We start from the raw sequence: 56000 nt of genomic DNA on the forward strand, positions 1-56000 counted from the left end.
AGGTTCGGCCGGTCGCGGGCAGCTTCCAGATAGCCGTCATTGACCGACACGCGCTTGCCGGCTCGACTGTTGATGGGATAGGTGCAAGCCCCTTCGGCATCCGGAGCATTGAGATCGTCATGCCAGGGATGGCCGAGAGCCATCGCGCTTTGGCGCATGGCCTTGTCGACGCTTCCCCAGCTTTCGACAGGCGCGCGGTAGATCGGAATCGGGCCGCCGCTGCCGTGAAAATTGGCCGCGATCGGGTCGTCCTCCAGGCGGCAGAAGAAGGGCAGCACATCCGCTCCCGACCAGCCCTTGCATCCGATTTGCTCCCAGCGGTCGAATGCATTGAGCACGCCGCGAATGGCAATCTGCCCATTGACGGCCGTCGAACCGCCAAGCCCCTTGCCGCGCCAGTAGACCCGATGCTCCTGCCGCTTGGTGCGGCGAGCCATCAGGTCGGGATACATGTATTGTTGCTGAAAATGATCGGGAAGCAGCAGGTTGAAGGGATTTGGGCTCGCCATCTCGGCAGGTTGCTCGCCGCTCCGGTAGTCCGGCCCCGCTTCCAGCAAAAGCACGGTCGTGGCCGCATCTTCGGTGAGCCGGGCGGCAAGAACAGCCCCGGCTGCGCCGGCTCCGACAACGATGACATCAAACGGCATGCCGTACTCCCCGGATCCGACCAATGCACGGCTGGCTCGACCGCGACATCATGTTGATTTCATTTGTGCACGATCATCTGCTGGCATTCAGGCTCAGCGATATACGCCGGAACCAACCACCTTAGCGTTGCACGACTGCAAGATCATCATGATTTGTTTTATATGTAAATATGATTTCGTATATGAACCCATCGGAAGGGTTTCTTTTCACCATCTGCTCTATATCGCGCGAAGAACCCCGGTGCTCTCCGTCCCCTGCCGGCGGTTCTCACACCGTCATCATCCATCGCCTTTTGACAGCGATCGGTTTTCGACAAAAGCGGTGTTTGGCGTGCTGCCCTTCCGAGTCGCGCCCAGGGAACAACTGCTTCCATGGAAAGTTAGTCCATGGCTACACCGCCGGTGAGCTTTCACGACAATCCAGGGAGACAAATCATGGCGACTGCAAAAAGAGCGACGACAAAGGGACTGGAGGCTTTGTTCCTCGATGGGCTGAAGGACATTTACTACGCTGAAAAGAAGATACTCAAAGCCTTGCCGAAGATGGCAAAGGGCGCCGAATCCGAGGAGGTGGCCGCGGCCTTTGAGAAACATCGCATGGAAACCGAAGGCCAGGTCGATCGGCTCGAGCAAGTGTTCGAACTTATGGACAAACCGGCCCGCGGCAAGACCTGTCCGGCGATCGACGGCATTCTTGAGGAAGGGTCGGAAATTCTCGACGAATACAAGGGTGACCCGGCGCTGGATGCAGGGCTGGTCGGCGCGGCACAGGCCGTCGAGCATTATGAAATCGCGCGCTATGGCACGTTGGTCGCGTGGGCTGAACAGCTTGGCAAGAGCGACGTGGTCAAGCTCCTCAACGAGACATTGAAAGAGGAGGTCGCGACGGACGAAGCGCTTTCCGGGCTGGGCGAAGGCGGTGTCAATGAGCGCGCCCTGGAGCAAGCTGCCTGACTGGTTGTGCCCGGCGCCAAAGCCGCCGGGCGACTTCGCGACCCGGCCTCTTCGTCGGTACCCCTTCAGATGCAATCAGACCCACCCCTACTTCGGGGTGGGTCTGCTGAAATCAACCGCGATCAGCGGTTCTTGTGGCTTTGTTCGCCAGCTTTCACGTGCTGTTCGTGGGTTCCACCACGCATGCCGGATCCATCGCCCTGCTGCCGTTGACCACCACCAGCGGCCTGCTGTTGCTGACGGTTTTTATTGTCGGCGTTCTTGTGGCTCTGCTGGCCTGCCTTCACATGCTGTTCGTGACTACCACCTTGATTGGGCATTCTTCTTCTCCTTCAAAATCCACGAGGCGACAACCGCCTCGATTGCCTAAGAAGAGTCAGGCGCGAACGTTCCCTCACGTAACATTTTGTGAAGACCACAAAGCCCGCGGCGTTCGAAGGCGCCTGAGATGGCTGTCGGATTTATTTCTTGGCGTTGGCAACGAGTTCATCTTGGCCGTGACCGACGTTGCCGGCGGGTCTCATGCCTGTGCCCACCCAGGAGGAAAATGCATGTCATTCCGATCCGAGAGATTTACAACCGCTTTGACGTATAGCGAGGATGATAGAGCGCAGGCCGCCGCAGCGCTCTATAATACAACATCGCACAGACCGGGATCGACGACCGAGCTGTCATCGGAGCGGAGCTTTGCGACCACTCAGGAAGAGTCTTGGGCGGGCTTTGGGGCAGAACGGAGCTCGGGCTCCTGTTTCTCGACATGTTCTTCCTGCCTGAGCAGTTGCGTGGCCAATCCTTTGGCTCACAACTTCTCAGGACTGTCGAGGAAGAAGCCATCCGGCGTGGCTGTAAGAAGGCCGTCGTGGAGACGAGCAGTTTCCAGGCACCGGTATTCTACATGCGCCATGGTTTCGAGGAATTTGGCAAAGTCGAATTCGGGATCCCTGGACATGCCCGCATCTTCCTTCGGAAAGATCTGCTGTGAAATTGATCGCGAACCTGCCGTCATGGCCTCAATCGCGAGGCAGCGACGGGTCGGTTCATTTTCCCGCAGCGAGCAGTGACTGTTCATATGATCTGCCAAGGCTGATCCAACGCCAATTTGCGACGCCATGCTCCACAGCCAAATTCTTGAGCGCCACAGCCTCGTGTGAACCGACTCAGGCCGTGGGTGTTGCTGCTTGGAACAAATCGGCGGCGGCAGAAGTTTGGCGTGCGCTACGAGGACCGCATGGCGAGCAAATCGACCGTGGTAGGCCGCTCCGGCGCACGCAAGCTTTGCTCTCGCCGCGCTCACAAGTGCAAGTCTGCCAGGGCGTGGTTGAAAGGGAGAAATCATGGCCAAGGTTTCAAGTCCGACCCCTGCCGCGGCCAGAGGCGAAGTTCAGGCAGGAGCGACGCAGGACAAGACGCCGGGGTTCGATCCCGCCATTGCCCCGCTTGAGACAGACGCAGAGGCCGCGGACACACAAAATCCGGTCGCTGGGACAAGTCCGCCGCGCAATCGTCCAGAATTCGAAAACGATGCCAGCTTTGCCAATGCCATGCGCCCGGTCGAAGGCGAGCCGGAACTGCGGCCTGGCGCCAACTGGCCGGTTTTGGTGATTGCAGCTGTCGTTTTGATAGCAGCCGTGGTTTTCCTGGCGGCAAGCATGCTGCGCTGAGAACGATCCCGACGATGCAGCACCCCACGCCTATTCCTGGAGGTCTGGTGCGCCCTTCATGCCTGAGAGTTCGGTCATTGGGCACAGCAGCCGCGGTCGCGCGGGATCGGAAATGTCGAGCTTGTCCCAAGGGATGCGATATAGACCGTCGCGGCGGCGCAATCGGAAAAGATCCAGCACCGCCACGCCTATGGCCGAGGCCGAGAGGCGCTCGAAAGCGGCGTAGACCCCGACATGGAATTCGGTGACGAGGAAATCGTCACCATCCCGTTCGGCGTGGATCTCCTCGATATAGCCGACATTCTTGCCGCGCTGCGAGAGTACGCGTCGCCCAGCCAGATGCTCGAGATTGACCGTGGTCATCATCAAGCTCCCGGGATGCGCCCGATGACATGGTCGCGCAACCAGTCCTGCCAGGCGAAGATCGACGTTTCTCGCACATCGATGTCGAACTCGATATCGATGCCGATATCTTTGACCTTGTGCCAGGCGATCCGATGGGGTTCGCCATGCTGCTTGCCACCCAGCTTGACCGCGAGCCGCGCCATCCAGCGCCCAGGCCGTGCGCCGAGGCGACGTGCCAGGGTGATGGAGCCGAGCTCGATGGCAATGATCCGAGGCGGCTTGCCAGGCCGCAACTCCGCCACCAGCCCGTCGACCTTGCCGATCTTGATCTGCTCGCGGTCGACCACCTGCTTGTCGAGGAGATCACGCAGCAACTTCATCATGTGCCTCCGAATATCTGCAGCGGGATGGTCACCACCGCCAGTACGAAGCCAAGCGCGATGATGAAGATGACGGCGGCATTCGACAAAAAGCCATTGCGATGCTCGCCGACATAATGTTTGTCGTTCAGCAGAAACAGGAAAGGAACGACCGTCAGCGGCAGGCTGGCTGCCGTCAGCGCCATGGAGAAGATGGTGAGCCTCAGCGGATCGAGACCAAGCGCGATGGGAATAGCCGCCAAAAGCAATGATATCGTGTAGGTGGCGCTGAAACCCGGATCGTCGCGCGGCTTGCGATCCTCGCCCCAATTCCAGCCGAAACCCTGGGCCACAAGATAGGCCTGTTGCAACCCGACCTCTAGTGCGGCGCCGAAGCAGGCAATGGCGAGGGAGGCAACAAACAGCACGAAGCCCCAGAAGCCGAATATGGATATCAGCATCAACGGCAATTGGTGATAGTCGTCCACCTGGGTGACGCCATGCGTGGCGAGCACGAGAGCGGCCACGATCAACACGCCGATCGAGATGGTCCCCCCGAAAGTCATGCCCAACCCCGCTATGGCCCGATTGGCTCCGAGATAGCTTTTGTCCCACCGGTCCTCGATGGCCCCCGAGGAATAGAACATGAAGAGGTAGGGCGATATCGAGGCGCCGAGAATGCTCACCGCCATGAACCAGTAATTGGCGGCATCGTGGACCGGCAGCGAAGGCACGGCGCCCCTTGCGACTGCCGTCCAATCGGGTCTCAGCATCACCGCTCCGACGACGAAACACAGCGTCACCAGACCGAGAATAGATACGCCCTTCTCGATGAAGCCGAAGGTGCCTTTCCAAAGCAGCAGCCACGCCAGCAAAGCCACCGGCAGTGCCCACCACTGGAAGCCTATGCCGGTGGCAAATTCGAGCGCAATGGCGACGCCGCCGATCTCGGCGGACAGCACCAGGAAATTGACCAGCAGGGCGGCCAGCAACGGCCATAGAAAGACGTTGAAGCCGAATCTCTCGCGGATGCCGTCGGAGATCGTGTGATGGCTCACGGCCGCGAACCGGCCGGACATTTCGACAAGGAAGATGATGCAGATGGTGCCTAGCACCACCGCCCAGATCAACTGGAAGCCAAACATCGCGCCTGCCTGCGCCGCCGTCGCCATGGACCCAACTTCGAGGAAGCCGCCGACGCTGGTGACGACGCCGAGGGATATTTCCATGAGCTTCTTCATGGCTTCGGCGCGAAATACTTGGCGTAGGCGGTAGCGAGCGCACGCGATGCCAGCCGCAGATCCTGTTGCGCGTCTTGGACTTCCGGCCGGTCGCCCGCCTGCAATCCGGCCTCTGCACGCGCCACCGCGACCGACAAATCGTAGACTGCCTTTGTCAGTGAAGCTTGCTCGGCGGGTTCACTGGTTTGCGCGGACCGGATTTGCGCCCCGGCGTCGGCAAGCGTCTCGCCGATCGATTGCAGCGTACCCACCGTGTATGCGGTCGGCGCCGCCCCTGCCGCCCAGGCGTCCAGCGCCATCAACACGGTCTGCGATGCGGAGGCCGCTGTTCGTGATTGCTGCTCGATCTGATCGGAAGATGAGCATGCCGACAACATCAGCAACAGCAAGCACAAGCAGTCGTGCCTGAGATAGCGGCGTCTAACGATCAAATCAGGCGTTTGGTGCGCCACCGAATAGTCTCCCCCGACCCAACAAAACCGTGGCCGGCGTAAATCTGATCTAGAGCACTCGTCGGGTCCGTCAACGACCGCGTCCGCCGATCCGGAGCACGAGGCGGCGAGCCAGGTCCCGATCGGTTTCAATTGCCGCACCAGCGTAAGCTGAAGGTCAGGCGGGGCGATCCCCGTTCGGCGCGTCTTGGATTCTGTATTCGTGAATGAGGCCGAGAACCTGAGTTCTGACTGTATCGCGCGCGTCGGGCTGGATGAAAAACATCAGCCGTTCGACCGCTTCCACGACTGCTTCCGGCAGATCCGAAACCGCATCGGTGAATTCGCTGCCGTGCTCGTACATATTGTCCGTCAGTTTCTTGTCGAGGTCGGAAAGGATGCCCATTCATCCACACTCCAGATCCATGCTGTATTAAACTCAGTTCGGCACCGTCACCGCGACGTCGCCTCGCCTGTTGCTGCCGGCCATCGATCACTGTTGCCCCGGCATTTCCGTGTTTTCCCTGGGATTTTTCTGGACGCCGGCAGCCGGGGCGGTATCCGCGGGGGCATTGCCGCCCTGGTTCTGCTCCGGCGCGCGTTTCAGCGGCGAGGTCTGCCAGCCCATATCGACGTAGAAAAAGCCCACGACGAAACCGACAATGATGACCGCCGCTATCACCAGCGAGATTATTGCGTTGCGTCGCTCCATAGGCCTAGCCACCACTTGGCTTGGGAGATGCCGGCTGCGTTGGCTGCGTACCTTGCTGCTCACCGCCGGTGCTGGTCTGCGGCGTCGGGTTGGTGTCCGTCGTGGGATTCTTGTCGACGGGCTGGCTGTTCGTGGTATCCGTCTTGGACTTGGCTGGATCGGCATTGTCGTTGCACCCCGCCAAGGCGAGCAATGCCGCCGACATCAATAACACTGCCCTCATGCTGATTTCTCCTGGCTGAGTCCGGGCGAAGCCGCCTGCCAATGACCTATTCGGTCGAACCGCACCGAGAGCCCCTGTTTGACCGCGCTTCTAGCCAGCAAATGGTCCAGTTCGGCGTCTTCGATCGGACTTCGTACGACCTGGCGAATGGCCTTGCAGGCAAGTTCCGTCGAGACGAAATCATATCTCCTGCTCCTGGCGACAACATATTGTTCGACCAGCATTTTCACGCGCCTGAGCGCGATTTCTTCGGCGTATTGCATTTTATTCCTCCTGCGCCCCGAACTGCCGAACGGGTTTGTTGTTCCAAAAACATGATTGTCGAGGTGATTAGATGCTCGCGCTTTCCGATAGAAAGCGCGAGCGGATCAGGCTGAGGGGACCCGATCGTGCAGCATCAAACAAGGGGAGCAACGATGCTGCATGATATCGAACTCGCCCAGACCTGAGTTGTTCCACCTCTCCACGCCGCGTGTTCATTGAACTCAAGAACAAATCGTTGTCACGGCCCGCATACGGCCGCGCATCAACCCGCACGGAACAATCAGCTCCGACAGTGGTTCGGCCGAAGCGAAGTTCGGAGGACGTGATGACGAATGAAAAATTGGCCGTGGTGACGGGCGCCTCGAGCGGCATTGGGAAGGAACTTGCCAAACTGTGCGCAAAGGACAGCTACCATCTGATCATAGCCGCCGACGAACCTGCGATCCGGCAGGCCGCCGAGGCGCTCGGTTCGCATGGTGTGACTGTCGAAGCCATCGAGGCCGATCTGGCGACCGAGGAAGGTGTCGATCGTTTGATCGCCGGGATCGGCGATCGCGATGTCGACCTGTTGTTCCTGAATGCCGGACGTGGGCTCGGCCGTGGTTTCGTCGATCAGGATTGGAAAAAAGTCCGCCGCATCATCGACACCAACATCACCGGTACCGTCTATCTCGCGCATCAACTCGGAGCCAGGATGGCACGCCGCGGCCGAGGCCGCATCCTCTTCACAGGATCGATCGCTGGTTTCATGCCGGGCACTTTCCAGGCGGTCTACAACGGCACCAAGGCTTTCATCGATTCCTTCTCGATCGCACTGCGTCATGAATTGCAGGACACAGGAGTCACAGTCACCGTGCTGATGCCCGGGGCAACGCAGACGCGGTTCTTCGAACGCGCCGAAATGATGGATACCAAGGTCGGCACCGATGAGAAGGACAATCCCGCCGATGTGGCCGAGGCCGGCTACGAGGCGATGATGGACGGTGAGGAACAAGTCATCAGCGGCTGGAAGAACAAGCTGCAGGTCGCCGCGGCGCATGTGACGCCGGCAGGCACGCTGGCCGAACAGCACCGCAAGATGGCCGAGCCGGGTTCTGCCTCCAAAGGCTGACGTTCGGCCTTCACGCCAAACCAAAATGTCGGGCAGACTCTTCTGCCGACCTTCTTCCAAGGCAGGAGCACCATCATGAAAGCGCTCACGTGGCACGGCAAAGGCGACATTCGATGCGACCAGGTGGCTGATCCCGCCATCGAGGATGATCGTGACGTCATCATCAAAGTCACCTGTTGCGCCATATGCGGCTCGGACTTGCATCTGATGAACGGATATATGCCGACGATGGAGTCGGGCGATGTGCTCGGACACGAGACGATGGGCGAGGTCGTGGAAGTCGGCAGCGGCCATTCGAAATTCAGAAAGGGCGACCGCATCGTGGTGCCTTTCAACATCTCATGCGGCGAATGCTGGTTTTGCCAGAAGGGGCTGTTCTCGCTTTGCGACAGGTCCAATCCCAATGCCAAACAGGCTGCCGAAGTGATGGGACAATCCCCGGCTGGCCTGTTCGGCTATTCGCATCTGGTCGGCGGCTATTGGGGAGGGCAAGCCGAATATCTGCGCGTTCCTTTCGCTGATGTCGGTCCGATAAAGGTGCCCGAGGGAATGGACGACGAACAGGTGCTGTTCCTCTCCGACATCTTTCCAACCGGCTATATGGCGGCTGAAAACGCCGGCATCGAGCCAGGCGAAACCGTCGCCATCTGGGGTTGCGGTCCGGTTGGTCAGTTCGCCATTCAGAGCGCATGGATGCTCGGCGCCGGCCGCGTCATTGCCATAGACAAGGTGCCGGAGCGGCTGGCGATGGCTCGCGAGCACGGCAAGGCCGAGACGCTCGACTTCAGCAACTCCGATATCTACGACGCCTTGATGGCGATGACCGATGGCCGCGGTCCGGATCGCTGCATAGACTGTGTCGGTACCGAGTCGGATCCCGGCGCCAGTGCCGACTCCATGCTCGACAAGGTCAAGGCTGCCGTCTATCTCGGCACCGATAGGCCGCATGTATTGCGCGAAGCAATTTACTCCTGCCGCAAAGGCGGCACCATCTCGGTGCCCGGCGTCTATATCGGCCTCGTCGATCATATTCCGTTCGGCGCCGCCATGAACAAGGGACTGACCTTCCGGATGGGTCAGACGCACACGCAACGCTATCTCGAACCGCTCCTGGCCATGGTACAGAAGGGCGACATCGATCCCTCCTTCGTGATCACGCACCGGGCAGACCTCGAAGCGGGACCGGACCTCTACAAGACGTTCCGTGACAAGCAGGATGGCTGCATCAAGGTGGTGATGCGACCGCATGGCTGAGATGTCGGTATCTTGCGCGGGGTCCACCTTGCGCGGATTCCCCGCCAAGGATAGCACCGACGCTGCCGAGGAACCTGGAACTTTCGACCGTGGCGGCGGTTGACCCGCAGAATAAACTCAGGGCGACGAGACTGTCGTGCCCGCCCGCTGCGAAGGAAGTTATCGCCATGAGCAATGAGAATCCCACATCGAAACCCAGCGTCCGGTCGCCAAACGCCGATGCTCTGCCGCACCCGAGACGGGACGCCAGTGACACAGATGCCGGTGCCAAGCCGCTGACGCCGAAAACCGCCGGCACATCCCGGCCATCGGCCCCGCCGCTGGACAATCCGGTTGCCAATCGAAACGCCGGGCGGCCGCGTCAGGCGAGCACCACGCCTAGGCCGACCGACAAGCCCCTGGACTGATCGAAACCGGCCTCTTGAAATCACAGCGAGTGTTTGTCGGGACGAAGCGATGCCAGGTCGGCCAGGGTGTTGAGAAGTGCAGCGTCGCCTGCCGGTTTCGGCACGAATTTGCAGTTTCGGAAGGGTGTGGGAACGTCGCGCGGCCCAAATCCGGTCATGAATGCGAAGGGGATGCCGCGAGCCAGCAATGTTTCGGCCACGGGCAGACTTGTTTCACCGTTCAATTGAATGTCCAGCAGCGCCACGTCGGCTTTGCCTGCATCGATAAGCTGACGAGCCGCGGCGACCGACGAGACCGGGCCGATCACCGGATAACCCGCCGCACGCAGGCGAGACGCGACGTCTTCGGCGATCAGCCATTCGTCCTCGACCACCAGAACGCGCGGCCTGTCGTCGCTCACGGCGCCTCCTTGTGATTTGCCGGAAACGCGATCTGGACGCTGAGGCCGTCCTTGTGGAACGCGGTCTCGACATGGCCGCCGAGCCTGTAACCGATTTCTCCTTGCAACAAGGTCAGGCCAAAGCCGTTGTCCAAGGGCGCCTCGACAAGAGGACCGTCCTTCTCTCGCCAGCCAAATGTGAAACTGTCATCCTCGATCGACCATTGCACACTGACCTTGCCGTCGGTTTTTGACAAAGCGCCATACTTGGCCGCGTTGGTGGCCAGTTCATGAATGGCCATGCTGAGGGAAAGCCCCTGTTGCGGGCCTAATTTCACGTCTGCGCCATCGAGTTCAACCCGCTCGATGCCGAAGGGTTCGAGCTCCTGCTGGAGCAATTCCCTGACCGAGGCTTCCTTCCATCTCTCCCGGGTCAGCAGGCCGTAGGCCCGCGACATGGCATGCAGGCGGCCGATCAGCGCATCCGCGAACTCCTCCTTCGTATCAGAACTTTCCCGCGTGCGGCTTGCAATGCTGGCGATCACCGCAAGCATGTTCTTGACCCGGTGGTTGAGTTCCGAGATGAGCACCTGCTGATGCTCTTCTGCCTGTGCCAGCGTGGTAACGTCGACAAGTGTCACCACCACGCCCTGGATCCTGTTGCCCTTGTCCCGATAGGGATTGATGCGGACCATGTGGAACAAGCCCCTGGCATCGCGCGCCAGATGGTGATTCAGGATCTCGCCTGTCTCGAACACCTTGTCGATGTGCTGCTTCAACTCTGGGTAGTCGAGTTGGCTCGACAAATCCGTCAGCGGCCGGCCAACATCGGAGGGGCGCAGGCTGAAGAAGGATGACGCCGCCGGCGTGAAGGTGCGGACCACAAGGCTGCGGTCGAGGAAAATGGTCGCGATGTCAGTGCTTTCGAACAGGTTGCGCAGATCGCCGTTAGCGTGATTGAGCTCTTCTATCTTGGCCGTCAACTCGGCATTGATCGTGTTGAGTTCCTCGTTGAGCGACTGCATCTCCTCCTTCGAGGCTTCGAGTTCCTCATTGGTGGATTGCGCCTCCTCATTGACGGAGACGAGTTCCTCGTTCGACGATTTCACCTCCTCCAGCGCGGTCTCGTATTCCTCGATCATCGATTGCAGGCGCTCTCTGGTATCGCGCAGTTCCCGCTCGAGATCGGCGGTGCTGTCACTGTCACGGCTGCCGCCGTCTTCCTCTGAGCGGGCCTGCGTCGGGCCCGACGGCTCGAAAAGGACAAGGTAAAGCGGCTCGCCGTTGCCGCGTTCCGCGAGCGGCTCGATCGTCAGCCTGATCGGCTGGACCCGTTCGTCGTCTTCCTCCACGGTGAGGTTTTCCCGCACCACTGTGCGGCGCGTGGTCGTCGCTTCGCGCAGTGCGGCGCGGAGATCCAGCCGCAGCCCACGCCTTGCCATCGTCAGCAACTGCCGGCTGGGAATCCCTTGTGGCGCTTCGAGATATCTGCCGGTCCTGGCCGAATAATAGACGACATCGCCCTCGGCGTTGACCAGGACATGCGGCGGCGCGAACCGTTCCAGCACCTGCGCCTCCACTGCCTGCCGCAAGGGATAGCCGACAAGTCCCTTCTTCGAGCCGGCGCTTTCGGATGGGAAGACGCTGGAATGACTTTCCCCGATCAAGGCCGGCAGTCTGATGTGCGGTGAGGCATGCTCCCGCGCATGGAAGATGCGATGTTTCTTGTCGACGGTGGCGAACAGATCGTCGTGCTGCCCGACGCTTTCGGAGGTGCCAAGGAAAAGGTAACCGCCGGGCTTCAGCGCATAATGGAAGACAGGGATGACGCGGTTTTGGATGATCGGGCCGAAATAGATCAGCAGATTGCGGCAGGAGACCAAGTCCATGCGCGAGAAGGGTGGATCGCGAATGACGCTGTGCGGCGAGAAGATGCACAGTTCGCGTATCGCATTGCTGATGACATAGCTTTCGCCATCGCCGTTGAAAAACCGCTGTTTGCGTTCGGGAGAAAGACCTTGCAGCAAGGCTTCCGGATAGCGTGCCGCCCGCGCCACCGCCAGCGCCGGCTCGTCGATGTCGGTCGCGAATATCTGGACGCGCGGAACGACCGTAAGCTTCTCCATGTGTTCGCGCAGCAGGATGCCGATGGAGAACACCTCCTCGCCCGTGGCGCATCCGGGAACCCAGACCCTGACGGTGTCGCTGGCGGTCTTGCCTTCGAACAGCTGCGGTATGATCTTTCGCTCGAGCAACTCGAAGGCATCGGGGTCGCGAAAGAAGTTGGTGACATTGATCAGCAGATCGCGAAAAAGGTTCATCACCTCGCGAGCATCCTTCTTCAGCCAGTCTATATAAGCGCTGATGGAATGGACCTGGGCGATCTGCATGCGCCGCTTCACGCGGCGCAGGAATGTCTTGGTCTTGTAGCCCGAGAAGTCGTGGCCGGAGTGGCTGCGCAGAATGGCGTATATCTGTTCTCGCACCTTATCGATGTCGGCCGTATGGTCGCCATCATCTTCCGCCAGCCCCTCCAGCGGATCGAAGCCGCGGGCGAAAGCCTCCAGCTTCGCCCCGATCTCCTCGGCGGGCACAGCGACATCGACGAGTCCGCTGGCAATAGCGCTCTGTGGCATGTCGGGATTGCGCGGCCCATAGCCGTCCGGCGCTTGCGCGACGGTAAACCCGCCCCGCTCCTTGATGGCCTTGGCGCCCAGGGTTCCATCGGAGTCGCCGCCCGACAGGATGACGCCAACGGCATATTCGCCCTGGTCTTCACCCAATGCAGCGAAGAAGATATCGATGGGCTTGCGCTCCTGGGTAAGCCCATTCGGCCGGCGCAGGTGCAGCACCCCCGATTCAATGGCCAATGTCACGTTTTGCGGCATCACATAGACGTGGTCGGGTTGAACCACCATGCCGTCCTCGATCACGATGACAGGCATCTCGGTGTAGCGGCTGATGACCTCGTGCAACAGGCTTTCGCGCTTGGGGCTGAGATGCGTGATGATGACGAAAGCCATACCAGGCTGACCGGTCACGCCCTTGAACAGACCTTCCATCGCGGGAATGCCGCCCGCGGACGCGCCTATGCCCACGATGGGAAATCTAGTCGATCGGGCAGTCACGGCATGTCCCCCTTTCGCCGACCCGACCTGAAATCCCCTCAAGGCCGGATCGGACAGGACACAACCATATAGCGCGCAAGACGGATGGAACAAGACGTCAGGGATGACGTTGAACCCGATATCAATGGTGGTTCAATGGCAAAACGATCTGCTGACATAAAACTCCCGACGCCGGTGGTATCGGGGGAGCCTGGATCGCTTGGAAGTTCCCATGCTGGGGCCGTCCCGGATCGCATGCTGGCGCTTACGAGACGGTTGCAGGCGGCCTTGGACGACAGAATTCGGAAGGCAAATCCGCTGCATTCTAACCTCCGTTCCAAGAAAGGATGACGACGTGCGCGACCTGCGGGGGCTGCATATTCTGATAGTCGAAGACGAATGGACGATGGCGGGGGATCTTGCGCGGTTTTTCAGCAATATGGGCGCCATCATCCTCGGTCCCGCTGCAACCGTCGAACAGGCATCCAAACACACCGGGACGGCTGAAGCTGCAATCCTCGACGTCAATCTCAATGGCCGACGCGTGTTTCCAATCGCCGATGAGTTGATGCGCCGGGGTGTCCCCTTCGTGTTCTTCAGTGGCGATGACGACATCGCCATTCCCGATCATCTCCGCTACGCCAGCAATTTGCGGAAATCCTCGGGCAGCCAGGCGGTGTTCAACGCGCTCTTTCCCCCGCAGGCATCTGGGCGGGAGACCCCCATGTCGGACCCCTCCGACGACGTCTTCGCGCTTTTGCCCAAACTGCGACTTGCGGCGCGCCTTTTGCTGGCAGACGTCGAGGCATCGGATCGGCTCGTCGAGAGGACGCTCGAGCAAGCGATCCGGGATGTCGACCGCAGACAGCTTGGTCAATCCACTGAAAACTGGCTCAACGGCATCATGCAAGAGATGGCGAAAACCCGCGGCGCAAAACTGATGCATTAGTTTGCCTTCCAAGAAAACTTGGCCGTACAGATAGGCCATTTGACCGGCGTCATCAGCCCTTCTGATTGCGCTCGACGAACTTGTTGAAACGGCTGGCTTTCCCCTCACCGGTCTTGGCCTGATACAGAAAGGCCAGATCATTCTCGTCGAATATCCGGAAGAACTCGTCCCATTCGACGGGCTCGAATGCTTCCTCGGGCTCGCCGAAGTCGATCCGCAGGATGCCGCCCTCGCCTTTGGTGCGCACCACTGCCGGCCGGCCATCCCGCTCCTCGGCCCATTTGCGAATTTCGTCGTGGTTGGTGGTCGTTTGCGACTGAGACATTGAAATCTCCTTTGATCATCGGCGTTGCCACATGGGACACGCGGGCTGTCGGGCGTCCTAACAGCACAGGGGCGCCAATGTTCCAGCACCGCGCGGTGATCGCGCTGCGCCGGCTCCCAATGGGACCGGCCAAAGGAACTTTGTTGAAGCAAGGGAACAAACCTTTTGCCGAAAAGTTCGGGGCGCCGAGGTTACTTGTCTGAGGAGTCGTCGTGAAACGCATATTGGTTACAGGAGGCTGCGGCTTCATCGGCCGGCATGTCGCACAGGAACTCGTCGAGCAGGATTATTCGGTTCGCATCCTCGATGCGCTGCTGGAGCAGGTGCATGCGGGCGAAGCCGTCGCGCTTCCCGCTGGAACCGAGCTGATCAAGGGCGACGTCCGGGACCGAGAGGCGGTCGCCAGTGCGCTGGAAGGTGTCGACGCGGTCATTCATCTGGCGGCGGAAGTCGGCGTCGGACAATCGATGTACGAGATCGCGCGCTATGTCGGCGCCAACGATCTCGGCACCGCAACGCTGCTCGAGGCGCTGATCAAGCACCCGGTCGAACGGATCGTCGTCGCCTCGTCGATGAGCGTCTATGGCGAAGGGCTCTATGCAACGCCAGACGGCCGGCGTGTCGACAATGCTCGGCGCAAGGCGAGCGACATCAGGAGCGGGCAATGGAACCCGCTGTCGCCAGAGGGAGACGCCCTCTCGCCGCTGCCGACGGACGAAGAAAAGCCGGTCGATCTCGCCTCCATCTATGCGCTGACAAAATACGCACAGGAACGCGCCGTGCTGATCTTCGGCGAAGCCTATGGCGTCGATGCGGTCGCGCTGCGCCTGTTCAATGTCTTCGGCGCCGGCCAGGCGTTATCCAATCCCTATACCGGCGTGCTTGCCAACTTCGCTTCGCGTCTCGCCAACGGCCAACGGCCAATGATCTTCGAGGATGGAGAACAGAAGCGCGATTTCGTCCATGTGCATGACGTCGCCCGCGCCTTTCGCCTTGCGCTGCAGCAACGCCAGGCAAGGGGTCATGTCATCAACATCGGCAGCGGCCGCGCCTATGCGATCAGCGAAGTCGCGCGATTGCTGGCCGAAGCCATGGGGACACCGAACCGCTCGCCGGAACTGCTCGGCAAAGCCCGCTCCGGCGATATCCGGAACTGCTTCGCCGATATCTCCAAGGCCCGTGAGCTGCTCGGTTTCGAGCCGGTGCGGCAACTGGAGAATTCGCTCGGCGAGTTCGTTTCCTGGGTGCGTAACACGTCCGCCGTCGACCGCGGCGCCGACATGAAGCGCGAGCTAGAAGAACGTGGGTTGGTCTCATGAACACACGCAATCGACGCGACGCGCCGATCGCCATCATCGGCGGCAGCGGCTTCATAGGATCGAACCTCGCCGACAGCCTGTTGTCGGATGGCGAGCCGGTACTGGTGATCGACAATCTCAGCCGTCCGGGCGTCCAGCAGAACCTTGAATGGCTGGCGCAAAAACACGGTGGTCGCCTCACGGTGGAGACGATCGACGTGCGAGACGCCAACGCACTGGCGCCTGTCTTGATGGTTTCCAGGGCAATTTTCCATCTGGCCGCGCAAACCGCCGTCACCACAAGCTTGGTCGAGCCGGGCGAGGATTTCGACATCAACCTTCGCGGAACGTTCAACGTTCTGGAGGCGGCGCGACTGAGCGGTGAGCGCATCCCTGTGATCTTCGCCAGCACCAACAAGGTCTATGGCAGCCTGCCCGACGTCGCGGTCCGCGAGGACGGCGATTGCTATGTGCCTTGCGACAGCGTCATCCAGGCGAACGGCATCGATGAGGCTCGGGGCCTGGACTTCTGCACGCCCTACGGTTGCTCCAAAGGCGCGGCGGATCAGTATGTGCTCGACTATGCCAAATCTTACGGCATGCCGACGGCGGTTCTGCGGATGAGCTGCATCTATGGACCGCGCCAGTTCGGAACCGAGGACCAGGGCTGGGTCGCACACTTCCTGCTCAGCGCGCTGACGGGACGCCCAATCACCATTTACGGCGACGGCAGGCAAGTGCGCGATATCCTGCATGTCTCCGATGCCGTCGCCGCCTACAGGGCCGTGCTCGATCGCATCGAGACCACCAAAGGCCAGGCATTCAATCTTGGCGGCGGCCCGGAAAATGCGGTCAGCCTGCGCAGGTTGTTGAGCGAAATCCGTAGCCTGACCGGCCATGATCTTTCAATCCGCCATGATGGGGAACGCACCGGCGACCAGCCCTTCTTCGTCGCCGACACCCGCAAGATCAAAACCGCGCTTGGCTGGATGGCCCATGTTTCATGGCGCGAAGGCATCCGCGACCTCGCCGACTGGCTGCGCCGCCATCGGCTCGAGCCTCGCCCTGAAGCCGTGAGGTACGTTGCATGAAAATCGCCCTGGTAAACCCGTCCTGGACGTATGACGACAGCATTTATTTCGGCTGCCGCCAACCGCATCTGCCGCTGGAACTCGGCTATTCGAAGGCCCTGCTCGAAGCCGCCGGACATCAGGTGCTGATGCTGGATGGCCAGTTGCAGAAGCTCGATAATTCCGGTCTCTGCGAGCGGGTGGCTGATTTCGCCCCGGCTATGACCGTCGTCAGTACCGCCCCGACCTATCTGTTCTGGCGCTGCGCACCGCCGGAATTGCGTGTGCCGGCCGATTTCCTCAACCGTCTGGCCGGGCGCGGTGGACGCACGGTCGCGGTCGGGCCGCACGGCTCTGCAACGCCGGCGCCGACCTTGCGCAAGCTCGGCGTCGACATCGTCGTGCGCGGCGAATGCGAAGAAGTCGTCGAGCAACTTGCCCGGCGCGACGATTGGAGCGCCGTGCCCTCAACCGCTTATCTGCGGGATGCCAGGGTTGTTTCGAACGGCGGCGTCCACGCCAGCTCGTTTGTCGATCATCCGCCACTCGAATGGCCAGCGGACTGGATCGCAGCCCATGCGCATCACCATCACAGGTTTGACGACAGTCAGGTCGGGTTCGGCGCGGAAGTGGAGGCATCGCGCGGCTGTCCCTACAATTGCAGCTTCTGCGCCAAGATCGATTTCCGTGATGCCTATCGCCGTCGAAACCACGAAGCGGTGGTAGCGGAGATCGATCGGCTGATTGCCCAGGGTGTCGGCTACGTCTACTTCATCGACGAGATCTTCCTGCCGCAAAAAGCGTTGCTGGAAGCCTTGGTCGATCGCGACGTGAAATTCGGCGTACAGACCCGCATCGATCTGTGGAAGCCCGAGCTGCTGGAATTGCTGGGCGCCGCGGGCTGCGTCTCCATCGAGGCCGGGCTCGAAAGCCTGACCGTCGAAGGCCGGGCGATGCTGGCCAAGCGCTGCCGGCTGGGGACCGAGGAACTCGCCGCGCTGCTCGTCGATGCCAGACGTCACGTTCCATTTGTCCAGGCCAATCTGATCGGCGTGGTCGAAGATGATCCCGCCTTGGTCGAGCATTGGCGAACTCACCTGATCGACCACGGCGTATGGGCCAACGAACCTGTGCCGCTTTACCCGTATCCGAGTTCGCCCAGCTACCGCGAGATGTGGGGCGAACCCGACGACCTTGCCTGGGAGCGGGCCCATGATCACTACCTCGCGTCGTTCCAGAAATTCAGTGACATCCAGGAGAGGCGCCCGCGGCCGCTGGCGGAGCTGGAGGCGACATGTTGCGGACACTGACGCCGCGCTCGCGGCGCATCCTGATGACCGTCGATGCCGTGGGCGGCGTATGGCGCTATGCCCTCGATCTGGCACGGGAACTTGTGAACGGCGGCGACAGCGTGGTGCTTGCCGGCCTCGGTCCACAACCGTCGAGGCAGCAAGCCGAGGAGGCGGAGGCTTTCACGACGCTGATCTGGTTGAGTACGCCGCCGGATTGGATGACCCGCGACGGCGGCGACCTCGACGCGCTGCCGCGGGAATTGCTTGCGCCCATGCGCGACCACGCCATCGACCTTGTCCATTTCAACGCGCCGACGCAGGCATCGGGATTCGATGCGCCATGCCCAGCCGTGGTGGTCTCCCATTCCTGCGTGACGACATGGTTCCACGCCGTCAGGAAACAGGCAGTGGATCGCGCATGGGCCTGGCAGAAGGAGCGCAACAGGCGCGGCTTGGATCGGGCCGACGCAGTCATTGCGCCGAGCCGCAGCCACGCCGACATGCTTGAGACCTGCTACGGCCCGATCCCGCGCCTGCACGTCGTGGCGAATAGCGCCCGCCCCGTCCCGAGAGCCGAAAAGCGTCAACCGCTCGTCTTCGCCGCCGCCCGTTGGTGGGACGAGGGCAAAAATGCGGCGGTGATCGACCAGGCCGCGTCACTGACGCAATGGCCCATCTTTGCCGCCGGTTCGATGCACGGTCCCAACGGCGGGCGTGCCGGCTTCAGCTATGCCGTTCCTCTGGGAGCACTGCCGTCTCACGAGGTGCGCTCCTTGATGGCGCGCGCCGGTATTTTCGTGTCGCCATCGATCTATGAGCCATTCGGTCTGGCCGCGCTGGAAGCTGCCATGTCGGCAACGCCACTGGTGCTTTCCGACATCGCAACCTATCGCGAACTATGGGACGGGGCCGCGATGTTCTTTGATGCGCGCAATCCGCACGACCTCACTGCCTGCCTCAATCGTCTCTCCAGCGACGCCGAATTCAGGCGGGAGCTCGGCCAGGCAGCCATGCGACGGAGCCGCCGGTTTACACTGGTCAGGCAAGCGGCTGCCATGCGAGGCGTCTACGACAAGGCGGCCCTGGCCATGGCGGGGCGCTGACCATGCGCTTTCTGTTCTACACCCACTCGGTCGTTTCCGACTGGAACCACGGTAATGCCCATTTCCTGCGCGGTATCATGCGGGAACTGATCGCGCGCCGGCACCAGGCGGTGGCGCTGGAGCCGGCGGACGGTTGGAGCCGTTCGAACCTGCTGGCCGAGAAGGGACCCTTCGCCATCGAACGCTTCCGCAAGGATTTCCCAGAACTGATGCCGGTGACCTATGATGCCGGGTTCGATCACGAAGCCTGGATCGCTGAGGCCGACGTCGTGATCGTTCATGAGTGGACGGATCCGGAGCTTGTCGCACGCATCGGCGGTGCCCGGGCCGCTGGCGGCAACTTCATCCTTCTGTTTCATGACACCCACCACCGGGCCGTATCGGCGACCGAGGCAATCTCGGCGCTGCGGTTGGAGCACTATGACGGCGTTCTCGCCTTTGGCGAGGCCTTGCGCGAGAGCTATCTGCGCGCCGGCTGGGGCAAGCGCGTCTTCACCTGGCATGAAGCCGCGGACGATCGCCTGTTCAAGCCGCACCCGGAGATCCACGTCACGTCCGATCTGGTCTGGATTGGAAACTGGGGCGACGATGAACGAACCGTCGAACTCAGGGAGTTTCTGATCAAGCCGGTCCGCGATCTCGGCCTCGAGGCCACGGTGCACGGCGTCCGCTATCCCAAGCCGGCGCTCACGGACCTAGCCGCCGCCGGACTGCGCTATGACGGATGGATCGCCAATGCCGACGTGCCGAAGGCGTTCGCCGCGCATCGTGTCACCGTCCACATCCCACGGCGCCCCTATCGTGAGGGTTTGCCCGGAATTCCGACGATCCGCATGTTCGAGGCGCTCGCCTGCGGCATTCCGCTGATTTCAGCACCATGGTCCGATGTCGAGCAGCTGTTCAGGCCCGGCGTCGACTTTCTGTTTGCCCACAATGGCTCGCAAATGCGGCAACACCTGCGGGCGGTATTGGCCGATGCGGATTTCGCGGCTTCCCTGGTGACTTCGGGTCTCGAGACCATCCGCTCGCGGCACACCTGCTCGCACCGCGTCGACGAGTTGTTCGGCGTGCTCACGGAATGCACAGCCGAACACACCATCAACAAGACCACCGCAAAGGAAGCCGCCGCATGAAGATGGCATTCTACGGATCGAGCCTCTTGTCGTCCTACTGGAACGGTGCCGCGACTTACTATCGCGGGTTGCTGAAGGCGCTTTCCCAATTGGGCTACGAAATCACCTTCTATGAGCCCGACGTCTACGACCGGCAGAAGAACCGCGACATCGAGGCGCCTGACTGGTGCACTGTGGTCGTATATGAAGCGACCCAGCACGCACTGATGCAGGTCGCGGCACGCGCCGCCAGCGCCGACATCGTCGTCAAGGCGAGTGGCGTCGGTTTCGAGGACGAGGCGCTGCTGCGCGCCGTCCTCGACCACGCCCGCAGCGACGCGCTGGTGGTATTCTGGGACGTGGACGCTCCAGCAACCCTTGCCCAGCTGCGCGACGAACCGGACCATCCGCTCCATGGCGCCCTGCAAGAAATCGACCTTGTGCTGACCTATGGCGGCGGCGACCCCGTCGTCTGGGCCTACCGTGCCATGGGGGCGAACGAATGCGTGCCGATCTACAATGCGCTCGATCCCCAAACGCATCACCCGGTCGCCAGCAATGCGCGTTTCGCTTGCGATCTGGCGTTCCTGGGCAACCGGCTGCCGGATCGTGAGGCACGCGTCGAAGCGTTCTTCCTCGATCCCGCAAGCCAGCTTCCGAAACAGCGTTTTCTGCTCGGCGGATCTGGCTGGGGGGACAAGCCGCTTCCCGCCAACGTCGGCTGGCTTGGTCACGTTGGCACCCGCGATCATAATGCCTTCAACGTCACACCCAAGGCAGTGCTGAACATCAGCCGCGACAGCATGGCCGTAAACGGTTTTTCACCGGCCACGCGTGTCTTCGAGGCGGCTGGCGCCGGTGCCTGCCTCATCACCGACGCATGGCTGGGCGTGGAACTGTTCCTGAAACCAGGCGAGGAGATCCTGGTGGCACGCGACGGCGGCGATGTCGCCGAGATCATGCGCTCGCTGACCTCCAGTCGTGCAAAAGCAATCGGCCAGGCCGCACTTTGCCGCGTGCTGGCCGACCATACCTACGCGCTGCGGGCGGACGTGGCCGATGCCGTCTTCAAACGTCATTTCGAGCAGGGGACCGTGGAGGCAGCGGAATGACCAAGCAATTGAACATCGTCTTTCTCGGCCTGTCGCTGTCCTCGTCCTGGGGAAACGGCCACGCCACGACGTTTCGAGGCCTGCTGAAAGGTCTGCACGAACTCGGCCACCGCGTGACCTTTCTGGAGCGCGACGTGCCGTGGTACGCCAACCACCGCGATCTGCGAGATCCGGATTTCTGCGCCTTGCGCTACTACGAAACCACTGCGGAGTTGCAACGCGACTACGCCCGGTGCCTGGAGCAGGCCGACATCGTCGTCATCGGCTCCTTCGTGCCGGAAGGGCGCGTGGTCATCGACATCGTCGCTTCATTTTGCAAGGGGCGCTTCTGCTTCTACGACATCGACACACCGGTGACCGTGGCGCAGCTTTCGGCCGATGATTGCGATTATCTGAGCTGGCGGCAGATTCCGTATTTCGATGTCTACTTCTCGTTCACCGGCGGGCCGATGCTTGGCCATCTGGTGGAGGAGTTCGGCGCGCGCCGAGCCGAACCGCTCTACTGCTCGGCCGACCCGGAACGGCATCACCGGACCGGCGATCCGATCCGCTGGGATCTCGGCTATCTCGGCACCTACAGCGCGGATCGGCAGGCAACGCTGAACGCGCTGCTGCTCGAACCCGCACGGCATATGCCGGACCGCCGTTTCGTCGTAGCGGGCTCGCAATACCCATCCGACATCACCTGGCCGGACAATGTCGAACGCATCGAACATTTGCCGCCCGCCGATCATGCCGCGTTCTACAGCCGTCAGCGCTACACGCTGAACGTCACACGCAGTTCCATGATCGCTGCCGGATGGTCGCCCAGTGTGCGCCTGTTCGAAGCGGCTGCTTGCGGCACGCCCATCATCAGCGATCGCTGGCCAGGGCTCGACAGCTTCTTTCCCGCATCGGCGATCCACACCGCCGGAGAAACGGACGCTGTCGTCGAGATCCTCTTCGGCGAGTCCGAGCGCACACGCCGGGCCATGGCCCGCCGGGCCCGCGAACGCGTCCTCGCATTCCACACCGGTGCGGCCAGGGCCCGCGAATTCGTGGCGGCGTTGACACAGCCAAGGGCGGCGGCCCTCGATTTCGACATCGGAAGCGCAGCATGACCGGCATACAGGAGAAAACGACGATGCGACAAAAAAGAAACGCGCAAAGGGCAAAGGCAGTGCTTGTTGCCGGCGGTGCGGGATTCCTCGGTTCGCATCTTTGCGAAGCATTGCTCCGCGACGGCTGGCGCGTGATCTGCGCCGACAATTTCCTGACTGGGCGCATGGAGAACATCATCTCGATCATGGACCAGCCGGGTTTCCGATTGATCGAGCAGGACATCTGCCGGCCATTGGATCTCGGCGAGCCCGTGGAGCGTATCTTCAATCTGGCATGCGCTGCCTCGCCGCCGCGTTACCAGGCCGACCCGATCCACACCACGCGAACCTGTGTGATCGGCACGCTCAACCTGCTTGAACTCGCTGCCCACAATAACGCGCGGCTGCTACAGGCCTCGACGAGCGAAGTGTATGGCGATCCGGAGCAACATCCTCAGAAGGAGGACTATGTTGGCCATGTGAACTGCACCGGCCCACGCGCCTGCTACGACGAGGGCAAGCGCACCGCCGAAACGCTTTGCTTCGACTATCTTAGAGCCGGCAAAGCCGACGTGCGCGTCGCGCGCATCTTCAACACCTACGGTCCGAGAATGGATCCGGCGGACGGCCGCATCGTCTCGAACCTGATCATGCAGGCGCTCGAGAAACGTCCTCTGACGATCTTCGGCGACGGCTTGCAGACGCGATCCTTCTGCTACGTCTCCGATCAGATTGATGGATTGAGGCGACTGATGGATATCGATCCCAATCCGGGCAAGCCGGTCAACCTGGGCAATCCCGGAGAATTCAGCATCGTGCGACTGGCGGCGTTGGTAAAGGCGATGACCGGCACCAAATCGGATCTGAGATTTCTGCCGCTGCCGCAAGACGATCCTCGGCGCAGGCAGCCCGATATTTCGCGTGCAAAAGCGCTGCTCGGCTGGACACCGAAGGTGCCCCTCAACGAAGGGCTCAAGCTGACGATCGATTATTTCGCGGAGCTCGAAGGCAGTCGCATCGGCGATCAGATGACAGGCTTTGCCAAAAGGGCGAGACCCGCATCCGGCGGGCTGCAGAACCTTCCGGCATGATGCGAGCCGGCGGTCGAATCTTTCCCGAGATCGTGCGGAACATCCGCCCAAGCTTGTGGTTTGGCGGGAGGACCCGATACGGAGGATCATCCTCATGCGACCCAAGCGACCCGCGAGAGAGATCGACCAGATGGCCGAACGTGAGACGGCTGCCTATCTGCGGCGCGCCTCGATCACCTATCTCGAGTGCTGCGTCAGCCTGATGATGACGCATCTCCAGCGGGAGGAAGTGGCCACTATTCTCGAGCAGGAAGCGGACATGTTGCGAAAGCTGGACTGATCGGAACGATCATGGCCGGCATTCGTCCAGGAACCGTATCAGTCGCATCCTATATCGGTCTGCCGTCGCGGCCAGCCTTGCTTTTTCCCGGCCATTTTCGGATTGCGCAGCCGTGCTCCAGAGCCCGAGCTGGAATGCCAAATAGCACGGTTCGAAAAAGCCGATGTGGCCGTTGTCGATGGCAAGCTTCATTCCTTGGACCAGGGTCCTCACATCGCTGTCGGATAGCCCGTACTCGACACGGGCGCCGGCAATGTCCCACTCAATCGGCTGGCAGCCGATCAAATTGTGTGCCCGGCAATGGTCGACAGCATCTGTCTTGAGCACCCTGCCGTCGGCACGAACGAGAAATTCCCACGGTTGGAGCTTGCCGTCGATTTCAACCCGCTGAAGCACATGCGCGGGAGTTTTTTTCGAGAGCCAACCGCGCAACGTCGCCGCGCGTTTTTCGCCCACGGCTTCCGACGCATTGGAAACAGCCATCTCCGCGAGTGCAAGCAATGATGCACCCGGTTCGCAAGTTCGAAGATTGACCGCACGCCAGGCCAGGTAATTTGTGAACTCCGCGATCCGTCTTTCCCTGGGCAGCGGCGCCTGATCCATCGTGGTGCCGTCAATCCACCGTTCAACCAGAAAGCCATGGCAAAGCGCGACAACTTGCGATCCGAACCCGGCTTCATACAACATCCCCGCGGCTCGTTTCTTGCGCAGTCCGGTTTCGCCGAGGCCGGCAAATTTGACGAGCCAGCGGTCACGCCCGGCGGACGCCAGGAATTTGCGCCGCTCGTTACCGCGTGGGCTCGGCGGCCAGCGCCCTTCATCGGCGTAGTGGGCGGCCCGCCACTCGCCGCCAGATAGCTCGGTCAGGCTTAATTCCGGCCTGCCGACCGCCTCGGCCACCCAGTCGCGCAACGTGGGAATTTTCGAGCTTTCGGAGAAGGTGCATTCAAACGCCGTCGCCACATGCTTCGGACAGCGCGACCATGTCTCCCGAGCCTCCCGCGACGCTTCGATGCCCGGGCCGCCTGAATGGCTGGGAAACAGGTGAATGCGGTCCGTATCGATACCCAGTTCACGCAGCCACACGACAACGGCATGCATCGAACTGCCGGACAGGCCAGGACCCTCGTCGACAACCGCGAAACGCGCCGATGGATTGTTCATCCAAGTGGCGATCGACCGCGGATCGGCGTTGATATGCCTGCGGAAGGGATGGCCGATCGGGCGAACGCTGAATGGTGCCGGCGCACCAATCGAGGCCGCCACCATAGCTGCCAGCCCGAGGCCAATGCTGCGGACGCCGATCACGCATGTGTTCGCATCGAGACCCGACTTCTGCGCCGCGTCCAAATAGCTTTCGGGATAAAGCGCATAATGCGCATAACCCTCGGCAGAGCCGGTCAGAACCTCGGCCTGGCAGTCGAGCCCGGCCAGCAGTTTGAAAAGTCCCGGGTCGATGCCACCGCCGGCGTCAAAACCGCTTCGCCACGACTTCGCCACCTCTGCCGCAAGTCCGACCAGCAACCTGGCGCCTTGCTGTTGTCGTGGCGAAAAGATGTCGATGCCGCTAGTTTCGAAATCGACATCGGCAAGCGCCTGAACCAGCTCCGACACGCTGATGAACAGTCCGACCAATGCAGCATGGCGTTGGATGCCATGAGACATCCGATCCAGGCTTTCGGCCATTTCGCTGGCTGCTTTGCGAAGCTGTTGTGCGTTCTGCGTCTGCTTGTGGTCGCCGTAGACGATCATCGATCGGTTTTCCAATGCTTGCCGTGCGGCAACGCATCGAATGCAGCTTCGATCCATGCTGTCTCGCGCAATTTTTCGATGGGCGGAGGAACATTCCGGCACGCTGATGGTTCGGCGCCAGGAACTTACCTTTGAACAACATAGGGTGGCGGTTCGTGGGATCGAAAAAGGTTCGTGTTGGTATCGTTGGTGTCGGCAACTGCGCATCCTCCCTCGTGCAGGGCCTCTCCTTTTACCGTCACGCGAAAAGCAACGAACCAATCCCTGGGCTGATGCATGCCGACCTCGGCGGCTACCATGTCGACGACATCGAGATTGTCTGCGCATTCGATGTCGCCAGGAGCAAAGTTGGCCTCGACGTCGCGGAAGCGATCTACGCCGCCCCCAACAACACGTTCCGCTTTGCCGACGCGTTGACAACCGGCGTTCGCGTCGAGCGCGGACCGACGCTGGACGGGATCGGCAAATATTTGCGTGACGAGATTGAAGAAGCTCCGGAGCCGGTTGCCAATGTCAGCGAGATCCTGCGCGACAGCAACGCTGACGTGCTGGTTTCCTACCTGCCGGTGGGTTCCGAGGAGGCGACCTGCTTCTATGCCGAATGCGCACTCGAGGCCGGCTGCGCCTTCGTCAATTGCATACCCGTTTTCATCGCCTCACGTCCGGAATGGCGCCGGCGCTTTGAGCAGCGAGGACTGCCGCTGGTCGGCGACGATATCAAGAGCCAGGTCGGCGCGACCATCGTGCACCGGTTGCTGGCCAATCTCTTTCGCGAACGCGGCGTGCGCATCGACCGCACCTATCAGCTGAATTTCGGCGGCAACACCGATTTTCTCAACATGCTGGAACGCGAGCGGCTGGAATCGAAGAAAATCTCGAAGACACAGTCCGTGGCCAGCCAGTTCGATGTTCCCCTGGAGCCGGGCAATATCCATGTCGGTCCGAGCGACCATGTGCCTTGGCTCACCGATCGCAAATGGGCCTATATAAGGGTGGAAGGCACGACTTTCGGCGGCGTGCCGCTCAATGCCGAACTCAAGCTGGAAGTCTGGGATTCTCCAAATTCAGCCGGCGTGGTGATCGATGCGTTACGCTGCGCCAAGCTGGCGCTCGATCGCGGCATAGCCGGTGCCCTGACCGGTCCCTGCAGTTATTTCATGAAGTCGCCTCCCGAACAGTTCACCGACGCCGAAGCGCGGCAGCGCACGCTTGCGTTCATCGCTGGCAAGGACGAGCCTTTGCTCGATGCCGCAGAATGACGACGACCTTCTTTCTGATCCGCCATGCGGCACACGACAATGTCGGCTCTTATCTTGCAGGCCGGATGGACGGCGTTTGCCTCGGCGATGCCGGCAAGGCACAGGCAGCGCAGCTTGGCGGCCGCATGGCCCGGGAGCCTATCGTCGCGATCCTGTGCAGCCCGCGTGAGCGTACGCGAGAGACGGCGCTGCCAATCGCGCTAGCCTGCGGTGTCGGGGACATCGCGATCTGCGCCGAACTCGACGAGATCGACTTCGGCGACTGGTCGGGAAAGACTTTCGATGAGCTGAATGGCGACGCCAGTTGGCGAGCGTGGAATGACCAGCGGCAGGAGGCAAGGACACCGAGTGGCGAGACCATGCAGGATGTCCAGCAACGCATTGTGTCGCTGATGGCCGCGGTCCGCGAGCGGCATCAGAACCAATGCGTCGCCCTGGTCAGCCATGCCGATGTGATCAAGGTCGCCGTCTGCACCGTCCTTGGCTTGCCGGCCGGTGACTGCTTTCGCTTCGACATCGATCCCGCCTCGATCACGACGATCGTGTCGGGGGACTGGGGGGCGAAGCTGATCCGATTGAACGAAGTTGCCTGACGAGGATTTGCCGGATGCAGATGGTCATTTTCGGTCTTACCGTCACGTCTTCATGGGGTAACGGCCATGCCACTTTATGGAGGGGACTGATCAGAGCCCTCGCCCGGCGCGGCTGGTCCATTACCTTCTTCGAACGCGACACACCCTACTATGCCGGAACGCGCGATCTCGATCATCTGGACGGCGGCAACGTCGTGCTCTACCCGGACTGGGAGGACATCCGCCGGGTCGCGGAGCAAACGATCAAACGATCGGATGTCGTGATCGTCACCTCTTATTGTCCCGACGCGGTGGACGCCTCGCGGCTGGCGCAGCAGGCAGGCCGCGGAGTGCGTGTCTTCTACGATCTGGACACTCCGGTCACGCTTGCCCGCATCGAACAAGGTGAGCGTCCACCCTATTTCGGCCCCGAGGGTCTTGCGGATTTCGATCTCGTCCTGAGTTACACAGGCGGCCCGGCGATCGACGCGCTGAAGTCGGTGCTGGGTGCGCACCACGTGGTGCCGCTCTATGGGCATGTCGATCCCGACCAACACCGGCCGGCAGCGCCGCGAGCCGATTTCAGGGCCGATTTGTCCTATCTCGGAACCTATGCGCCAGATCGCCAGGCAGCAGTCGAAAATCTGCTGGTTCGCCCAGCTGCGCGCTTGCCGGACCAGCGCTTCGTCATCGGCGGCGCACAATACCCGCAGGAATTCCCGTGGAGCGACAACATCTTCTTCGTCAGGCACCTTCCGCCGGCCGATCATCCGGCGTTTTTCTCATCCTCTCGTCTGACGCTGAATGTCACCCGCGAGGCGATGGCGCAAAAGGGCTGGTGCCCTTCAGGTCGGTTGTTTGAAGCTGCGGCATGTGGAGTGCCGATCATAACCGACACCTGGCCGGGCCTAAGCAGCTTCTTCGAACCCGGCAGCGAGATCCTGCTGGCCCACGACACCGATGACGTCGTCGCGGCGCTCGCCTTACCCGCAGGAGAACTCGATGCCATCAAAACCCGAGCGCGCGAACGGGTTCTCGACGAACACACCTCTGCCCGGCGCGCGGCGGAGCTGGACCACATTCTAAACGACGCCTTTCAAAGATCTCCCGGCGAACCGATGATGGAAGCAGTCTGATGTTGGGCATCGTGCCCGCTGCCGGGCGCGGCAGCCGCATTCAGCCGCTCGGCTTCTCCAAAGAGCTGCTGCCGGTCGGCAGTCGGATCGATGGGCAGACCGAGCGTCCCTGCGCCGTGAGCGAGTATCTGGTGCGGCGGATGGTGCGCGCCGGCGTCGACAAGATCTGCTTCATCATTGGATCGGGCAAATCCGACATCCTCGAATATTACGCCGCCGGCTATGGTGACGCCGCGGCTCTCTTCGTGGTGCAGCCCAATCCGGTTGGGCTTTGCGATGCGATTTTTCGGGCAGCTCCTCTCGTCGCGCCCAATGAGGTCGTCCTGGTCGGCCTTCCCGACACGATCTGGTTTCCCGAGGATGGCTTCTGTCATTTGCCTGACGATCAGCTTTCATTTCTGCTCTTCCCGGTGGATCGTCCGGAATTCTTCGACGCCGTCATTGTCGATGACCACGAGCGCGTGATCGAAATCCAGGTCAAGCAACAGGATGCCGGCACGAACTGGGTTTGGGGTGCGTTCAAGATGCCGGGCCAGATTCTGCATCAGCTTGCGGCACTCTGGCGCGAGCGGGAATGCCGTGACGAATATATCGGCACGTTGGTCAACGCCTACCTTGCGGCCGGAGGTCAAGCCTCCGGCGTCAAGGCTGGGTCCGCCTATGTCGATGTCGGCACGTTCAATGGCTATCGCACGGCTCTGCGGCTGCTCGAGGACGGCGCCGCACCCGTCCATCACCAAACCGCCACGATTATGCCAGGTGCCCGTTCGCATGTGCCTGTCGTTCCCGGCGAAGGAGCCTGATCATGCTGCATTCCCATGCCGAAATCCGCCGCCGTATCGATGCTCTCGGCCCATGGTTCCACAACATGGAACTGGCGGGTGTCGAAACCGCTCCCAACCATTTTCTCGGCAATTATCCGCTGATCAAATGGCGCAAATTCGCCGAGGCCATTCCCGCGGATCTGACAGGCAAGACGGTGTTGGATATCGGCTGCAATGCCGGTTTCTATTCCATCGAGATGAAACGGCGAGGTGCTGCCCGTGTCCTCGGCATCGATTTCGATGAGGCCTATCTGGCGCAGGCCCGCTTTGCCGCCGAGATCGCCAATTGCGAAATCGAATTCCAGAAACTTTCGGTCTACGACGTCGGCGCCCTGCGCGAAACATTCGATGTCGTGCTGTTCATGGGAGTGCTTTATCACTTGCGCCACCCCTTGCTCGCGCTCGACCTTATCCGTGAGCATGTCGCCGGTGACCTGATGATCTTCCAGTCCATGCAGCGCGGCAGCACAGATCTGCCGGAGATGGAAGAGAACTATCATTTCTGGACGCATGACCTGTTCGAGCGGCCGGAATTTCCCAAGCTCCATTTCATCGAGCACCGCTATGCTGATGACCCGACCAACTGGTGGATACCCAACCGCGCCTGCACCGAAGCGATGCTGCGCAGCGCCGGATTTGAAATCGTCCTGCATCCGGAGCAGGAGGTCTATTTCTGCCGCACCGCCGGCGACCCGGCCAGTGGCGGTCCCGTCTACCCCTCGAAAGGACAGCGCCATGATTGAAGCCGCGATGATCTGGAACGAGCCCAACAACAAATCGCATTGGGATCCCGAGCTCGACCCTGATTGGAGCCGCTTTGCCAGGATGGCGATCCTGTCGGCGGACGCAATCGCATCTGAAAACCCGGCTTTGACCAAAGTGCTCGGCGGCATCTCGCCGATAGATCCGGGGTTCATCACCCGGATGAAGGAATTCGGCGTGCTGGACCATGTCGACGCCGTCGCCGTGCACGGCTTTCCCCTCGACTGGAACCTGTGGCAGATCCAGGAATGGCCGCAGAAGATCGGCGAGATCGCGACCGTCACCGACCTTCCCATCTGGGTCAGCGAAGTCGGCGTATCGACCTTCGGCGCCGAGGAAATCCAAGTCTGGGGGCTCAAGCGCACAGCTGAATTGCTGCTCGGCAATGCACCACGCATCCAGTGGTACAGCCTCTATGATCTTCCGCGTGAATGGGAAGCAACGACGCGGCACCGCGAAGCCGAGGGCTCGTCTTATTACCGGCATTTCCATATGGGGCTGCTGCGCCAGGACGGCACGCCAAAGCCCGCGCTGGAGGAATTCCTGCGCCATGCACCCGCAATGGGCCTGGTGCAGTGGTTTCATTTCGAAGACCCGCGGCTGGACGATGCGGTCGCCTGGATGAAGCGGCTGGGTGTCACCAATATGCGTACCGGGCTTTCCTGGGCGGACAGCTTTCGGCCGAATGCGCTGGACTGGTTCGACCGGCAGATGGAAGCACTCGCCGATTTCGATGTGACGGTCACCTTCTGCTTCACACCTCAGCACCGCGGAATGATGCCCCACCACACCAGCCCCCCCCTGGTGCCGGAGGAGTTCGCGGAATTCTGTTCAACCATGATCCGCCGCTATGCGCCTGGCATGACATCCGCCTCGCTCCCCACGCAGCGGGCCTCGGCCGCGTGAAATGTCATGGTGCCTATGCATCAGATGCCGGGCTCCGCGACGCCGTTGACAGGTGGAGATGCGGCGCAGGGCAACGAGACGCGACCGGCCGCGACGCTCACCGTCCTCAATGTCGCCTACCCTCTCGCACCCGTCGGCCCCGACGCTGTCGGCGGTGCCGAACAGGTTCTGTCGATGCTCGATCGGGCACTGGTTCAGGCCGGTCATCGATCTATCGTCATTGGCTGCCGAGGCTCCAGAACGAGCGGCACGCTTGTGGAAATACCGGCCGAAAACGGCGTACTCGACGAGGCGGCGAAGAGCCGCGCGCAACAGGCCCATCGCGACGCGATCGCGGCTGCCCGCGCCCGATGGCCCATCGACGTGGTTCATCTGCACGGCATTGATTTCGACGCTTATCTGCCCGACGATGGTCCGACCTTGGTGACCCTCCACCTGCCATTGGATTGGTATCCGGCCGCGGCATTGCGCCCGACGCGCGGTGACCTCTGGCTCCATGCGGTCTCGCCCAACCAGCAGAAAACCGCGCCATCAGGCGCCAGGCTGTCGGCGCCGATTCCAAACGGCGTTGACATCGAAGCACTGACCCTGCTGCAGCCGAAGCGCGACTTTGCCCTTGTTCTAAGCCGGGTTTGCCCGGAAAAGGGCGTCCACCTGGCGCTCGACGCAGCCAAACAGGCAGATGTGCCGCTGGTCATCGGCGGCAAGGTCTATCCCTATGAAACGCATACGCGGTACTTTCGCGATGAGGTCCAATCTCGCCTCGATGGCCGCCGCCGCTTCCTTGGCCCGCTCGGCTTCACCGCCAAGCGACGCATTCTCAACGCAGCGCGCTGTCTGGTCATTCCGAGCCTCGCAGCCGAGACCAGCTCGCTTGTGGCCATGGAGGCCCTCGCCTGCGGTACCCCGGTGGTCGCCTTTCCAAATGGTGCGCTTCCCGATGTCATAGAGCACGGCAGGACGGGCTTTCTCGTCGACACGGTCGATGAGATGGCCCAAGCCATTCTTGCGGCGTCCAGCTTGGATGCCGAGACATGCAGGGCCGAAGCGCGACGGCGGTTTTCGCTGGAACGGATGATCTCGTCTTACATGGACGCCTATCAGGCGCTGGCACAGCTTGGCAGTGGTCGCCGGCGCTTCGCCGCGGTGCCGTGAGTAAAGCTGTGCTGCGCAGCGAAATCATCGGTGACCTCGCAGAATTCGACGCCTTGACGCCGCACTGGTGGAAACTGTGGCAGCAGAGTCCCTCGGCGACGCCGTTTCAATCTCCCGCCTGGCTGGTGCCGTGGTGGCACGCATTCGCACCCGGTGAACTGGCGACGGTCGCGGTATGGCGCGGCGGCGATCTGGTCGGGCTGGCGCCGCTCTATCTCGAGCATGGGACCGCCGGTTCGAAGCTGCTTCCGGTCGGCATTTCGCTCAGCGACTACCTGGACATTCTGGCTGTCCCTGGGATCGAAGCCGAGGTCGTCGCCATTGTCGCCGAGTCGATCCTCTCGATCGGGTGGGTGCAATGGATCTTGTCGGACTTGCCGCAGGACAGCGTCGCCCTTGCGATGACGCATCCCGAGATGGATTGGCCGACCGCTCATGCCGCCTGCCCCGTGCTCGCCCTCGCCGGCGACGAAACGCTTGCAGGCTGCGTCCCCGCAAGACGCAGACGCCAGTTGCGTCGGGCGCGTCAAGCCGCATCAAGATGCGGCCGGATCGCGATGTCGTCGGCGAGCGGCAGTCCGCAAACCTTCCTCGATCAGTTGATCCGGCTGCACAATATGCGCTGGGCCGAACAAGGAGGCGGTGTGTTGGCCAACGCCGCCGTCGAGCAATTCCATCGGCTCTCACTTCCCGTGCTCGATGCTCACGGTCTGGTGCGATGCTGGCTGTTCGCGATCGATGGCGGGACCGTCGGCGCCTATTACGGATTTCACCACTGCGGCCGTGCCTATGCTTACCTCGGTGGCTTCGACCCTGCTTATGCCGAGGAGAGCCCAGGCGCGATCCTGATTGGCCACGCAATCGCGGAAGCGATCCGCGAAGATGCGCGCGAGTTCGATTTCCTGCGCGGCCAGGAGGCCTATAAATATGGCTGGGGCGCCGTCGACAGGTGGACGATGCGCAGGGTCTGGACGCGGAGTTGATGCATGAGTGTAACCGCACCGAAAGCCGCCCGGCGCCTGACATCGGTCAGGCTGGCGGTTGAAGACTGCGTGGCCGATGGCATTTGCGCCGAAGGCGTTCTCGTCAGACTGGCGCTCCACCTGCCGCCCACAATTGGAGCGGCGGAATTGGCGGAGGTCGTGCTGAAGGTCCAGCCGGCGGATGCCGGCGACGCAGCAAGGCTGCGAAAGGTCGCCGGACTGCTGCGCTGCAAGCCAGACGTCTTCGCCATGTTGCAGGCAGCGGGTGGCGCCGTTCGGCATGAGCGCAATGAGGATGAGACGAATGTCGCTGTCGTCAGGCGGCTGGCCTCCAGCTTCGATGCCGCGGCAGCGATTTCGGGAGCCGCGAGTGTCCAACTGGCATCCCTCGGCGATGAGGCAAGGCTCACAGCCACGACCAACGAAATCGTTGCATGGCTGGAAGCGCGAGAATTCACCGGAAGGGAACGGAGCATCCTCGACATCGGTTGCGGCATCGGCCGTTTCGAGCGTGCGCTGTGCAAATCCTTCAAGCGGATGGTCGGCATCGACATATCGCCGCGGATGATCTCCATCGCCTCCGAGCAATGCGCCGCACTCGGCAATGTCGAGTTGCGACAAACCTCCGGTCTCGATCTGTCCGAATTCGCCGATGCCAGTTTCGATTGCGTGCTGGCGGTGGACAGCTTTCCCTATCTGGTTCTGGCCGGCATGGCTGATCGGCATTTCGACGAAATTGCGCGCGTTCTGAAACGGCCGGGCTGGCTCGCCTTGCTGAACTATTCCTATCGCGGATCACTTCTCTCAGACCGCGATGATATCGGCCGTCTGGCGCAAGCTCATCAATTGCGGGTCCTCATCGACGGCGAGAAGCCGTTTCGGTCGTGGGACGGCGACGCCTTTCTGCTCGCTGGGTGAAGCGGAACATTACAGCGCGATGCCAGTTCGGACGTCGAACAACGGGCACCGACGAGTGTCCCCGATTCGAAGGAGGATATCATGGCATCCGGCGGTAAAAAACATTTCGGCCGCAGCAGCCAAGCAAGAGTGCCGGCGCCGGCGCGGTGATCTCCCCGGAGAAGGACGAGATCGAAGAAAACGCGGTCTTGTCGAATCGCGACAAGAAGCAGCATGCCAGGAGCGCGGGCAGGACGGCAATCGGATCAAGTCCGATCAATATCCGGGTGACGCCGCTGACCGATTGCCGAAGGACTGAACGCCACCGCAGCGCGTCCATGGCCCGCGGCGACGAAGGAGCAGCAAGGAAATAAACCTGTGCAAGGGGCCGCTGGTGAGCTTCTTGGCGGTGGACACCGCCTTGTAATGCAAGGCGCTTACCACCACACTAGGATCAAGGGACCGCTATCAAGAGAATGTGATGTCTCGTTCGAGCGACGATACCGCGGATCCGCATGTCGAGATGGCTGTGGATCAGGAGATTGCTTCCCTGCTGGCCGCCATAGAGCAGGAAAAAATTCCAGACCGCCTGACCAAGCTGGCGATCGAATTGCAAAACGCGCTCGTCGAGAAACGTCGACGCGACGTGAAGAACTGACTATCTGCGGCCGTCGACCTCGACATCGAGCTGACCATCCGAAAGCTGGTTTCTTCTCTCCATCAATGTCTCCAGCGAACTCTCTCCAAGGAATTCAAGGATGTTGGCGCGCGCACGGTTCAGTCGGCTTTTGACCGTCCCGACCGCGCAACCGCATATGTCGGCGGTTTCCTCGTAGCTCACTCCCAAAACGCCGATCAGCATCAGGACTTCGCGTTGGTGTTCAGGCAGCCTTTGAATGGCGCCGTGAACTTCCCTGCTCTGAACGGTCCATTCCTGGGTGGCTTCCGAAATCGGTCTCGAAGACGCGCAATCGAGCAGTCCTGGCGCCTCCCGGGCAGCGATCTTGACCCGGGTGTAATAAGTGTTGCGCATGATGGTGAAGAGCCACGACTTCATGCGCGTACCGGGTTCGAACTTGTCGATGTTGGCGAGACCCTTGGTCAGTGTCTCCTGCACGAGATCGTCGGCGTCGTCGGGGACGCGGCAGAAGGTGCGCGCGAATGCCCGCAGGGCAGGTATCAGGTCAACGATGGAAACTTCATTGGTTTCCTGGTCGGCCAAAAGGCAGCCTCCGGATGACAATGGTCCAGCTCCCAGAAGAAAGAGTGTGTGAACGCAGCCCCAGCTAAATGCATGGAAGTTTGGTTCGTTCCTCGTGCTGGAGACAACTCTTCATAAATTCTGCGCAGGCGGAGATATCTGTCATCCGATCGGCGCGCACCATCGCCGCAGCAGTCACGGCTCCTCCGGCAGCGGTGTCTCCAGCGTCCATTTTTTACGGGAACAAAGCCGCTCACCGGCAGTTTGATGGCTTGACCACTTCAACCTTCCGGTATCGATCGAGGACCTGTCATGGCCAAATCCGCTCGCCCCTCCGCTCGCCAATCGGCAAGTGGACTGGATCAGAATAGCGCGCGCGGAAATGGCGGCGAGTTGCACCAGATCGCGGGGGATGAAACGCCTGCCCTTACGACGGCGCTCGGAACGCCTGTCTCCGACGACCAAAACACATTGCGGATCGGTGAGCGCGGACCATCGCTGATCGAGGACTTTCACTTTCGCGAGAAGATTTTCCACTTCGACCACGAACGCATCCCGGAAAGGGTCGTTCATGCCCGCGGCTACGGTGCGCATGGTTTTTTCGAGACCTACGAGTCACTTTCCAAATACACACGTGCCGACATTTTCCAGCGAGTTGGTGAAAAGACGCCGGCATTCGTTCGTTTCTCGACGGTTGCCGGCAACAAGGGCTCGTTCGATCTCGCCCGCGACGTGCGCGGCTTCGCGGTCAAGCTCTACACCAAGGAAGGCAATTGGGACCTGGTCGGCAACAACATCCCGGTCTTCTTCATCCAGGACGCCATCAAGTTTCCCGATCTGATCCACGCCGCCAAACAGGAGCCCGACCGCGCCTTTCCGCAGGCACAGACGGCGCACGACAATTTCTGGGACTTCATCAGCCTGATGCCGGAATCGATGCACATGGTGATGTGGATCATGTCGGATCGCGCGATCCCGCGTTCCTTCCGCTTCATGCAAGGCTTTGGTGTGCACACGTTCCGCCTCGTCAACGCGAAGGACGAATCCACCTTCGTCAAGTTCATCTGGAAACCCAAGCTCGGCATGCAATCGGTGGTCTGGAACGAGGCGGTCAAGATCAATGGCGCCGATCCCGACTTCCATCGCCGCGATCTGTGGGAGGCCATACAGGCCGGCAATTTCCCGGAATGGGAGTTGACGGTGCAACTGTTCGATCAGGCGTTTGCCGACAGTTTCGACTTCGATATCCTGGATGCAACGAAGATCATTCCCGAAGAGGTCCTCGAACCAATTCCCGTCGGTCGGCTGGTGCTCGACCGGATGCCGGATAATTTCTTCGCCGAGACCGAGCAGGTGGCGTTCATGACGCAGAATGTGCCGCCCGGAATCGATTTTTCCAACGATCCGCTTCTGCAAGGCCGCAACTTCTCTTATCTCGATACCCAATTGAAACGGCTGGGCAGCCCGAACTTTACCCATCTGCCGATCAACGCGCCGAAATGCCCGTTCGCCCATTTTCAACAGGACGGGCACATGGCCATGCGCAACCCGGCCGGTCGCGCCAATTATGAGCCGAACTCATGGGGACTGGGACCGCGCGAGGATCCGCAGCGTGGCTTCCGTTCTTTCGCCGATGCCGAAGAAGGGCAGAAAGTACGTCTGCGCGCGGAGAGCTTCGCCGATCACTACAGCCAGGCCCGGCAATTCTTCAACAGCCAGACACCACCGGAGCAGCGTCACATCGCGATGGCGCTGACATTTGAACTGAGCAAGGTCCAGGCACCGGCGATCCGCGAGCGCATGGTTTCGCATTTGTTGAACATCGATGAAACGCTGGCGACCACGGTCGCCGACAAGCTCGGCATCCGTGACCTGCCCGAACCTGCCGAAGCCGCCGTTACGCCGCGTGATGACTTGCCGCCGTCGCCGGCGCTCAGCATCATTCAAAATGGGCCTGATAGTTTTGAAGGCCGCAAAGTCGGTGTCATGCTTAGCGATGGAGCCGATGTCGCGCTGTTCGAGGAACTTCGTTCCGCCATCGAAGCGGAAGGCGCGGTGATGGAGGTGGTTGCGCCCAAGGTGGGCGGCGTCGAAACCGCCGACGGCACTCACATCGAGGCAAGGCACATGATCGACGGCGGTCCATCCGTATTGTTCGACGCGGTGGTGCTGCTCCTCTCCGAGGCGGGCGCCGAGTTGCTGGTCAAGGAGGCCGCTGCGAAGGATTTCGTGTCTGATGCGTTTGCGCACTGCAAGTTCATCGGCTTCACCACAGGGGCCGAGCCGCTCCTGATCAAAGCAGGCGTCGCTCCCGATGCCGATGAGGGGTTGACGCGGCTGGATTCGGCAGCTTCGGTAACTGCGTTTGTGCAGTCATGCCGCAAACTGCGGCTCTGGGCGCGGGAGGCGGCTGTCAAGCTTTGATGCGATGGCGCCAGCTGTTCCGTTGGCGTGTCCGCAGGCCTTGGTTGCCGCCACACCAGCCGCCACCGCGATCTACGAGCGGCCTTCCTTGCTGGACGCTTGTTGCCGCTGCTTTTCCAGGACCTCGTCGGTCCCGACCAGCTTCTTTGCTCCGCCTGAAATGGTCGTGGACACCACCGAGGGCGGATCGCTCGCCGGAAAGGAATCCTCCAACCCCGCCTGCAGTTGGTCCTCGAGCGTCTGTGGTTCTTCGGAACGGCCGGGCGTTCTGCGCGTGTCTATCTTCTCAAGTGCCTGTTTCTTTTTTGGCGAATCGTTGGCGTTCCGGACCAGGGCGTAAAGCTGCTCGATCGCGAATTCCTTGATCGATTCGAAATCGGCCCGATCGTCCTTTGCTGCCTCGATTTGATCAACCATGGCTTTCTCGAAGCGGTCGAGGCTGTCGGCTCCGCAGGCATGGGAAAGGCGCAACAGGGCCTCGTTCAGCATCAACGGAGCGAAATGTGCTGAAGCTTCAAGCCTGAGTTGCCTTAAACGATCCGGAGTGGCGGCCTGCAACTTTGACATGGACAACCTCATTTCTCCCACAAACGTCTCAACGACATTTGACCGCCGATGTTCCACCATGCCTGAACATCCTTCCCACCCGGCGAGCTACAGGAACCAGCTTGCTACCAACCCCGCCGACGCCGCAAGAATCGCCAGGATCGTCACCCCACCCAGGATGTTCGTGCTTGTGCTGTTGACCTTGTCACCCATGATCTTGCGGTTGTTGGTCATGATGAGAAGGAGAAGCAGCAGCGGCGGCGTTGAAAATCCTTGCACGATGCCGGACCAGACCAGAGCTTTCATCGGGTTGAAGCCGAAGAAATTGAGGCCCACCGCCACCAGCGTTATGACCCCGATCACGATGTAGAATTTGGGAGCCTGCCGGGGTTTGGCATGCAAGCTATTCTTCCATCCCATCGCCTGAGCGAAATCGAAAGCGGCGCCAGCGGTCATGATCGGCACGGCCAGAAAGCCGACGCCAATTATACCGGCCGCAAAGAGAATGCCGGCAGCGTCGCCGGCAAGCGGCCGCAGCGCTTCGGCCGCCTGTGCCGCTGTCTCGATCTGCGTCTGCCCGGCCTTGTAGAGCGTCGACCCTGTCGAAAGGATGATGAAATACATGATCAGATTGGAAAACGTCATGCCGATTAGGATATCGCGGCGGGATCGGCGCAGCTCGCCCTCGGTGGCGCCTTTGCGCTCTTCGAGGCTCGTTCGACCCTTGGCGATCTCCTCCTCCACCTCCTGATTGGACTGCCACGTGTAAAGGTATGCGGAGAGCGTGGTCCCGACGATGGCGACGAGGATGGACAGGTATTCGCGGCTGAACTCGATTTTTGGCAATAGCGTGCCACGCAGAACGGAGGCGGCATCCGGTTTGGCAAGCACCGCGGAGACCACATAGGCAAGCAGAGCCAGAGCCAGCCACCGGAACACATTTCGGATCAATTTATACGATCCGAACACCTGCAGGGCAAAAATGACGACCGCAACGACAATGACGACCAAGGGAGCAGGCAGAGGAACGAACAGCACGATGGCCGCCGACATGGCGCCAAGGTCGGCGGCTGCCTCGATCGTGTTGCCAATCAGTACGCCCACCAGCACAGACCATAGCAGCCAACGCGGATAGAAGTCCGATATGACCTTGAAGAGCCCGCGACCCGAAACCTGGCCAAGTTTGGATGAAAGGTAGACGACGAGATACATCATCGGCAGCGTGACAGGTGCCGTCCACAGCAGGTCGGGGCCGAACCGGGCTCCGGCGCTCGCGTAGGTACCGATGGCCGAGCAGTCGTCATCGGCCGCGCCGGTGATCAAACCAAGCCCGAGAGCCCGAACGACGCCACCTTTTTTTTGCTCGCTTGCCCTTTGGCCCTCTTCAGGTGGCTTGTTCATTGAAGCGCGTCTTTACCGGGGCCACGCAAGAAATCATGACGAACATTCCAATCGGATGCCGATGAAGCAGCCGTTTCAAGCTGCATTGAGATCAAGTTCGAACCTCTGGTCAGGCTTTTTGTTCCTGGACACAGTCCCGGCCCGCGACGGCGTTTCATCCCATGCGGGTTCTTTCGGCGGAGCCGAACATCCAAGCGAATGCTCCGTCCCCTGAAGAAGAGAATGCTTGTCTCGAAGCCTGTCATTCAGGCGACTTCTTTGAAGGAATGTCCAGCGGCGCCAAAGTCGAGTGTGGGGCCCGGCTGTTCATCCGCTTCGTCAGCGGCTCGTACCGCCGCCGATCACCATCCGCACGCCGAGGCCGATGATGAGACAGCCGGCGAGCCGCTGCTGCCAAAGCCTTGCGCGAGGGTGCCGCATGACCCATGCGCCGGCCGCGCCCGATGCCAAGGCGTAGGCTCCCAGCACCAGCACACCGGTTATCTTCTGTGTTGCGCCAAGCAGCACCAGCTGCAACGTGACGGAGCCCCTATGCGGATCGACAAATTGCGGCAGGAACGCAACCATGAACATCAAAGGCCAGGGATTGCTCAGATTGGCGATCATTCCTTCCCGGGCGGCGGCGAGCGGCCGCAGGGCCTTGAGGTCACCCGTGGGAATGGTTGCCGAGGATGAAAGCAGCAGCCGGACACCCAGCCAGACGATGTAGGCCGCCCCGGCCCATCGAAGCAGATTGAACGCCAGGGGCGAGGCGTGGACAAGCGAGGACAGGCCGAATGCAATCAGCGGAAGCTGCACAAGTCCGGCGCCCAGCGTCATGCCGAGCACCGTGAACAGCGCCACGTCGCGCCCCTGCCCGATGCCGCGTGCCATCACCAGCATGCTGTCGGGGCCTGGCGGCATCTGCATCAGAATGACGGTTCCGACAAAAGCTATCCACAATGAGGGATCGATGGGACATCTCCGCTCGCGTTGCCGATGACATCAAAGCGACCAGCCGTCATCCGGGTTCCGCGGCAAATTAAAATGTCCCATCGCGAAGAACCAGGCAGAACCGTCAGATGGAACGCGGTGCCAGTCCTGGAAGTTGAAAAGCCGGAGCCGTTCCTGAACCGGTTTTGGAGGCCTGACCCGTGCATGAACCGATAAACGCCTTCCCGCTCCCGCTGGACACTCCTCCGATGGAGGCCAGGCTTGCCGATGAAATCCCCAGGGACGGGAACCGCTGGCAGTACGAGCCCAAATGGGACGGATTTCGCTGCCTGGCTTTCAAGAGCGACAACGCCGTTGACCTGCGCGCCAAATCCGGCAAGCCGCTCGGCCGCTATTTTCCAGAAATCACGGAGATTTTGCGTGACCTCAAGCGCGGGCACTTCGTCATCGACGGCGAGATTGTCATTGAGGTTGACGGTGAGCTTTCCTTCGAAGCGCTGCAGATGCGCCTTCACCCAGCACAAAGCAGAATCCGCAAACTGAGTTCGCAGACGCCTGCCAGTCTGATCCTCTTCGACATGCTTGCCAGGCCGGGCGGCGAGGTCATCACGGGCAAGCCACTTGTCGAAAGGCGGCGAGCGATCGAGGACTTCGCGACCTCCTCGAACAGTCCAGATCTTCGCCTGTCGAAGTGCGCTTATGATGCAGCCACGGCGGCTCGATGGCTAAACGGCTCCGGCCATGCATCGACCGACGGCATCGTGGCCAAAGTGCTCGATGAGCATTATCTGTGCGGCGAACGTGCGATGGTGAAGGTAAAGCCGAGGCGCACCGCCGATTGCGTTGTCGGCGGTTTCCGCTATCTCGCGGACAGTCGTGAGGTCGGCTCGCTGCTCCTCGGCCTCTACAATGACGACGGCAAGCTCGATCACGTCGGCTTCACGTCGACCATCGCCAGGACCGACAGAGGAGCGCTCACGCGCCGGCTGGAAGGGCTGCGGTCAGAGCCCGGATTCACCGGCAAGGCGCCCGGCGGCCCGAGCCGCTGGAGCACGGAGCGCAGCGGACAATGGGAACCCTTGGAACCTGAACTGGTGGTGGAGGTCCGCTTCGACCACGTTACCGGCAATCGGTTTCGCCACGGCACCAAACTGCTGCGCTGGCGCCCCGACAAGGCGCCACGGCAATGCACGTTCGAGCAGATCGAATAGACCGCTCCGGGGAGATCGCTTCCAGAAACCTGTCACGATTTATTGTGACGAAGGAACCAACTCGGGATTCACCGGTTCGGACACCATCCGCCGGAGCTACCCTGACATGCCAAATGCAGCAGAAATTCTCATCGATACGCTCGTCGCCTGGGACGTGGAGGTGGTGTTCGGCTTGCCGGGAGACGGCATAAACGGCGTCATGGAAGCGTTGCGGACGCGGCGCGACAAGATTGCCTTCGTTCAGGTCCGGCATGAAGAATCGGCTGCCTTCATGGCATGTGCGTATGCCAAGTGGACAGGTAAGCTGGGCGTGTGCCTTGCGACGTCCGGTCCCGGCGGAACACATCTTCTGACCGGCCTCTATGACGCCAAGCTCGACCAGGCTCCGGTGCTGGCGATTACGGGCATGCAGTTCCACGATCTGATCGAGACGTTCACGCAACAGGATGTCGATCTGACGCGCGTGTTCAATGATGTCTCCGTTTATAACGCCCATGTTGCCGATGCCGCGCATATGGAAAACGTCGCCAGCCTTGCCTGCCGAACCGCGCTGGCGCGCAAGGGCGTCGCACATCTTTCGATTGCCAGCGACATCCAGGAGCAGGAGCGCGATCCGTCGAAGCGCTCCAAGCGCAATCGCCCGGCGCACACGCCGCAGGATATGTTCGCCGCTCACAGCGTACCGCTGGACGTTGAGCTCGACAAAGCCGCCGACATTCTCAATGACGCTTCGCGGGTTGCGATCCTGGCCGGACGCGGCGCCATCGGCGCGGCCGCCGAACTCGAACACACGGCGCGCCTGCTGCAGGCGCCTGTCGCGAAGGCCTTGCTGGGCAAGGCGGTGCTGCCGGACGACCATCCCTACACCACCGGCGGGATCGGCATTCTTGGAACCCTGGCTTCGCAAGAGGCGATGGAGAGCTGTGACGCGGTGCTGATTGTCGGTTCGACCTTTCCCTATATCGAATACTACCCGCAGCCCGGGCAGGCCCGTGGCGTCCAGATCGACTGCGATGCGCAGCGGATCGGCTTGCGCTTTCCAGTCGAAGCCGGCCTTGTCGGCGACGCGGCCGAGACATTGCGCGCGCTCAACCAACGTCTGACGCAGAAGCCCTCCGATGAGTTCCTGCACCGTTCCCAGGAGACCATGAGAAAATGGCGCGAGATGATGCGGCAGTCGGAAGACATGCAGGCGCAACCCTTGAAGCCACAGGCGATTGCCCGGGCGTTCGGACAACGGTTGGCCGACGACACGGTGCTGGCCACGGATTCCGGTCAGAACACGGAACTGGCCGCCCGCCATGTCGATCTTCGCAGCGGCCAGGCATTTGGGGTGTCCGGATCGCTGGCGTCGATGGCTTGCGGTCTCGCCTACGCCATCGCTGCCGGCATAGCATTCCCCGGTCGCCCGATTGCCGCCATCGTCGGCGATGGCGGCTTTGCCATGCAGCTCGGCGAATTCTCGACGGCGGTGCGCTACAAGATCCCGCTGAAGGTTCTGGTGATCAAGAACAACATGCTCAATCAGATCGCCTGGGAGCAGATGATGTTTCTGGGGAATCCGCAATTCGGCTGCGAATTGCAGCCGATCGATTTTGCCATGGCGGCGGAAGCAATGGGCGCCAAGGGTTTTCGCATCGAGCGGACCGATCAGATCGAGACGGTTCTCGACCAGGCTTTCGCCACGGAAGGCCCTGTCGTGATCGAAGCGCTGGTCGATGCCTATGAGCCGCTGATGCCGCCCAAAATGCCGGCAGACTATGCCAAGAACTTCCGCCAGGCCCTGCCGCGAACACCGGGACACGAACGCATAGAAGAAAATATCGCCCGAGAGCCGGCGAAATCGATGATGGACGCCTAGAGGCGGCGCAAGGAGGTGGGAACAGCGCGCCTCCTTGGCTTCATTCTGGATCTTTCCAGATGAACCGGTGCTCTTCCGGGTGACGGATGCGGATCATGAGCTTCGACGCGCTTTTTTCGACCTCCATCTGCTACGGTAACGGCGCTCCGCAGGCCGGTTGGACTCTGGCGCTCCCCATCACATTGCCACTGGCGGCAATCCTTTTGCTGTATGTTGCCGGCGCCAACCGACTGTGGCGACGGAGCGGACGCGGACGTCGCTTGCGATCACGGCAGGCCTTCCAGTTTGCTGCCGGCTGGGCCGTCCTGGCGTTCGCCCTTGTAAGCCCGATCCATGCGTTGGGCGAACATGTGTTTGCGGCGCACATGATCGAGCATGAATTGCTGATGGTGGTCGCAGCGCCTCTGCTGGTTACCTCCCGCCCGACAGCGGCGATGATGTGGGCACTGCCGGTACAACTGCGCCAGATATTCGGAGCGGCCGGACATGCAAATACGCTTCGGGCGATCTGGGCGTTCATCAGCCGCCCTGTGGTCGCGACCGTCCTGCACGGAGCCGCGATATGGATTTGGCATCTCCCGGCGCTGTTCGAGGCTGCCCTCCAGCAGGGTTTCCTGCACTATGCCCAGCACGCGAGCTTCCTCGGCACCGGGCTTTTGTTCTGGTGGGTGCTGCTGCCTCGCCCTGGCCGCGAGCACGCTCGCGGCAATGCGGTGATGCATCTCTTCTTCACCTCGCTCCACACCGGGCTGCTCGGGGCTTTGCTCGTTGTCTCGCCAAAGCTGTGGTATCCGGCCAACGCCGTCGGCTCGGATCTGTGGGGGCTCAGCCCGCTCGAGGACCAGCAACTTGCAGGCTTGATCATGTGGATTCCCGCTGGCCTGATCTATGGCGGAGCCGCACTGCTCTTGGTCGCTTTCTGGATTCAAACGAGCAGTCGGCGGCATCAGGCTCCCCAGGAGTTGCGCATCGTCTAACCCGCACCGCTTCACGTCGGTTTTCGCCGGGGCGGTGTTGCCAAGCATCCTTTTTCAGTCAGCTGCGTTATGGCCTTGGCAACGATGGTGGATCCTTCATGGCGAGGTGCATGAGTCCGTTGGCCGGCTCTCGCAGGCGGACACGACCGCGAATGTCGCTTGCCTTTACATGTCCAACGCAAATCCTGACTGACATTGTTCCGGGAAAGGCCGCGCAACAGCGTTTGAGGTGGGTCAGCGCAGCGCCGATGTTGGTATTGGCAGGATGCGGCGATCGGCAGTCGGCCCTCCATGCACACGGTGCGAACGCCCGGAGAATCCTTGATCTGATCTGGTCTTTCAGCGCAGTCGCGGTGGCCACGTGGCTGCTTGTCATGCTGGTCTTGGCGGCAGCGCTTTTGCATCGCCGCCTGTCCGAGACAACGCGCTCGCCGCTCGAGATCGATTCACATCAGGAGCGCCGATTTACCCGCGCTGTCGGCAGCGCCATTGCGTTGACCGTTCTGGTGCTCGTCATGATGACGATAGCGAGTTTTTTCGCCGGCAAATCCATTGCTTCGCTGAGCGGAACGGAAACGCTTGCCGTGCGGATCACGGGGCACCAATGGTGGTGGGAGGTCCGGTATGCCGGTAATGATCCCTCGCAATCGATCGTCACGGCAAATGAAATCCATGTCCCGGTTGGCGAACCGGTCAAGGTCGAACTCGATTCGCTCGATGTCATTCATAGCTTCTGGGTGCCGAACCTTGCCGGTAAGCGCGATCTCATTCCGGGCCGGCTAAGCCAGCTTACCCTCATCGCCGATAAGCCCGGCATCTATCGTGGCCAGTGTGCCGAATTCTGCGGCTATCAGCACGCCCATATGGCCATCACCGTCATCGCGGAAAGCCGCGAAGCGTTCGAAGCATGGCAATCCAGGCAAAACGCCGTCGCATCGGCGCCTGGCGGCGAGGAAGAACGCCACGGCCAACAGGCATTTCTTTCCACCGGCTGTGCGCTCTGCCATACGATAAGAGGCACGCCTGCCAGCGGAACGGTCGGACCTGATCTTACCCATCTCGCCAGCCGACGTGCACTGGCCGCGGATACGCTGGCCATGACCCCTGGCGCACTCGCCGCCTGGATTGCCGATCCACAGTCGATAAAGCCTGGCGCCAAGATGCCGCGCATTGCCCTTAGCGCCGACGATCTCAACGCGGTCGTCACCTATCTCGGAAGCCTCGAATGAGCGGCATTGCGGGAAAGCCGGCCGAGCATACCGAGCAGGGCTTGAAAGGCATCCGTGACACCGGCCTCGAAGAGGTGAGACTGCGCGCTTTTCTGGCGCATGCCTGGCGAACGCCGAAAGGCTTCTACGGCTGGCTGGTCACGGTCGATCACAAGCTGATCGGACGGCGCTATATCGTGACGGCTTTCCTGTTTCTCATCCTTGCGGGTCTATCAGCGCTCGCCATGCGTTTCCAGCTTGCCCAGCCTGAGGCCGGCCACATCGGCCCCGATCTCTACAACCAGCTGTTCACCATGCATGGCACGACGATGATGTTTCTGTTCGCCGTGCCGGTGATGGAAGCTTTCGCCATTTACCTGGTGCCGCTGATGATCGGCACTCGCAATGTCGCCTTTCCGCGGCTCAATGCATTCAGCTACTGGGTCTATCTTTCCGGCGGGCTGATGATCTGGATCGCCTTTGCCTTCGAAACCGGTGCGGATGCCGGCTGGTTTTCCTACGTACCGCTCGCCGGACCCGAATATGGCATCGGCAAGCGCCCCGATTTTTGGGCGCAGATGGTGACCTACACTGAAGTGTCCGCGCTCGCGGTAGCGGTCGAGATCATCGCGACAGTGTTCAAACAACGTGCTCCCGGCATGTCGCTCGACCGCATCCCGCTCTATGTCTGGTCCGTCCTCGTTACGGCTTTCGTCATCCTGTTCGCCATGCCGGCCGTGATGGTCTCGAGTACAATGCTGATCCTGGACCGCCTGGTCGGCACGAAATTTTTCGATCCCGCAGCAGGCGGCGATGCACTGCTGTGGCAGCATCTGTTCTGGTTCTTCGGCCATCCCGAGGTCTACATAATCTTCATTCCGGCGACCGGCTTCGTCTCCGCGATCCTGCCGACCTTCGTTCGCCGCCCGATCTTCGGCTATCTCGGCATCGTCCTGTCGTTGATCTCGATCGGTTTTCTTTCCTTCGGCCTGTGGGTGCACCACATGTTCGCTACCGGCCTGCCGCAGCTCGGCGAAAGCTTCTTTACCGCTTCCTCGATGATGATCGCCATTCCGAGCGGCATTCAGATCTTCTGCTGGATTGCGACGATCTGGGGCGGCCGGCCGATCTTCGCCACGCCCATGCTTTTCGTGCTCGGCTTCATCTTCACCTTTGTGATCGGCGGCCTGACCGGGGTCATGGTCGCCTCGGTGCCGCTCGACCTGCAGGTGCACGACACCTATTTCGTGGTTGCCCATTTCCACTATGTGCTGGTCGGGGGCGCCGTCTTCCCCCTGCTCGGCGCCGTTTATTACTGGTTTCCCAAGATCACCGGACGCATGCTGTCGGAGAGGCTCGGCCGCTGGAATTTCTGGCTCGTCTTCCTCGGGTTCAATCTCACCTTCTTCCCCATGCATATTCTCGGTCTGCAAGGCATGCCGCGCCGCGTTTATACGTATCCGCCGGCGAGCGGCTGGGGCGAGATGAACCTCCTCATCAGCCTCTCTTCACTGGTGGTGTTCGCCGGCTTTGCGCTTTTCTTCCTGAACCTCCTGCTCAGCCTTCGCAACGGCCGCATTGCCGGAGACAATCCCTGGGGCGCGAGCACGCTCGAATGGGCGACGACGTCGCCGCCGCCCTCCTACGATTTTTCGCGGCTGCCCGTGGTAACTCACCGCGAACCGCTTTGGGCCGAGCCCGATACGCTTCCCGTGGTCGAGGGTCTGCGTGTCGACGCACGCGAGGTGCTCGCCGGCACGGTCGCCGATGCGGTGCCGCAACTAAGGGTGCCATCGGCTGACAACTCGATCTGGCCGCTGCTGTCGGCCATTGCGGTGGGCGGCGCATTTCTCGGTTCGATATACACGCCATGGGCGGTGGTCTGGGGAGCGATCCCGGTTTCGATCGGCTTCATCTGTTGGTTCTGGCCGAAAGGCGAGCCGGAGGACGAGGAATGAGGCACCGTCCCGTCGCCGACGTCAGCCACCTGCCCACATATGATTTCGGGTCGGCGAGCCCGATGTGGTGGGGAACCCTTGCCTTCATTGCTCTCGAGGCAACAGGTTTTGCCTTGGCGATAGGCACCTACTTCTATCTGGCTGTGCTGGCCCGGCATTGGCCCATCGGAGCCCCGGCGCCAGATTTGCTGCCGGGCACGGCAGCGTTGATTATTCTGGTTGCGAGCGTCGTGCCCAACCACCTGATCGAGTTTTGGGCGCGTCGCCAGGACCTCGCGAAAGTTCGCCTTGGCATGGTCGTCATGTCGATCGTCGGGATTCTTCCGCTGATCGTTCGCATCTGGGAATTTCCGGCTCTGCGGATTTCCTGGGATCAGAACGCTTACGGATCGATCGTGTGGTTCCTGCTTGGACTGCATACGACGCATCTTCTTACCGATGTCGGCGACACGATCGTCCTGGCGGTTCTCATGTTCACGCAAAAAGGCAAGGCGGGCCGCCGCTTCAGCGACGTCTCGGACAATGCGTTCTACTGGGACTTCGTCGTCGTCTCATGGGTCGTGCTCTATCTTGTTATTTATTGGGCTCCGAGGATGTGAGATGCAGGCGATCCGTACCGGCGTTTCCTGGGCAGGCCTGGTCAGCGGGCCAGTTGCGTGGGCAATAGCCCTGCAGCTCGATTACTCCATTGCATCCTGGCAGTGCCATGCCGGCTTTCGTCCCACTGCCTTGTTCTCATTGATAGGCGCCGCTGTCGCCCTGGCAGGCACGCTGCTGTCGTGGCACGCCGTTCATGACCGCGGACATGGTACGATCCCGCCCCGGAGGGCGCGCACGCGTGCGTTCCTTGCCAGGACTTCGGTGGGCGTCGGGGCGCTGTTCACGCTCATCTTGCTGGCGCAAGTGGTGGCAGGGCTGATCTTCAGCGGGTGCGAACTGTGACGACGCCAAAGACGCGGAGATTGGCCATCCACCGCCGGTACGCGCTTTGGCCTGCCACGGGCATTCCATTCCCACCCGTCATTTCTCGGGCGGTCGTACTCGTCTTGTCGTCGTTGGCGCTTTGCACCGAGCTGCGGGCGAGCGAAATCCAGAGGGGTGAATATCTCACGCGAGCGGCCGACTGCATCGGCTGCCACACGTCCAATCCGAGCCGCCCCTTCGCTGGAGGCTATCGCGTGCCGACACCGTTCGGCGATGTATACTCGACCAACATCACACCAGATCTCGAAACGGGCATCGGACGCTATTCCGCGGACGAGTTCGTGCGAGCCGTCAAGAAAGGTATCAGGCGCGACGGAGCCGATCTCTACCCCGCCATGCCCTATGACAGCTTCGCCGCAATGAGCCGCGAGGACGTGCTTGCAATTCGGGCCTATATCCTTGCGCAGCCGCCGATTTCCCAGCCGCGGCCGCGAAACATTCTGCCTTTTCCATTCAACCAGCGCTGGACGGTTGCGCTGTGGAAGCTCGCGAATCTCCAAACCGGCAGTTTCACGCCTGATCGGAGCCGGACCGCCGCATGGAACAGGGGAGCCTACCTTGTCGAGGTGCTCGGCCACTGCGGTGCCTGCCACACGCCAAGGAATGCGACGTTCGGCATGGATGAAGACCACAAGCTTGCCGGCGGCACCGCCGGCATCTGGCACGCCTTCAACATCACCAGCGACAAGATCGCAGGCGTCGGCGGCTGGAGCAACGAAGAGCTGTCTCGATTTCTCAAAACCGGCGCCGTGCCCGGGAAGGCCTACGCGGGCGGGCCGATGGCGGAAACGGTCATGAACAGCCTGCAGCATCTTTCCGACGACGACATCCAGGCTATTGTCGCCTATCTCAGGGACGTGCCCACCCAACCGGGAGACGAGAAGCAGCCGCGTTTCTCATGGGGTAACGCGGCCGCGGCCGCGGCCGACGGCGATGCTGGAACCGAGGGGATGACGCAAGGCAGCGGGACCGCAACCGGCGATGATCTCTATCGATCGCTCTGTTCGACGTGCCATGGGGCGAACGGAGGCGGATCGCCCGACGGATACTATCCGTCCTTGACCCGCAACAGCACCCCCGGCGCGGCCACGCCCGAGGATGTCGTCATGACCATCCTTGAAGGCGTCAAAGCTGGTGACGTGGCCGGGCGTCAATCGATGGCGGCCTTCGGCGGCTGGCTGGACGATGGCCAGATGGCAGCTCTTGCAAATTACGTCACCGCGCGGTTCGGAAATCCCGACCTCAGCGTCACCGCGGCCGATGTACGCCAGATGCGAGCAGGAACGACAACCAGCCAGACAATCATGATTCTGGCGGCTCAATCACTTGTAGCGGGCGCCGCCGTGTTGATGCTTGGCCTGCTGCTTTTGCTGGCAAGACGCCTGCGCCGTGGGGCGACTTCAGCGCGCCTCATGTTCGCGCATAGAGATAGGCGGTAATGTCGCGCGCCTCTTGAAGCGACAGATTTGTATTGGGCATGGCCGCCTTCGGGTCTACATCCCGCGCCCTGCTGATCCAGCGCATCATCGCATCCGGGGTGGCTCGCGACGCCCCGATATATCCTCTTTCGACGACGCCTTGCAGGGACGGACCGACGGTGCCATGGGCGCCGGGTACCCCCGGGATTTCGTGACATCCGCCACAGCCGTGGCGGATCATTGCCGGGACGGCCCGGTCAGGGTCGCCACCGATGGCCTGTGCAATGGTGGTTTCCCGGAGATTGTCGCCGCGGACCAAGTTGACGGCGCAAACTACCGGAATAATGACGATTGCCGCGGATACGCCTGCCACCCAGGGCAGCGCGGATGGCATCAGCCTGACGGGTTGTCGGCTCATCCGCGCATGCCATCGCAGTCGCAAAACGCGGCCCGATCGCAGCCCCAGGGAAAGGAGCAATGTCCGGCAGCGCTCCGAGGCACCAATCTATTTGTTGCAGTTCTGCACATTCGACGTTGTCGTGCCGGAGGCGGTGTTTGTGTCGGTATCATTGCCCGCGGCGTCCTTGCAGCGGTCGCTCATGCCGTTCGGGGTGGTTGTCGAATTTGTTGCGTTCGGGTCAACGGGGGTTGTCGAAGTACCGGAACCGGAACCGGCGGTACCATTGGCATCATTCGTGGTTCCGGGCGTCGTGCCCGAACCGCTGTTGGAGCTTGAACCGTTCGACTGCGCCATTGCCGATGTGGCCAATGTGAGCGCGAGCACAGCGGTGGAGAGAAGTTTGACAATCATGGTGGATCTCCTGGTTGTGTACCGCCACCAAACCAATCCTTTGCTGATAGTTCCCGGCGAAATCGTGTTCAGCGAAATTCCTGTGAAACGGTTTCAGGCTAACGCAGACTGTTAGCCGCGCGACGGTAAGCGCCGCTTGTTGCGCCGTCCGGCCGCGGAAGCAGCGCCAGCCGCATATCCTCGCCAAACACATCGTCGCTCACTGGTGGCCGCTGCAAGCGCCCTCAAACGCCCGATCATCCCTGGATCGTGCAGGAAACAGCTCAATCATCGCAACGAAAATCACACCAACGGGCCGAACACGAATGTAGCAAGCAGAACAAGGAAAATCACAGCGATAACTGCGACCGCCCACATGACAATCCTTCTTGTCCCCCGTTGCTCTTGCTTGCGAGAGATATCTTCTGACACAGTACGAAATCCTTGCTGCAAAATTCAACTGACGATAAGGCTCGGCGCCTGCATGGCCCGGACCTGCCGAATTGGCACCCGGGCCGCGTCTTGGAGTTGGCCGCAGCCGGGGCTCACACGCCTACCAGCCCTGCCGACCGTACCAGTCATCGATATCGCGCCGCACACGGTCCTTTTCGAGGCCGTAACGCTCCTGGATCTTGCCTTCGAGTTGATCGCGCTTGCCGGCGATGCGGTCAAGGTCATCATCCGTGAGTTTACCCCACTGCTCCTTGACCTTGCCTTTCACCTGTTTCCAGTTTCCTTCCACGCGGTTCCAGTCCATGACACCGTTCTCCTTCGGTTTGAAAACGTCTAACCTCGGAGAGCAAACGCAAATCAACGACGGATGTTCCTGGAACTCGACAGCAAGGCGCTTGTCTTGCTCTCACAGGCCGCGATCCATTCCTTTACGCTCAGTCTGCGTCATCAATTGAGGTCGAGCGGAATTCGGGTGGTGGAGATGGCTCCGCCAATTGTCGATACCGGTCTCGTTGGCAGCACCCGCAGCGGAGGAACAGCCAACCGTATGATGGTCAGTCCGGACGAATTCGCCACCGAGGCGCTGCGCATTCGAAGCGGACAAGGACGAGGTGCTTGTCGGTATTTTGGCCCATACGCGCCGGATGGGCGAAGCTTTGTTCGAGCGGATGAACAATCACTCCTGAGCCATTATGGGATCGCCGTCGCGGTTGCGGCAATCCGCTGGTTTCCGTGCGTCCCTCGAGGTTTTGTCAGCTATGTCCCCGGGGTCGGAACACAGACTGGATGGTAGGCCCGGAAGGTCAACGTTTCTACAGAATCAACTCGTTGTGGCTGATCCCACTCCTGCAAGGCGGGCAAATCATGGACTGGAGCGGCGGCCTCATTCTGTAAAATCCGGGCGTTGGCAGCTTTGCCAGCTAAGCAGCGACGCCACCTAAATAGGCGCTGATAACCGCTTCATTGCTCGCGAGATCGCTGCCTGGTCCCTCAAGAACAACGCGTCCGGCCTTGAGAACGTAGCCGTAGTCGGCGAATTTCAAGGCGACTTTGCTATTCTGCTCCACAAGCAGAATGGTCACGCCTTCACGATTGAGGCGCTGCACGATGTTCATGACTTCCTTGATCAGTTGCGGCGCCAGACCCATGGAAGGCTCATCGAGCAACAGCACCTTGGGCGCGGCCATGAGGGCTCTGCCGATCGCCAGCATCTGCTGCTCGCCTCCCGAGAGGTTCCTTGCATCGCCATTCTGTCTGCGCGCCAGGATGGGGAAGAGCTCAAAAACATGATCCAGCCGCCGCCGGCGCTCGACGTCGTCGGCAAGCGTGAACGAGCCCAGGTCGAGGTTCTCCCTGATCGTCATGTCGCCGAAAATACGCCTTCCCTCCGGGACGTGGACGAGCCCGCGATGCGGCAGGCGATGGGCAGGGACTTTGGTTATGTCCTCGCCCAGGAAGCGGACACATCCGGAGGATGCGGCAACAAGGCCGGACAGCGTGCGCAGGGTGGTGCTCTTGCCCGCACCATTCGCGCCAAGCAGGGCGACGATCTGGCCGCGCTTGACCGAAAGGCTGACACCATGAAGGGCTTCGATGCCGTCATAGCGTGCGACGATGCGGTCCGCGGAAAGAACGATTTCGGCGTCCATCAGTCCTCCGTACCGAGATAGGCTTCGATGACCCTGGGGTCTTTTCGCACGGCCTCCGGCGGTCCGTCGGCGATCTTCTGCCCATAGTCGAACACCACGATCTTCTCCGACACCTGCATGACCAGGCCCATATCGTGCTCGATCAGCAGGACGGTGACACCGGTTTCGTCACGGATGCGGCGGATCAGGTGAGCAAGGTCCAGCTTCTCGCGCTCGTTCAGGCCGGCGGCGGGCTCGTCCAGCAGGATGAGCTCGGGCGCCGACGCCAGGGCTCTTGCGAGTTCGAGCCGCCGTTGATCGCCATAGGAAAGACCACCGGCACGGCGATGCGCATGCTGCTCGATGCCGACAAAATCGAGCCAGCGCATGCCAGCCGCGCGGATCGTCTCCTCCTCGCGCCGCTGTGCCGGCAAGTGCAGGATCGCCGACATGATGCCGTGGCGGCTGCGGCAATGCTGGCCGGACATGGCGTTTTCCAGAACGGTCATTTCCTTGAACAGCCGGATGTTCTGGAACGTGCGGGCGAGGCCGAGCGCGGTGATGCGATGCGGCGGCAAGCCGGTGATTGGCCGGCCGCCCAGACTGATCGAGCCGCCCTTCGGCTTGTAGAAGCCGGTCAGGCAATTGAAGAGTGATGTCTTGCCGGCCCCGTTCGGCCCGATAAGACTGTTGATGGCGCCTTTCTCAACCGAGAACGAAATGTCGTGAAGGACTTTCAGTCCTCCGAAACTGAGACGCAGGTCGCGGACTTCCAGCAGCGCCATGGTCAAACTCGCTTGTCCGGCCACAGCCCGTTCGGCCTGAAGAGCATGATTGCCAGCAGCGCAACCGCGGTCACCAGGGGACGATAGGTTCCCGCGCCGCGCAGCACCTCCGGAAGCAGGGCCACGAGAACAGCACCAAGGACGACGCCGGGAATGCGGCCCATGCCGCCCAGGACGACGCCGAGAAGGATGAGCAGCGATTGGTTGAAGGTGAAACTCTCCGGCGAGATGGCCGTCATCTTGGCTGCGTAGAGGCATCCGGCCACGGAAGCGATCACAGCGCCCATCATATAGGCTTGCAGCTTGGCCGTGACACGGTTGATGCCGATGCCAGCGGCGGCGTCCTCATCGTAGCGAACGTAGAACCAGGCTCGTCCCATTCGCGATCGCTCGACGCTCAGACAGACGAAGGCGGTGAGAAGCGCAAGCACCAGGAACGCATAGTAGAAGTGCTGCACCTGCATCAGCCTGAAGCCGAATATCTCCGGGCGCTCGATGCCGATGAGTCCGCTCGCGCCACCGGTGATGTCGAGGTTGCGGGCGATGATGCGCACGATTTCGCCGAAGCCCAGCGTCACGATCGCCAGATAGTCGCTGCGCAATCTCAATGTCGGAGCCCCGATGATGATGCCGGCCACGCAGGCGGCGACCATGGCGACCGGGATGGTAAGCCAGAAATTGAACCCGAATTCCGCGGTCAGGATGCCTGATGTGTAGGCGCCGACCGCGAAGAAGGCGGCGTAGCCGAGATCGAGCAGGCCTGCATAGCCGACGACAACGTTGAGGCCGAGGCACAGAACGACATAGAGCAGCGCCGTGGTTGCCACCTCCGTCACATAGGCGTTGGCGAATTGCGGCAACACCAGCGCGCAGGTGAGCGCCGCCAGGCCGGGCAGCACGACGGACCAGCGCATCAATTGCGGTTGCCCGGCGGTCGGCATGGTTCTCACTTCGTCGGTCATCACACCCGCTCCACGACAGAGCGTCCAAGAAGGCCGGTCGGCTTGAACACAAGGAACAGGATCAGGGTCCCGAACACGAAGACGTCACGCCACTCCGAGCCGACGAAGGGCAAGGACGAACCGAAAGCTTCGAGCAGGCCGAGCAGCAATCCGCCGAGCATGGCGCCCGGCACGCTGCCGATCCCACCTATGACCGCGGCGGTGAAGGCCTTGAGCCCCATGATGAAGCCCATGAAGAAATGGACACTGCCATAATAGGCGCCGGCCATGACCCCGCCGCCGGCAGCGAGCGCCGAGCCCATGAAGAAGGTCAAGGCGATCACCCGGTCGACATCGATGCCCATCAGGCGGCTCGCCCCCATGTCGATGGACACGGCGCGCATCGCCTTGCCGTACATGGTGCGTGAGACAAAGGCCTGCATGCCGGCCATAAGAGCGATGGAGGCGGCCACCAGCACCATCTGCGTGTAGGTGATGTGAACGGTGGAAATATCCACGCCGGCAAAACCGAGGTCCGTGTTGAAGGCGTAATGCCGCCCGCCTGTCAGGGCGAGTGCCGTGCCGTTCAGCACCATCGACGCGCCGAGCGCCGTGATGAGGATGGAGAGGCGCGGCGCATTGCGCATCGGCCTGTAGGCGAAGCGTTCGATGATGACGCCGAGCAAGCCGACAGCCAGCATCGACACAAGCAGGGCGCAGACCACGCCCAGCCAGCCATTGCCGACCCATATGCCGACGAAGGAGAACACGATGAGGCCGACGAAGGCGCCGTTCATGTAGATGTCGCCATGGGCGAAATTCAGGAGCTTGATGACGCCGAAGACCATGCTGTAGCCAAGCGCGATCAGGGCATAGAACGAGCCGACGATAAGACCGTTCACCAGTTGCTGAATAAGCAGGTCGAGCGTCATTGATGCTCCAGGGCAGAATTGAAAAAGTCTTGTCTGAGCGCAGCGTCGGCACACCAGACAATCGGCGGTGACGCCGAGGCCGCCACAAGGCCTGCCTCGGCGTCAATCCGGTTGGCCTTTATTCGGCTACCCACTTGCCGCCCTTGGCGATCACCGGGCGGAAATTCGAGGTCTGGAGCGTGTTCTTGTCGGTGAACTTGATTTCACCAGCAAGGCCCTTGAAGTCGCTCGCCTTGAGCGCCTCGATGATCGCTTTCTGATCCGCCGACTTGGCCCGCGTGATCGCATCGACGATC

The 56000-nt window shown here is 61.3% G+C and carries 61 protein-coding genes (2 of these 61 cut by a window edge); 36 read left to right on the plus strand and 25 right to left on the minus strand.

All coding sequences use genetic code 11. The features are described 5' to 3' along the window. Window positions 1-647: the start of a GMC family oxidoreductase gene (locus NKH97_RS21395; protein ID WP_023809454.1), read on the minus strand. The gene continues 916 nt to the left of window position 1, outside the view; the window shows 647 of its 1563 coding nt (coding positions 1-647); its start codon is at window positions 645-647; the stop codon falls past the left edge of the window. 435 nt (window positions 648-1082) lie between these two features. Here NKH97_RS21395 and NKH97_RS21400 point away from each other — a divergent pair, with 435 nt between their 5' ends. After that, the gene (locus NKH97_RS21400; RefSeq protein WP_013530428.1) at window positions 1083-1601 is read left to right on the plus strand and encodes a YciE/YciF ferroxidase family protein; all 519 of its coding nucleotides are present in this window, start codon (window positions 1083-1085) and stop codon (window positions 1599-1601) included. Window positions 1602-1723: 122 nt separating this feature from the next. Here the strand turns inward: NKH97_RS21400 and NKH97_RS21405 are convergent, their stop codons facing one another. Continuing rightward, complete coding sequence (locus NKH97_RS21405) at window positions 1724-1921, minus strand: hypothetical protein (protein ID WP_013530427.1); 198 nt, start codon at window positions 1919-1921, stop codon at window positions 1724-1726. Window positions 1922-2310: 389 nt separating this feature from the next. Here NKH97_RS21405 and NKH97_RS21410 point away from each other — a divergent pair, with 389 nt between their 5' ends. Both NKH97_RS21410 and NKH97_RS21415 read left to right on the plus strand, forming a co-directional pair. Beyond that, window positions 2311-2583: a GNAT family N-acetyltransferase gene (locus NKH97_RS21410; RefSeq protein ID WP_352798729.1), complete on the plus strand. Its 273-nt coding sequence runs from the start codon at window positions 2311-2313 to the stop codon at window positions 2581-2583. Window positions 2584-2935: 352 nt separating this feature from the next. Then, a complete protein-coding gene (locus NKH97_RS21415) occupies window positions 2936-3262 on the plus strand; it encodes a hypothetical protein (protein WP_023809457.1) in 327 nt (108 codons plus the stop codon). Between the two features lie 30 nt (window positions 3263-3292). On the opposite strand, the gene NKH97_RS21420 is transcribed toward NKH97_RS21415, so the two are convergent. The 7 genes from NKH97_RS21420 to NKH97_RS21450 form a co-directional block, all read right to left on the minus strand. Continuing rightward, a complete protein-coding gene (locus NKH97_RS21420; protein WP_352798730.1) occupies window positions 3293-3625 on the minus strand; it encodes a hypothetical protein in 333 nt (110 codons plus the stop codon). 2 nt (window positions 3626-3627) lie between these two features. Then, entirely contained in the window at window positions 3628-3987 is a 360-nt protein-coding gene (locus NKH97_RS21425; protein WP_128307633.1) for a hypothetical protein, read from the minus strand. Beyond that, window positions 3987-5207: an NRAMP family divalent metal transporter gene (locus NKH97_RS21430; RefSeq protein WP_352798731.1), complete on the minus strand. Its 1221-nt coding sequence runs from the start codon at window positions 5205-5207 to the stop codon at window positions 3987-3989. Before NKH97_RS21430 ends, NKH97_RS21425 begins: the two co-directional genes overlap by 1 nt. Further along, complete coding sequence (locus tag NKH97_RS21435; protein ID WP_352798732.1) at window positions 5204-5596, minus strand: hypothetical protein; 393 nt, start codon at window positions 5594-5596, stop codon at window positions 5204-5206. Before NKH97_RS21435 ends, NKH97_RS21430 begins: the two co-directional genes overlap by 4 nt. 220 nt (window positions 5597-5816) lie before the next feature. Beyond that, on the minus strand, window positions 5817-6044 hold the full coding sequence (locus NKH97_RS21440; protein WP_023809461.1) for a hypothetical protein: 228 nt from the start codon (window positions 6042-6044) through the stop codon (window positions 5817-5819). 87 nt (window positions 6045-6131) lie between these two features. Continuing rightward, the gene (locus tag NKH97_RS21445) at window positions 6132-6350 is read right to left on the minus strand and encodes a hypothetical protein (protein ID WP_013533184.1); all 219 of its coding nucleotides are present in this window, start codon (window positions 6348-6350) and stop codon (window positions 6132-6134) included. Window positions 6351-6354: 4 nt separating this feature from the next. Continuing rightward, on the minus strand, window positions 6355-6573 hold the full coding sequence (locus NKH97_RS21450; RefSeq protein WP_013533186.1) for a hypothetical protein: 219 nt from the start codon (window positions 6571-6573) through the stop codon (window positions 6355-6357). A gap of 41 nt (window positions 6574-6614) precedes the next feature. Here NKH97_RS21450 and NKH97_RS21455 point away from each other — a divergent pair, with 41 nt between their 5' ends. From NKH97_RS21455 to NKH97_RS21465, 3 genes are all read left to right on the plus strand, one after another. Next, the gene (locus NKH97_RS21455) at window positions 6615-6950 is read left to right on the plus strand and encodes a hypothetical protein (RefSeq protein ID WP_352798733.1); all 336 of its coding nucleotides are present in this window, start codon (window positions 6615-6617) and stop codon (window positions 6948-6950) included. A 212-nt stretch (window positions 6951-7162) separates the two neighbouring features. Continuing rightward, window positions 7163-7948, plus strand: a complete 786-nt coding sequence (locus NKH97_RS21460; protein ID WP_352441964.1) for an SDR family NAD(P)-dependent oxidoreductase — start codon at window positions 7163-7165, stop codon at window positions 7946-7948. Window positions 7949-8023: 75 nt separating this feature from the next. Then, window positions 8024-9202 carry a zinc-dependent alcohol dehydrogenase gene (locus NKH97_RS21465; protein ID WP_023809466.1) on the plus strand — a complete coding sequence of 393 codons (1179 nt, stop codon included), beginning with the start codon at window positions 8024-8026 and terminating at the stop codon, window positions 9200-9202. A 427-nt stretch (window positions 9203-9629) separates the two neighbouring features. Here NKH97_RS21465 and NKH97_RS21470 read toward each other — a convergent pair whose 3' ends face one another. Continuing rightward, on the minus strand, window positions 9630-10010 hold the full coding sequence (locus NKH97_RS21470; RefSeq protein ID WP_023809467.1) for a response regulator: 381 nt from the start codon (window positions 10008-10010) through the stop codon (window positions 9630-9632). After that, the gene (locus tag NKH97_RS21475; RefSeq protein WP_352798734.1) at window positions 10007-13117 is read right to left on the minus strand and encodes a CheR family methyltransferase; all 3111 of its coding nucleotides are present in this window, start codon (window positions 13115-13117) and stop codon (window positions 10007-10009) included. The genes NKH97_RS21470 and NKH97_RS21475 overlap by 4 nt, the downstream gene beginning before the upstream one ends. Before the next feature lie 334 nt (window positions 13118-13451). On the opposite strand from NKH97_RS21475, the gene NKH97_RS21480 reads away from it, so the two are divergent. Continuing rightward, on the plus strand, window positions 13452-14045 hold the full coding sequence (locus NKH97_RS21480; RefSeq protein ID WP_164892923.1) for a response regulator: 594 nt from the start codon (window positions 13452-13454) through the stop codon (window positions 14043-14045). Window positions 14046-14097: 52 nt separating this feature from the next. On the opposite strand, the gene NKH97_RS21485 is transcribed toward NKH97_RS21480, so the two are convergent. Further along, entirely contained in the window at window positions 14098-14370 is a 273-nt protein-coding gene (locus NKH97_RS21485; RefSeq protein WP_127255003.1) for a hypothetical protein, read from the minus strand. A gap of 212 nt (window positions 14371-14582) precedes the next feature. Between NKH97_RS21485 and NKH97_RS21490 the strand changes: the two genes are divergently transcribed. The 9 genes from NKH97_RS21490 (at window position 14583) to NKH97_RS21530 (ending at window position 23807) form a co-directional block, all read left to right on the plus strand. Then, window positions 14583-15689 carry an NAD-dependent epimerase/dehydratase family protein gene (locus NKH97_RS21490; protein WP_352610921.1) on the plus strand — a complete coding sequence of 369 codons (1107 nt, stop codon included), beginning with the start codon at window positions 14583-14585 and terminating at the stop codon, window positions 15687-15689. Continuing rightward, entirely contained in the window at window positions 15686-16759 is a 1074-nt protein-coding gene (locus NKH97_RS21495) for an NAD-dependent epimerase/dehydratase family protein (RefSeq protein ID WP_352798735.1), read from the plus strand. The genes NKH97_RS21490 and NKH97_RS21495 overlap by 4 nt, the downstream gene beginning before the upstream one ends. Next, on the plus strand, window positions 16756-18048 hold the full coding sequence (locus NKH97_RS21500) for a TIGR04295 family B12-binding domain-containing radical SAM protein (RefSeq protein WP_352773679.1): 1293 nt from the start codon (window positions 16756-16758) through the stop codon (window positions 18046-18048). The genes NKH97_RS21495 and NKH97_RS21500 overlap by 4 nt, the downstream gene beginning before the upstream one ends. Then, window positions 18033-19133: a glycosyltransferase family 4 protein gene (locus NKH97_RS21505; protein WP_352798736.1), complete on the plus strand. Its 1101-nt coding sequence runs from the start codon at window positions 18033-18035 to the stop codon at window positions 19131-19133. The genes NKH97_RS21500 and NKH97_RS21505 overlap by 16 nt, the downstream gene beginning before the upstream one ends. Window positions 19134-19135: 2 nt before the next feature. After that, on the plus strand, window positions 19136-20266 hold the full coding sequence (locus NKH97_RS21510) for a CgeB family protein (protein ID WP_352798737.1): 1131 nt from the start codon (window positions 19136-19138) through the stop codon (window positions 20264-20266). Further along, window positions 20263-21357: a CgeB family protein gene (locus NKH97_RS21515; RefSeq protein WP_023809476.1), complete on the plus strand. Its 1095-nt coding sequence runs from the start codon at window positions 20263-20265 to the stop codon at window positions 21355-21357. Before NKH97_RS21510 ends, NKH97_RS21515 begins: the two co-directional genes overlap by 4 nt. Beyond that, window positions 21354-22457 (plus strand): CgeB family protein, encoded by a 1104-nt coding sequence (locus NKH97_RS21520; RefSeq protein WP_352441957.1) that lies wholly within the window; start codon window positions 21354-21356, stop codon window positions 22455-22457. Before NKH97_RS21515 ends, NKH97_RS21520 begins: the two co-directional genes overlap by 4 nt. 23 nt (window positions 22458-22480) lie before the next feature. After that, window positions 22481-23527 carry a UDP-glucuronic acid decarboxylase family protein gene (locus tag NKH97_RS21525; protein ID WP_352798738.1) on the plus strand — a complete coding sequence of 349 codons (1047 nt, stop codon included), beginning with the start codon at window positions 22481-22483 and terminating at the stop codon, window positions 23525-23527. Window positions 23528-23621: 94 nt separating this feature from the next. After that, entirely contained in the window at window positions 23622-23807 is a 186-nt protein-coding gene (locus NKH97_RS21530; RefSeq protein ID WP_352441956.1) for a hypothetical protein, read from the plus strand. Window positions 23808-23816: 9 nt separating this feature from the next. Here NKH97_RS21530 and NKH97_RS21535 read toward each other — a convergent pair whose 3' ends face one another. Beyond that, on the minus strand, window positions 23817-25559 hold the full coding sequence (locus tag NKH97_RS21535; protein WP_352798739.1) for a hypothetical protein: 1743 nt from the start codon (window positions 25557-25559) through the stop codon (window positions 23817-23819). Between the two features lie 155 nt (window positions 25560-25714). Between NKH97_RS21535 and NKH97_RS21540 the strand changes: the two genes are divergently transcribed. The 10 genes from NKH97_RS21540 (at window position 25715) to NKH97_RS21585 (ending at window position 34711) form a co-directional block, all read left to right on the plus strand. Continuing rightward, entirely contained in the window at window positions 25715-26818 is a 1104-nt protein-coding gene (locus NKH97_RS21540; protein ID WP_128303885.1) for an inositol-3-phosphate synthase, read from the plus strand. After that, window positions 26815-27411 carry a histidine phosphatase family protein gene (locus NKH97_RS21545; protein WP_023809481.1) on the plus strand — a complete coding sequence of 199 codons (597 nt, stop codon included), beginning with the start codon at window positions 26815-26817 and terminating at the stop codon, window positions 27409-27411. The genes NKH97_RS21540 and NKH97_RS21545 overlap by 4 nt, the downstream gene beginning before the upstream one ends. 14 nt (window positions 27412-27425) lie before the next feature. Continuing rightward, window positions 27426-28526, plus strand: a complete 1101-nt coding sequence (locus NKH97_RS21550) for a CgeB family protein (protein ID WP_352551585.1) — start codon at window positions 27426-27428, stop codon at window positions 28524-28526. Beyond that, window positions 28526-29329 carry a sugar phosphate nucleotidyltransferase gene (locus NKH97_RS21555; RefSeq protein WP_023809483.1) on the plus strand — a complete coding sequence of 268 codons (804 nt, stop codon included), beginning with the start codon at window positions 28526-28528 and terminating at the stop codon, window positions 29327-29329. Before NKH97_RS21550 ends, NKH97_RS21555 begins: the two co-directional genes overlap by 1 nt. Before the next feature lie 2 nt (window positions 29330-29331). Beyond that, window positions 29332-30093, plus strand: coding sequence for a TIGR04290 family methyltransferase (locus tag NKH97_RS21560; protein ID WP_352675213.1), 762 nt, complete (start codon window positions 29332-29334; stop codon window positions 30091-30093). Next, window positions 30086-31018, plus strand: a complete 933-nt coding sequence (locus tag NKH97_RS21565; protein WP_023809485.1) for a glycoside hydrolase 5 family protein — start codon at window positions 30086-30088, stop codon at window positions 31016-31018. Before NKH97_RS21560 ends, NKH97_RS21565 begins: the two co-directional genes overlap by 8 nt. Window positions 31019-31024: 6 nt before the next feature. Beyond that, window positions 31025-32173, plus strand: coding sequence for a glycosyltransferase (locus tag NKH97_RS21570; protein ID WP_352721180.1), 1149 nt, complete (start codon window positions 31025-31027; stop codon window positions 32171-32173). Beyond that, window positions 32170-33156: a GNAT family N-acetyltransferase gene (locus NKH97_RS21575; RefSeq protein WP_352798740.1), complete on the plus strand. Its 987-nt coding sequence runs from the start codon at window positions 32170-32172 to the stop codon at window positions 33154-33156. The genes NKH97_RS21570 and NKH97_RS21575 overlap by 4 nt, the downstream gene beginning before the upstream one ends. Window positions 33157-33159: 3 nt before the next feature. Further along, window positions 33160-34074, plus strand: coding sequence for a class I SAM-dependent methyltransferase (locus NKH97_RS21580; RefSeq protein ID WP_128303880.1), 915 nt, complete (start codon window positions 33160-33162; stop codon window positions 34072-34074). Window positions 34075-34534: 460 nt separating this feature from the next. Further along, window positions 34535-34711 carry a hypothetical protein gene (locus NKH97_RS21585; protein WP_127292183.1) on the plus strand — a complete coding sequence of 59 codons (177 nt, stop codon included), beginning with the start codon at window positions 34535-34537 and terminating at the stop codon, window positions 34709-34711. Here the strand turns inward: NKH97_RS21585 and NKH97_RS21590 are convergent, their stop codons facing one another. Further along, entirely contained in the window at window positions 34712-35275 is a 564-nt protein-coding gene (locus NKH97_RS21590; protein WP_127292180.1) for a sigma-70 family RNA polymerase sigma factor, read from the minus strand. A gap of 291 nt (window positions 35276-35566) precedes the next feature. Here NKH97_RS21590 and katE point away from each other — a divergent pair, with 291 nt between their 5' ends. Continuing rightward, the gene (gene katE, locus NKH97_RS21595; protein WP_352798741.1) at window positions 35567-37678 is read left to right on the plus strand and encodes a catalase; all 2112 of its coding nucleotides are present in this window, start codon (window positions 35567-35569) and stop codon (window positions 37676-37678) included. A 72-nt stretch (window positions 37679-37750) separates the two neighbouring features. On the opposite strand, the gene NKH97_RS21600 is transcribed toward katE, so the two are convergent. The 3 genes from NKH97_RS21600 to NKH97_RS21610 form a co-directional block, all read right to left on the minus strand. Further along, window positions 37751-38245, minus strand: a complete 495-nt coding sequence (locus NKH97_RS21600; protein ID WP_023809493.1) for a hypothetical protein — start codon at window positions 38243-38245, stop codon at window positions 37751-37753. An 87-nt stretch (window positions 38246-38332) separates the two neighbouring features. Continuing rightward, window positions 38333-39625, minus strand: coding sequence for an Nramp family divalent metal transporter (locus NKH97_RS21605; protein ID WP_128303878.1), 1293 nt, complete (start codon window positions 39623-39625; stop codon window positions 38333-38335). Between the two features lie 318 nt (window positions 39626-39943). Continuing rightward, window positions 39944-40534, minus strand: a complete 591-nt coding sequence (locus NKH97_RS21610) for a LysE family translocator (RefSeq protein WP_128303877.1) — start codon at window positions 40532-40534, stop codon at window positions 39944-39946. Between the two features lie 224 nt (window positions 40535-40758). Between NKH97_RS21610 and NKH97_RS21615 the strand changes: the two genes are divergently transcribed. The 8 genes from NKH97_RS21615 (at window position 40759) to NKH97_RS21650 (ending at window position 50196) form a co-directional block, all read left to right on the plus strand. After that, window positions 40759-41769, plus strand: coding sequence for an ATP-dependent DNA ligase (locus NKH97_RS21615; protein WP_023809496.1), 1011 nt, complete (start codon window positions 40759-40761; stop codon window positions 41767-41769). 106 nt (window positions 41770-41875) lie between these two features. After that, window positions 41876-43630 (plus strand): thiamine pyrophosphate-dependent enzyme, encoded by a 1755-nt coding sequence (locus tag NKH97_RS21620; protein WP_128303876.1) that lies wholly within the window; start codon window positions 41876-41878, stop codon window positions 43628-43630. Between the two features lie 95 nt (window positions 43631-43725). Next, window positions 43726-44607 (plus strand): cytochrome c oxidase assembly protein, encoded by an 882-nt coding sequence (locus NKH97_RS21625; RefSeq protein WP_352441946.1) that lies wholly within the window; start codon window positions 43726-43728, stop codon window positions 44605-44607. A 152-nt stretch (window positions 44608-44759) separates the two neighbouring features. After that, complete coding sequence (gene coxB / locus NKH97_RS21630) at window positions 44760-45836, plus strand: cytochrome c oxidase subunit II (RefSeq protein ID WP_352798742.1); 1077 nt, start codon at window positions 44760-44762, stop codon at window positions 45834-45836. Further along, window positions 45833-47773 carry a cytochrome c oxidase subunit I gene (gene ctaD, locus NKH97_RS21635; RefSeq protein ID WP_050592652.1) on the plus strand — a complete coding sequence of 647 codons (1941 nt, stop codon included), beginning with the start codon at window positions 45833-45835 and terminating at the stop codon, window positions 47771-47773. Before coxB ends, ctaD begins: the two co-directional genes overlap by 4 nt. Beyond that, window positions 47770-48372, plus strand: coding sequence for a cytochrome c oxidase subunit 3 (locus NKH97_RS21640; RefSeq protein WP_023809500.1), 603 nt, complete (start codon window positions 47770-47772; stop codon window positions 48370-48372). The genes ctaD and NKH97_RS21640 overlap by 4 nt, the downstream gene beginning before the upstream one ends. Before the next feature lies 1 nt (window position 48373). Continuing rightward, window positions 48374-48715 carry a hypothetical protein gene (locus NKH97_RS21645; RefSeq protein WP_352441943.1) on the plus strand — a complete coding sequence of 114 codons (342 nt, stop codon included), beginning with the start codon at window positions 48374-48376 and terminating at the stop codon, window positions 48713-48715. A 20-nt stretch (window positions 48716-48735) separates the two neighbouring features. Continuing rightward, window positions 48736-50196, plus strand: coding sequence for a c-type cytochrome (locus NKH97_RS21650; RefSeq protein WP_352798743.1), 1461 nt, complete (start codon window positions 48736-48738; stop codon window positions 50194-50196). On the opposite strand, the gene NKH97_RS21655 is transcribed toward NKH97_RS21650, so the two are convergent. The 3 genes from NKH97_RS21655 to NKH97_RS21665 form a co-directional block, all read right to left on the minus strand. Beyond that, window positions 50168-50593 (minus strand): c-type cytochrome, encoded by a 426-nt coding sequence (locus NKH97_RS21655; RefSeq protein WP_128303875.1) that lies wholly within the window; start codon window positions 50591-50593, stop codon window positions 50168-50170. The genes NKH97_RS21650 and NKH97_RS21655 overlap by 29 nt on opposite strands. Window positions 50594-50680: 87 nt before the next feature. Then, window positions 50681-50986: a hypothetical protein gene (locus NKH97_RS21660; protein ID WP_128303874.1), complete on the minus strand. Its 306-nt coding sequence runs from the start codon at window positions 50984-50986 to the stop codon at window positions 50681-50683. Between the two features lie 532 nt (window positions 50987-51518). Next, a complete protein-coding gene (locus NKH97_RS21665; RefSeq protein ID WP_023809505.1) occupies window positions 51519-51722 on the minus strand; it encodes a CsbD family protein in 204 nt (67 codons plus the stop codon). 63 nt (window positions 51723-51785) lie between these two features. Here NKH97_RS21665 and NKH97_RS21670 point away from each other — a divergent pair, with 63 nt between their 5' ends. Beyond that, window positions 51786-52211 carry a Rossmann-fold NAD(P)-binding domain-containing protein gene (locus NKH97_RS21670; protein WP_352610931.1) on the plus strand — a complete coding sequence of 142 codons (426 nt, stop codon included), beginning with the start codon at window positions 51786-51788 and terminating at the stop codon, window positions 52209-52211. Window positions 52212-52338: 127 nt separating this feature from the next. Here the strand turns inward: NKH97_RS21670 and NKH97_RS21675 are convergent, their stop codons facing one another. The 5 genes from NKH97_RS21675 to NKH97_RS21695 form a co-directional block, all read right to left on the minus strand. Continuing rightward, entirely contained in the window at window positions 52339-53067 is a 729-nt protein-coding gene (locus NKH97_RS21675) for an ABC transporter ATP-binding protein (protein ID WP_023809507.1), read from the minus strand. Further along, entirely contained in the window at window positions 53067-53831 is a 765-nt protein-coding gene (locus tag NKH97_RS21680) for an ABC transporter ATP-binding protein (RefSeq protein WP_352753467.1), read from the minus strand. The genes NKH97_RS21675 and NKH97_RS21680 overlap by 1 nt, the downstream gene beginning before the upstream one ends. 2 nt (window positions 53832-53833) lie before the next feature. Then, complete coding sequence (locus NKH97_RS21685) at window positions 53834-54793, minus strand: branched-chain amino acid ABC transporter permease (protein ID WP_245273097.1); 960 nt, start codon at window positions 54791-54793, stop codon at window positions 53834-53836. Continuing rightward, on the minus strand, window positions 54793-55704 hold the full coding sequence (locus NKH97_RS21690; RefSeq protein ID WP_023809510.1) for a branched-chain amino acid ABC transporter permease: 912 nt from the start codon (window positions 55702-55704) through the stop codon (window positions 54793-54795). Before NKH97_RS21690 ends, NKH97_RS21685 begins: the two co-directional genes overlap by 1 nt. A 118-nt stretch (window positions 55705-55822) precedes the next feature. Beyond that, a protein-coding gene (locus NKH97_RS21695; protein ID WP_245273099.1) for a branched-chain amino acid ABC transporter substrate-binding protein crosses the window boundary here: on the minus strand, window positions 55823-56000 show its 3' portion. 941 nt of this gene lie beyond the right edge of the window; 178 of the gene's 1119 nt are visible here — the last part of the coding sequence; its start codon lies off the right edge, out of view; it ends in the stop codon at window positions 55823-55825.

Origin of the sequence: Mesorhizobium sp. M0870, from assembly GCF_040319775.1 — a bacterium.
Taxonomy (GTDB): domain Bacteria; phylum Pseudomonadota; class Alphaproteobacteria; order Rhizobiales; family Rhizobiaceae; genus Mesorhizobium.

Excerpts from the sequence above, each read along its gene's own strand:
- NKH97_RS21485 (WP_127255003.1), bottom strand. The coding sequence starts at position 14,370 with ATGTCTCAGTCGCAAACGACCACCAACCACGACGAAATTCGCAAATGG.
- NKH97_RS21430 (WP_352798731.1), bottom strand. The coding sequence starts at position 5,207 with ATGAAGAAGCTCATGGAAATATCCCTCGGCGTCGTCACCAGCGTCGGC.
- NKH97_RS21675 (WP_023809507.1), bottom strand. The coding sequence starts at position 53,067 with ATGGACGCCGAAATCGTTCTTTCCGCGGACCGCATCGTCGCACGCTAT.
- NKH97_RS21585 (WP_127292183.1), top strand. The coding sequence starts at position 34,535 with ATGTCTCGTTCGAGCGACGATACCGCGGATCCGCATGTCGAGATGGCT.
- ctaD (WP_050592652.1), top strand. The coding sequence starts at position 45,833 with ATGAGCGGCATTGCGGGAAAGCCGGCCGAGCATACCGAGCAGGGCTTG.
- NKH97_RS21535 (WP_352798739.1), bottom strand. The coding sequence starts at position 25,559 with ATGATCGTCTACGGCGACCACAAGCAGACGCAGAACGCACAACAGCTT.
- NKH97_RS21645 (WP_352441943.1), top strand. The coding sequence starts at position 48,374 with ATGCAGGCGATCCGTACCGGCGTTTCCTGGGCAGGCCTGGTCAGCGGG.
- NKH97_RS21465 (WP_023809466.1), top strand. The coding sequence starts at position 8,024 with ATGAAAGCGCTCACGTGGCACGGCAAAGGCGACATTCGATGCGACCAG.
- NKH97_RS21495 (WP_352798735.1), top strand. The coding sequence starts at position 15,686 with ATGAACACACGCAATCGACGCGACGCGCCGATCGCCATCATCGGCGGC.
- NKH97_RS21460 (WP_352441964.1), top strand. The coding sequence starts at position 7,163 with ATGACGAATGAAAAATTGGCCGTGGTGACGGGCGCCTCGAGCGGCATT.
- NKH97_RS21600 (WP_023809493.1), bottom strand. The coding sequence starts at position 38,245 with ATGTCAAAGTTGCAGGCCGCCACTCCGGATCGTTTAAGGCAACTCAGG.
- NKH97_RS21445 (WP_013533184.1), bottom strand. The coding sequence starts at position 6,350 with ATGGAGCGACGCAACGCAATAATCTCGCTGGTGATAGCGGCGGTCATC.
- NKH97_RS21685 (WP_245273097.1), bottom strand. The coding sequence starts at position 54,793 with ATGACCGACGAAGTGAGAACCATGCCGACCGCCGGGCAACCGCAATTG.
- NKH97_RS21660 (WP_128303874.1), bottom strand. The coding sequence starts at position 50,986 with ATGATTGTCAAACTTCTCTCCACCGCTGTGCTCGCGCTCACATTGGCC.
- NKH97_RS21520 (WP_352441957.1), top strand. The coding sequence starts at position 21,354 with ATGACCAAGCAATTGAACATCGTCTTTCTCGGCCTGTCGCTGTCCTCG.
- NKH97_RS21510 (WP_352798737.1), top strand. The coding sequence starts at position 19,136 with ATGCGCTTTCTGTTCTACACCCACTCGGTCGTTTCCGACTGGAACCAC.
- NKH97_RS21665 (WP_023809505.1), bottom strand. The coding sequence starts at position 51,722 with ATGGACTGGAACCGCGTGGAAGGAAACTGGAAACAGGTGAAAGGCAAG.
- NKH97_RS21580 (WP_128303880.1), top strand. The coding sequence starts at position 33,160 with ATGAGTGTAACCGCACCGAAAGCCGCCCGGCGCCTGACATCGGTCAGG.
- NKH97_RS21420 (WP_352798730.1), bottom strand. The coding sequence starts at position 3,625 with ATGACCACGGTCAATCTCGAGCATCTGGCTGGGCGACGCGTACTCTCG.
- katE (WP_352798741.1), top strand. The coding sequence starts at position 35,567 with ATGGCCAAATCCGCTCGCCCCTCCGCTCGCCAATCGGCAAGTGGACTG.
- NKH97_RS21620 (WP_128303876.1), top strand. The coding sequence starts at position 41,876 with ATGCCAAATGCAGCAGAAATTCTCATCGATACGCTCGTCGCCTGGGAC.
- NKH97_RS21680 (WP_352753467.1), bottom strand. The coding sequence starts at position 53,831 with ATGGCGCTGCTGGAAGTCCGCGACCTGCGTCTCAGTTTCGGAGGACTG.
- NKH97_RS21505 (WP_352798736.1), top strand. The coding sequence starts at position 18,033 with ATGTTGCGGACACTGACGCCGCGCTCGCGGCGCATCCTGATGACCGTC.
- NKH97_RS21570 (WP_352721180.1), top strand. The coding sequence starts at position 31,025 with ATGGTGCCTATGCATCAGATGCCGGGCTCCGCGACGCCGTTGACAGGT.
- NKH97_RS21400 (WP_013530428.1), top strand. The coding sequence starts at position 1,083 with ATGGCGACTGCAAAAAGAGCGACGACAAAGGGACTGGAGGCTTTGTTC.
- coxB (WP_352798742.1), top strand. The coding sequence starts at position 44,760 with ATGTCGCTTGCCTTTACATGTCCAACGCAAATCCTGACTGACATTGTT.
- NKH97_RS21565 (WP_023809485.1), top strand. The coding sequence starts at position 30,086 with ATGATTGAAGCCGCGATGATCTGGAACGAGCCCAACAACAAATCGCAT.
- NKH97_RS21560 (WP_352675213.1), top strand. The coding sequence starts at position 29,332 with ATGCTGCATTCCCATGCCGAAATCCGCCGCCGTATCGATGCTCTCGGC.
- NKH97_RS21610 (WP_128303877.1), bottom strand. The coding sequence starts at position 40,534 with ATGCAGATGCCGCCAGGCCCCGACAGCATGCTGGTGATGGCACGCGGC.
- NKH97_RS21550 (WP_352551585.1), top strand. The coding sequence starts at position 27,426 with ATGCAGATGGTCATTTTCGGTCTTACCGTCACGTCTTCATGGGGTAAC.
- NKH97_RS21605 (WP_128303878.1), bottom strand. The coding sequence starts at position 39,625 with ATGAACAAGCCACCTGAAGAGGGCCAAAGGGCAAGCGAGCAAAAAAAA.
- NKH97_RS21530 (WP_352441956.1), top strand. The coding sequence starts at position 23,622 with ATGCGACCCAAGCGACCCGCGAGAGAGATCGACCAGATGGCCGAACGT.
- NKH97_RS21625 (WP_352441946.1), top strand. The coding sequence starts at position 43,726 with ATGAGCTTCGACGCGCTTTTTTCGACCTCCATCTGCTACGGTAACGGC.
- NKH97_RS21555 (WP_023809483.1), top strand. The coding sequence starts at position 28,526 with ATGTTGGGCATCGTGCCCGCTGCCGGGCGCGGCAGCCGCATTCAGCCG.
- NKH97_RS21500 (WP_352773679.1), top strand. The coding sequence starts at position 16,756 with ATGAAAATCGCCCTGGTAAACCCGTCCTGGACGTATGACGACAGCATT.
- NKH97_RS21545 (WP_023809481.1), top strand. The coding sequence starts at position 26,815 with ATGACGACGACCTTCTTTCTGATCCGCCATGCGGCACACGACAATGTC.
- NKH97_RS21640 (WP_023809500.1), top strand. The coding sequence starts at position 47,770 with ATGAGGCACCGTCCCGTCGCCGACGTCAGCCACCTGCCCACATATGAT.
- NKH97_RS21440 (WP_023809461.1), bottom strand. The coding sequence starts at position 6,044 with ATGGGCATCCTTTCCGACCTCGACAAGAAACTGACGGACAATATGTAC.
- NKH97_RS21670 (WP_352610931.1), top strand. The coding sequence starts at position 51,786 with ATGTTCCTGGAACTCGACAGCAAGGCGCTTGTCTTGCTCTCACAGGCC.
- NKH97_RS21455 (WP_352798733.1), top strand. The coding sequence starts at position 6,615 with ATGACCTATTCGGTCGAACCGCACCGAGAGCCCCTGTTTGACCGCGCT.
- NKH97_RS21405 (WP_013530427.1), bottom strand. The coding sequence starts at position 1,921 with ATGCCCAATCAAGGTGGTAGTCACGAACAGCATGTGAAGGCAGGCCAG.
- NKH97_RS21655 (WP_128303875.1), bottom strand. The coding sequence starts at position 50,593 with ATGAGCCGACAACCCGTCAGGCTGATGCCATCCGCGCTGCCCTGGGTG.
- NKH97_RS21525 (WP_352798738.1), top strand. The coding sequence starts at position 22,481 with ATGCGACAAAAAAGAAACGCGCAAAGGGCAAAGGCAGTGCTTGTTGCC.
- NKH97_RS21690 (WP_023809510.1), bottom strand. The coding sequence starts at position 55,704 with ATGACGCTCGACCTGCTTATTCAGCAACTGGTGAACGGTCTTATCGTC.
- NKH97_RS21450 (WP_013533186.1), bottom strand. The coding sequence starts at position 6,573 with ATGAGGGCAGTGTTATTGATGTCGGCGGCATTGCTCGCCTTGGCGGGG.
- NKH97_RS21415 (WP_023809457.1), top strand. The coding sequence starts at position 2,936 with ATGGCCAAGGTTTCAAGTCCGACCCCTGCCGCGGCCAGAGGCGAAGTT.
- NKH97_RS21515 (WP_023809476.1), top strand. The coding sequence starts at position 20,263 with ATGAAGATGGCATTCTACGGATCGAGCCTCTTGTCGTCCTACTGGAAC.
- NKH97_RS21425 (WP_128307633.1), bottom strand. The coding sequence starts at position 3,987 with ATGAAGTTGCTGCGTGATCTCCTCGACAAGCAGGTGGTCGACCGCGAG.